The 55,366-nt window shown below is 61.0% G+C and carries 57 protein-coding genes (1 of these 57 cut by a window edge); 37 read left to right on the top strand and 20 right to left on the bottom strand.

The window, feature by feature from the left end; all coding sequences use genetic code 11:
* Positions 1 to 467 precede the first annotated feature (467 nt).
* Entirely contained in the window at positions 468 to 1,559 is a 1,092-nt protein-coding gene (locus M2400_RS21990) for a thiamine pyrophosphate-dependent enzyme (RefSeq protein WP_259199011.1), read from the top strand.
* On the opposite strand, the gene M2400_RS21995 is transcribed toward M2400_RS21990, so the two are convergent.
* Positions 1,550 to 2,416 carry an XRE family transcriptional regulator gene (locus M2400_RS21995; RefSeq protein WP_310503551.1) on the bottom strand — a complete coding sequence of 289 codons (867 nt, stop codon included), beginning with the start codon at positions 2,414 to 2,416 and terminating at the stop codon, positions 1,550 to 1,552. The two genes, M2400_RS21990 and M2400_RS21995, sit on opposite strands and share 10 nt — an antisense overlap.
* Before the next feature lie 465 nt (positions 2,417 to 2,881).
* On the opposite strand from M2400_RS21995, the gene M2400_RS22000 reads away from it, so the two are divergent.
* The 4 genes from M2400_RS22000 to M2400_RS22015 are packed head-to-tail and all read left to right on the top strand — an operon-like array spanning position 2,882 to position 7,441.
* Positions 2,882 to 3,913: a glycoside hydrolase family 3 N-terminal domain-containing protein gene (locus M2400_RS22000; RefSeq protein ID WP_259199009.1), complete on the top strand. Its 1,032-nt coding sequence runs from the start codon at positions 2,882 to 2,884 to the stop codon at positions 3,911 to 3,913.
* Entirely contained in the window at positions 3,900 to 4,940 is a 1,041-nt protein-coding gene (locus M2400_RS22005) for a glycoside hydrolase family 3 N-terminal domain-containing protein (RefSeq protein WP_259199008.1), read from the top strand. The genes M2400_RS22000 and M2400_RS22005 overlap by 14 nt, the downstream gene beginning before the upstream one ends.
* On the top strand, positions 4,924 to 5,808 hold the full coding sequence (locus tag M2400_RS22010) for a sugar phosphate isomerase/epimerase (protein WP_259199007.1): 885 nt from the start codon (positions 4,924 to 4,926) through the stop codon (positions 5,806 to 5,808). Before M2400_RS22005 ends, M2400_RS22010 begins: the two co-directional genes overlap by 17 nt.
* Before the next feature lie 46 nt (positions 5,809 to 5,854).
* Positions 5,855 to 7,441 (top strand): GMC family oxidoreductase, encoded by a 1,587-nt coding sequence (locus M2400_RS22015; RefSeq protein WP_259199006.1) that lies wholly within the window; start codon positions 5,855 to 5,857, stop codon positions 7,439 to 7,441.
* Positions 7,442 to 7,476: 35 nt separating this feature from the next.
* On the opposite strand, the gene M2400_RS22020 is transcribed toward M2400_RS22015, so the two are convergent.
* The 5 genes from M2400_RS22020 to xylA all read right to left on the bottom strand — a co-directional run bounded on the left by M2400_RS22020 (position 7,477) and on the right by xylA (position 12,904).
* Entirely contained in the window at positions 7,477 to 7,662 is a 186-nt protein-coding gene (locus tag M2400_RS22020; RefSeq protein ID WP_259199005.1) for a hypothetical protein, read from the bottom strand.
* A 90-nt stretch (positions 7,663 to 7,752) separates the two neighbouring features.
* On the bottom strand, positions 7,753 to 8,889 hold the full coding sequence (locus M2400_RS22025; protein ID WP_177042630.1) for a sugar ABC transporter permease: 1,137 nt from the start codon (positions 8,887 to 8,889) through the stop codon (positions 7,753 to 7,755).
* A complete protein-coding gene (gene xylG / locus M2400_RS22030) occupies positions 8,890 to 10,449 on the bottom strand; it encodes a D-xylose ABC transporter ATP-binding protein (RefSeq protein WP_259199004.1) in 1,560 nt (519 codons plus the stop codon). It abuts the gene before it with no gap.
* A gap of 79 nt (positions 10,450 to 10,528) precedes the next feature.
* Complete coding sequence (gene xylF, locus M2400_RS22035) at positions 10,529 to 11,530, bottom strand: D-xylose ABC transporter substrate-binding protein (protein WP_010172442.1); 1,002 nt, start codon at positions 11,528 to 11,530, stop codon at positions 10,529 to 10,531.
* Positions 11,531 to 11,587: 57 nt separating this feature from the next.
* A complete protein-coding gene (xylA, locus tag M2400_RS22040) occupies positions 11,588 to 12,904 on the bottom strand; it encodes a xylose isomerase (protein WP_177042628.1) in 1,317 nt (438 codons plus the stop codon).
* 153 nt (positions 12,905 to 13,057) lie between these two features.
* Here xylA and M2400_RS22045 point away from each other — a divergent pair, with 153 nt between their 5' ends.
* The 3 genes from M2400_RS22045 (at position 13,058) to M2400_RS22055 (ending at position 17,284) form a co-directional block, all read left to right on the top strand.
* Positions 13,058 to 14,269, top strand: coding sequence for a DNA-binding transcriptional regulator (locus M2400_RS22045; protein ID WP_259199003.1), 1,212 nt, complete (start codon positions 13,058 to 13,060; stop codon positions 14,267 to 14,269).
* 54 nt (positions 14,270 to 14,323) lie between these two features.
* Complete coding sequence (locus M2400_RS22050) at positions 14,324 to 16,474, top strand: phosphocholine-specific phospholipase C (RefSeq protein WP_259199002.1); 2,151 nt, start codon at positions 14,324 to 14,326, stop codon at positions 16,472 to 16,474.
* A gap of 243 nt (positions 16,475 to 16,717) precedes the next feature.
* Positions 16,718 to 17,284 carry a hypothetical protein gene (locus M2400_RS22055; RefSeq protein ID WP_259199001.1) on the top strand — a complete coding sequence of 189 codons (567 nt, stop codon included), beginning with the start codon at positions 16,718 to 16,720 and terminating at the stop codon, positions 17,282 to 17,284.
* 26 nt (positions 17,285 to 17,310) lie between these two features.
* Here the strand turns inward: M2400_RS22055 and M2400_RS22060 are convergent, their stop codons facing one another.
* Positions 17,311 to 17,640 carry a hypothetical protein gene (locus M2400_RS22060; protein WP_259199000.1) on the bottom strand — a complete coding sequence of 110 codons (330 nt, stop codon included), beginning with the start codon at positions 17,638 to 17,640 and terminating at the stop codon, positions 17,311 to 17,313.
* 138 nt (positions 17,641 to 17,778) lie between these two features.
* Between M2400_RS22060 and M2400_RS22065 the strand changes: the two genes are divergently transcribed.
* On the top strand, positions 17,779 to 18,066 hold the full coding sequence (locus tag M2400_RS22065) for a hypothetical protein (protein WP_177042625.1): 288 nt from the start codon (positions 17,779 to 17,781) through the stop codon (positions 18,064 to 18,066).
* Between the two features lie 21 nt (positions 18,067 to 18,087).
* On the opposite strand, the gene M2400_RS22070 is transcribed toward M2400_RS22065, so the two are convergent.
* Positions 18,088 to 19,803, bottom strand: a complete 1,716-nt coding sequence (locus tag M2400_RS22070) for an amidase (protein WP_259198999.1) — start codon at positions 19,801 to 19,803, stop codon at positions 18,088 to 18,090.
* A gap of 151 nt (positions 19,804 to 19,954) precedes the next feature.
* On the opposite strand from M2400_RS22070, the gene M2400_RS22075 reads away from it, so the two are divergent.
* Positions 19,955 to 20,260 (top strand): putative quinol monooxygenase, encoded by a 306-nt coding sequence (locus M2400_RS22075; RefSeq protein WP_259198998.1) that lies wholly within the window; start codon positions 19,955 to 19,957, stop codon positions 20,258 to 20,260.
* An 86-nt stretch (positions 20,261 to 20,346) separates the two neighbouring features.
* The gene (locus tag M2400_RS22080) at positions 20,347 to 20,601 is read left to right on the top strand and encodes a hypothetical protein (protein WP_177076802.1); all 255 of its coding nucleotides are present in this window, start codon (positions 20,347 to 20,349) and stop codon (positions 20,599 to 20,601) included.
* Between the two features lie 14 nt (positions 20,602 to 20,615).
* On the opposite strand, the gene M2400_RS22085 is transcribed toward M2400_RS22080, so the two are convergent.
* Positions 20,616 to 21,416 (bottom strand): SDR family oxidoreductase, encoded by an 801-nt coding sequence (locus M2400_RS22085; protein WP_259198997.1) that lies wholly within the window; start codon positions 21,414 to 21,416, stop codon positions 20,616 to 20,618.
* Positions 21,417 to 21,536: 120 nt separating this feature from the next.
* On the opposite strand from M2400_RS22085, the gene M2400_RS22090 reads away from it, so the two are divergent.
* Both M2400_RS22090 and M2400_RS22095 read left to right on the top strand, forming a co-directional pair.
* Positions 21,537 to 22,061 carry a MarR family winged helix-turn-helix transcriptional regulator gene (locus M2400_RS22090; RefSeq protein WP_177129452.1) on the top strand — a complete coding sequence of 175 codons (525 nt, stop codon included), beginning with the start codon at positions 21,537 to 21,539 and terminating at the stop codon, positions 22,059 to 22,061.
* A gap of 74 nt (positions 22,062 to 22,135) precedes the next feature.
* On the top strand, positions 22,136 to 23,464 hold the full coding sequence (locus M2400_RS22095; RefSeq protein WP_259198996.1) for an LLM class flavin-dependent oxidoreductase: 1,329 nt from the start codon (positions 22,136 to 22,138) through the stop codon (positions 23,462 to 23,464).
* A 262-nt stretch (positions 23,465 to 23,726) separates the two neighbouring features.
* Here M2400_RS22095 and M2400_RS22100 read toward each other — a convergent pair whose 3' ends face one another.
* The gene (locus M2400_RS22100; RefSeq protein ID WP_259198995.1) at positions 23,727 to 24,248 is read right to left on the bottom strand and encodes a hypothetical protein; all 522 of its coding nucleotides are present in this window, start codon (positions 24,246 to 24,248) and stop codon (positions 23,727 to 23,729) included.
* Positions 24,249 to 24,415: 167 nt separating this feature from the next.
* Between M2400_RS22100 and M2400_RS22105 the strand changes: the two genes are divergently transcribed.
* Complete coding sequence (locus tag M2400_RS22105) at positions 24,416 to 27,055, top strand: ATP-binding protein (RefSeq protein WP_259198994.1); 2,640 nt, start codon at positions 24,416 to 24,418, stop codon at positions 27,053 to 27,055.
* Between the two features lie 26 nt (positions 27,056 to 27,081).
* On the opposite strand, the gene M2400_RS22110 is transcribed toward M2400_RS22105, so the two are convergent.
* Together M2400_RS22110 and M2400_RS22115 are read right to left on the bottom strand one after the other, a co-directional pair.
* A complete protein-coding gene (locus M2400_RS22110; RefSeq protein WP_259198993.1) occupies positions 27,082 to 27,720 on the bottom strand; it encodes a helix-turn-helix domain-containing protein in 639 nt (212 codons plus the stop codon).
* Between the two features lie 4 nt (positions 27,721 to 27,724).
* Positions 27,725 to 27,883, bottom strand: coding sequence for a hypothetical protein (locus M2400_RS22115; protein WP_177120167.1), 159 nt, complete (start codon positions 27,881 to 27,883; stop codon positions 27,725 to 27,727).
* Between the two features lie 216 nt (positions 27,884 to 28,099).
* On the opposite strand from M2400_RS22115, the gene M2400_RS22120 reads away from it, so the two are divergent.
* The 5 genes from M2400_RS22120 (at position 28,100) to M2400_RS22140 (ending at position 35,806) form a co-directional block, all read left to right on the top strand.
* Positions 28,100 to 30,247: a TonB-dependent receptor domain-containing protein gene (locus tag M2400_RS22120; RefSeq protein WP_259198992.1), complete on the top strand. Its 2,148-nt coding sequence runs from the start codon at positions 28,100 to 28,102 to the stop codon at positions 30,245 to 30,247.
* 415 nt (positions 30,248 to 30,662) lie between these two features.
* Positions 30,663 to 31,508: a DNA/RNA non-specific endonuclease gene (locus tag M2400_RS22125; protein WP_177120169.1), complete on the top strand. Its 846-nt coding sequence runs from the start codon at positions 30,663 to 30,665 to the stop codon at positions 31,506 to 31,508.
* Positions 31,509 to 31,741: 233 nt separating this feature from the next.
* Positions 31,742 to 32,287 (top strand): sigma-70 family RNA polymerase sigma factor, encoded by a 546-nt coding sequence (locus M2400_RS22130; protein ID WP_177042616.1) that lies wholly within the window; start codon positions 31,742 to 31,744, stop codon positions 32,285 to 32,287.
* Positions 32,284 to 33,228: a FecR family protein gene (locus M2400_RS22135; RefSeq protein WP_259198991.1), complete on the top strand. Its 945-nt coding sequence runs from the start codon at positions 32,284 to 32,286 to the stop codon at positions 33,226 to 33,228. Before M2400_RS22130 ends, M2400_RS22135 begins: the two co-directional genes overlap by 4 nt.
* 88 nt (positions 33,229 to 33,316) lie before the next feature.
* Positions 33,317 to 35,806, top strand: a complete 2,490-nt coding sequence (locus M2400_RS22140) for a TonB-dependent siderophore receptor (RefSeq protein WP_177120171.1) — start codon at positions 33,317 to 33,319, stop codon at positions 35,804 to 35,806.
* Positions 35,807 to 35,875: 69 nt separating this feature from the next.
* On the opposite strand, the gene M2400_RS22145 is transcribed toward M2400_RS22140, so the two are convergent.
* Positions 35,876 to 37,288 (bottom strand): PLP-dependent aminotransferase family protein, encoded by a 1,413-nt coding sequence (locus M2400_RS22145; protein WP_259198990.1) that lies wholly within the window; start codon positions 37,286 to 37,288, stop codon positions 35,876 to 35,878.
* Positions 37,289 to 37,305: 17 nt separating this feature from the next.
* On the bottom strand, positions 37,306 to 37,908 hold the full coding sequence (locus M2400_RS22150) for an FMN-dependent NADH-azoreductase (RefSeq protein WP_259198989.1): 603 nt from the start codon (positions 37,906 to 37,908) through the stop codon (positions 37,306 to 37,308).
* Positions 37,909 to 38,103: 195 nt separating this feature from the next.
* On the opposite strand from M2400_RS22150, the gene M2400_RS22155 reads away from it, so the two are divergent.
* The 3 genes from M2400_RS22155 (at position 38,104) to M2400_RS22165 (ending at position 39,354) form a co-directional block, all read left to right on the top strand.
* Positions 38,104 to 38,550: a carboxymuconolactone decarboxylase family protein gene (locus M2400_RS22155; RefSeq protein ID WP_177042611.1), complete on the top strand. Its 447-nt coding sequence runs from the start codon at positions 38,104 to 38,106 to the stop codon at positions 38,548 to 38,550.
* 70 nt (positions 38,551 to 38,620) lie between these two features.
* Entirely contained in the window at positions 38,621 to 38,941 is a 321-nt protein-coding gene (locus tag M2400_RS22160; RefSeq protein ID WP_177120173.1) for a multidrug efflux SMR transporter, read from the top strand.
* Between the two features lie 83 nt (positions 38,942 to 39,024).
* Positions 39,025 to 39,354, top strand: a complete 330-nt coding sequence (locus tag M2400_RS22165) for a hypothetical protein (RefSeq protein WP_177042609.1) — start codon at positions 39,025 to 39,027, stop codon at positions 39,352 to 39,354.
* A 3-nt stretch (positions 39,355 to 39,357) separates the two neighbouring features.
* On the opposite strand, the gene M2400_RS22170 is transcribed toward M2400_RS22165, so the two are convergent.
* Complete coding sequence (locus M2400_RS22170) at positions 39,358 to 39,909, bottom strand: DUF4262 domain-containing protein (protein WP_259198988.1); 552 nt, start codon at positions 39,907 to 39,909, stop codon at positions 39,358 to 39,360.
* A 171-nt stretch (positions 39,910 to 40,080) separates the two neighbouring features.
* Here M2400_RS22170 and M2400_RS22175 point away from each other — a divergent pair, with 171 nt between their 5' ends.
* From M2400_RS22175 to M2400_RS22190, 4 genes are all read left to right on the top strand, one after another.
* Positions 40,081 to 40,776 (top strand): fumarylacetoacetate hydrolase family protein, encoded by a 696-nt coding sequence (locus M2400_RS22175; protein ID WP_259198987.1) that lies wholly within the window; start codon positions 40,081 to 40,083, stop codon positions 40,774 to 40,776.
* Positions 40,777 to 40,811: 35 nt separating this feature from the next.
* Positions 40,812 to 41,711 (top strand): AraC family transcriptional regulator, encoded by a 900-nt coding sequence (locus M2400_RS22180; protein ID WP_177042607.1) that lies wholly within the window; start codon positions 40,812 to 40,814, stop codon positions 41,709 to 41,711.
* A 115-nt stretch (positions 41,712 to 41,826) separates the two neighbouring features.
* Entirely contained in the window at positions 41,827 to 42,087 is a 261-nt protein-coding gene (locus tag M2400_RS22185) for a hypothetical protein (protein WP_177112981.1), read from the top strand.
* A 794-nt stretch (positions 42,088 to 42,881) separates the two neighbouring features.
* The gene (locus M2400_RS22190; protein ID WP_259198986.1) at positions 42,882 to 44,135 is read left to right on the top strand and encodes a M10 family metallopeptidase C-terminal domain-containing protein; all 1,254 of its coding nucleotides are present in this window, start codon (positions 42,882 to 42,884) and stop codon (positions 44,133 to 44,135) included.
* An 81-nt stretch (positions 44,136 to 44,216) separates the two neighbouring features.
* Here M2400_RS22190 and M2400_RS22195 read toward each other — a convergent pair whose 3' ends face one another.
* Positions 44,217 to 45,161: a sensor domain-containing diguanylate cyclase gene (locus M2400_RS22195; protein ID WP_259198985.1), complete on the bottom strand. Its 945-nt coding sequence runs from the start codon at positions 45,159 to 45,161 to the stop codon at positions 44,217 to 44,219.
* 242 nt (positions 45,162 to 45,403) lie between these two features.
* Between M2400_RS22195 and M2400_RS22200 the strand changes: the two genes are divergently transcribed.
* On the top strand, positions 45,404 to 45,652 hold the full coding sequence (locus M2400_RS22200; RefSeq protein WP_017477131.1) for a DUF1652 domain-containing protein: 249 nt from the start codon (positions 45,404 to 45,406) through the stop codon (positions 45,650 to 45,652).
* A 3-nt stretch (positions 45,653 to 45,655) separates the two neighbouring features.
* Here the strand turns inward: M2400_RS22200 and M2400_RS22205 are convergent, their stop codons facing one another.
* Entirely contained in the window at positions 45,656 to 45,799 is a 144-nt protein-coding gene (locus tag M2400_RS22205) for a hypothetical protein (protein ID WP_166742173.1), read from the bottom strand.
* A 269-nt stretch (positions 45,800 to 46,068) separates the two neighbouring features.
* Between M2400_RS22205 and M2400_RS22210 the strand changes: the two genes are divergently transcribed.
* From M2400_RS22210 to M2400_RS22230, 5 genes are all read left to right on the top strand, one after another.
* On the top strand, positions 46,069 to 46,389 hold the full coding sequence (locus tag M2400_RS22210; protein WP_259198984.1) for a YXWGXW repeat-containing protein: 321 nt from the start codon (positions 46,069 to 46,071) through the stop codon (positions 46,387 to 46,389).
* Between the two features lie 47 nt (positions 46,390 to 46,436).
* Positions 46,437 to 47,018 (top strand): RNA polymerase sigma factor, encoded by a 582-nt coding sequence (locus tag M2400_RS22215; protein ID WP_177076835.1) that lies wholly within the window; start codon positions 46,437 to 46,439, stop codon positions 47,016 to 47,018.
* Positions 47,015 to 47,446: a hypothetical protein gene (locus M2400_RS22220; RefSeq protein ID WP_177042601.1), complete on the top strand. Its 432-nt coding sequence runs from the start codon at positions 47,015 to 47,017 to the stop codon at positions 47,444 to 47,446. Before M2400_RS22215 ends, M2400_RS22220 begins: the two co-directional genes overlap by 4 nt.
* Complete coding sequence (locus tag M2400_RS22225; RefSeq protein ID WP_177042600.1) at positions 47,443 to 47,919, top strand: periplasmic heavy metal sensor; 477 nt, start codon at positions 47,443 to 47,445, stop codon at positions 47,917 to 47,919. The genes M2400_RS22220 and M2400_RS22225 overlap by 4 nt, the downstream gene beginning before the upstream one ends.
* 89 nt (positions 47,920 to 48,008) lie before the next feature.
* A complete protein-coding gene (locus M2400_RS22230; protein WP_076016843.1) occupies positions 48,009 to 48,218 on the top strand; it encodes a YXWGXW repeat-containing protein in 210 nt (69 codons plus the stop codon).
* 165 nt (positions 48,219 to 48,383) lie between these two features.
* On the opposite strand, the gene M2400_RS22235 is transcribed toward M2400_RS22230, so the two are convergent.
* A complete protein-coding gene (locus M2400_RS22235; protein WP_259198983.1) occupies positions 48,384 to 49,271 on the bottom strand; it encodes a LysR substrate-binding domain-containing protein in 888 nt (295 codons plus the stop codon).
* A gap of 118 nt (positions 49,272 to 49,389) precedes the next feature.
* Here M2400_RS22235 and M2400_RS22240 point away from each other — a divergent pair, with 118 nt between their 5' ends.
* From M2400_RS22240 to M2400_RS22250, 3 genes are read left to right on the top strand one after another with little or no spacing between them, the layout of a single operon-like run.
* A complete protein-coding gene (locus tag M2400_RS22240; protein WP_177120183.1) occupies positions 49,390 to 50,394 on the top strand; it encodes an aldo/keto reductase in 1,005 nt (334 codons plus the stop codon).
* Positions 50,395 to 50,411: 17 nt separating this feature from the next.
* A complete protein-coding gene (locus tag M2400_RS22245; protein WP_218170914.1) occupies positions 50,412 to 51,209 on the top strand; it encodes an SDR family NAD(P)-dependent oxidoreductase in 798 nt (265 codons plus the stop codon).
* Between the two features lie 29 nt (positions 51,210 to 51,238).
* Positions 51,239 to 51,655, top strand: coding sequence for an SRPBCC family protein (locus M2400_RS22250; RefSeq protein ID WP_177112962.1), 417 nt, complete (start codon positions 51,239 to 51,241; stop codon positions 51,653 to 51,655).
* A gap of 116 nt (positions 51,656 to 51,771) precedes the next feature.
* Here the strand turns inward: M2400_RS22250 and M2400_RS22255 are convergent, their stop codons facing one another.
* Entirely contained in the window at positions 51,772 to 53,169 is a 1,398-nt protein-coding gene (locus tag M2400_RS22255) for a HAMP domain-containing sensor histidine kinase (RefSeq protein WP_177042584.1), read from the bottom strand.
* Positions 53,147 to 53,830 (bottom strand): response regulator transcription factor, encoded by a 684-nt coding sequence (locus tag M2400_RS22260; RefSeq protein WP_003219726.1) that lies wholly within the window; start codon positions 53,828 to 53,830, stop codon positions 53,147 to 53,149. The genes M2400_RS22255 and M2400_RS22260 overlap by 23 nt, the downstream gene beginning before the upstream one ends.
* A 367-nt stretch (positions 53,831 to 54,197) precedes the next feature.
* Between M2400_RS22260 and M2400_RS22265 the strand changes: the two genes are divergently transcribed.
* Both M2400_RS22265 and M2400_RS22270 read left to right on the top strand, forming a co-directional pair.
* Complete coding sequence (locus M2400_RS22265; RefSeq protein ID WP_259198982.1) at positions 54,198 to 55,103, top strand: hypothetical protein; 906 nt, start codon at positions 54,198 to 54,200, stop codon at positions 55,101 to 55,103.
* 192 nt (positions 55,104 to 55,295) lie between these two features.
* Positions 55,296 to 55,366, top strand: the start of a protein-coding gene (locus tag M2400_RS22270) for a hypothetical protein (protein WP_177042582.1). Its footprint extends 277 nt past the window's final position; only the first 71 of its 348 coding nucleotides appear in the window; its start codon is at positions 55,296 to 55,298; its stop codon lies beyond the right edge, outside the window.

Consider the following 55,366-nt stretch of genomic DNA (forward strand, 5'->3'; position numbering starts at 1 on the left):
ACCACACTCAAGCCGGCCTGTAGGCCGCTGTGCTGTTGATCTGCTTTTGATCTTGATCTTAGGCGCCCCGTTAAACCACGCTGGCCGAACGCAGGCTTTGGAGCGTGGGTAACCCGGCAGGACGCCGGGTTAGCCGCGCTGGGCCAAGGATGGCCCATCGCGGCGGCCCACGCTCCAAAGCCTTCGTTCGGGCACACCGAGCCTAGGCGAGGTGCCGAGTGGTGGGGCAAGAGCGTTTTGCTTACTTTTGCGCTTTTCAAAAGTGACCCGCTGTAAGAGCGGAACCAATAGAGGCCATCACCCAAATAACGGATATACACCCAAAACCCCACAACACCCCCAACCCCCACATCTGCGTCAATCTGCGTCTCTTTTACCCAAGGTGCGAAATTGAGCCCTCCCCGCACCAGGGCAAATACTCCAAACCTCATCCCGGCCCAGACGCCGCGCACTCGCTGGAGTATCAAGTGAAACTCACAGGTGGCCAAATTATCGCCAAGGCACTCAAAGCCAACAGCGTCGACTACGTAGCCGGCCTCCCGGGCGACGGCGCACGGGCCCTGGTGGAAGCATTGATGACCCCAGGCACCGACATCCCCTTCATCCACGTCATCCAGGCCCACAGCGCCGTGCACCTGGCAGACGGTTACTTCCGCGCCTGCGGGCGCCCCATGGCCGTCGTACTCACGGGCCCATTGGGCATCCCCTCAGCCCTCGGAGCCCTCGCCACCGCGTACGAAGACTTATCCGCGCTGCTGGTCATCAGCAACACTCAGGCCGAAACGACAGCAGCCAACGTCATGAAAGACCAGGCGACGGTTACGACAATCCAGAAGCTCCCCCAAGCCCTGCGCCAAGCCTTCGACACCATGCTGAGTACCGACCCCGGCCCGGTCAGCCTGTCCATCGACGACACCCTGCAAAGCACCTCCACAAACGTGAGCCTGCCACCCGCCATCCTGCGCGCAGAACCCCAGCCCATCCCGCGAAAAATCGCCGTATTACGCGAAGGCCGTGCCTCACGTTCGGTGCTCGAAAGCGACGCCATGCTCGTGCTCGGCGCCGGCCCCACTCAAGCCATCGCCCGGGAAATGTTCCCGGTGCATTACCCCGGCAGGCACCTCTGCGCCGGCAATCCCGCCACCCTCGGCTGGGCCGTCCCGGCAGCGATCGGTGCCAAGCTCGCCATGCCCGCACGCCAGGTGGTCTGCGCCGTGGGCAGCCGGGATTTTCTGCAGTCGATGCAAGAGATGGCCGTGTGCGTGATGCACAGCATTCCGGTGGTGTTCCTGGTCTTCAACAGCAGCGCGGACGACGCCGTGAGCGACGTGCAGACGCCGCCCATGGAGCAGCATCGAGCCGGTGAATTCAACCTGCCCGACGGCAAGCCCTATGCCCCGGACTTTGCCGGCATTGCGCGCAATTTCGGCCTTGAAGCCTGGCGCGTCGAACACGCTTCACACCTCAACGCGACCCTCGTCAAGGCCCTGAACAGCAAGGGCCCGTCGCTGGTGGAAATGATGACCGCACGCAATCCCCTGCAAGCCCCTCAGTCCTGACCGCCCCACACAATGGTGGCGTTGTCGCCGGTCATGTATTCACGCACATCCAGCGGGATCGACTGATCGCTGGGCAACAGCACCGTTGCGTTGCGCAAGTGGTGCTTGCGGATCTTGCCCTTGTCCACCAGCCCCAGCGCCATGCGCGTGGAGAAGGGCTGACGGAACGAGGACGAAGCCACACCCGTCACCAGCCCATAGAGAAAGCGGATCGGCCGACGATGCTGCGGCGTCAGGATCGAGAAGGTCATTTCGTTACGTTGCTTGCCTTCGAAATCCACCATGAACAGGCGATCGCCCAGCAACAGGCAGAACCCGTGGTAGGTAAATGAATAACCGATCTTGCCGCTGCCGTCGCGCAGCGGAAAGCGCTCCACGGTGACGTACTGCACCATCGAATCGGCGCGGTACAGGCAGGTGACCGAGCGCAGGATCCGGCCCTTGTAGATCGACGAATTGTGGTAGCGGTAATAGACCCCCAGGTAGTCTTCGAGCACGTCCGCCGACTGCTTGGCCAGCGGCAGGAAATGATTGAACTGCTCCGAGGCGCGCAAGCCGGTCGGCAGTTCGTTTTCATAACCTTCATAGAACTTCTTGAACTCGGCGGGCGGGCGGAAAAGGTCTTCCACTTCCATCATGAAATAACGCCCGATCTTTTGCAGGATCTTCTGCGACGGAACGTGCTGGCCCACCAGATACTTGTTGAACTGCTGGCGATTCACATCAACTTTGCGGCACATGTCGGCCACCGACCGGCAGGATTCCACCAGGGTGCTCAGGTTTTTCTGCACATTGCCCTGCAAGTCACTGCGCGCCTGCTGTCGCTCGGGGTGGGAGGTGGCGGCGGCTAACGACAACGGGGATGAGTCCGGGCGACTGGGCATTATTATCTCGATGTACTTGGCTGGGTTAAGGCGCCAGTTATTAAAGTTATAGCGCAGTTATCGAATAACCTTTGGCATAACTTTGATAACCGTTTAAGCGTTTGAAACTTCCGATAATTACCAAAGCATCTTTCATGCCGTTTATTTAAGTTCGTACATGAAGTTTGAGCATCACTGAATGCGTCAGATTGTAAGCGCTTTTGCTGGCTGTTCGCCGCCGGCGCGTCAGGTTTTCAGCTGTCCATCCGCGGCATGAACGGTCCGCCCAGTAACACATTCAATGGCGGCGGGTAACACCCCCGTGCTGCGTGGGAGTGCTTCATTCCGCGTCAGGTATCGCCAAGTGTGCGAAATGGTGGAAACACCTGCCGCCCTTGATACTTCCTCATAGTGCTTTGTGTTGATGAGCGCTCACCCTAACGCTGTTGAGGAAAAGCAATGTCAAGCGAACTGCATAGCGCCGCGTATTCGGTACTGCTTCCCGCATTCGGGGATTTGCACCTGGACGACAATGTGCGCCGTTACCTGAGCCGTGGTGGTGTGTCCCTGTTGCTCGGGGAAACCCGGGATGAATACGTGGGCCGAGGCATGAGCCCGGCGCGCAAGGCTGCCGAATCCGGCGCCGACTTTACCAATCTCGTGCGGGAAGCCACGGCATTGGCCGGTTCCGGAGTGCTCATCGCGGTAGACCAGGAGCTCGGCGGGATCGAGCGCCTGCACCAGTTGGTTCCGGCGGTCGCCACCCGGGCGCAACTCCAGGGCCTCAGTGCCGAGGACATCGAGCAACGTTGCTTCGAAATGGCTACCGTGGCCCGCGGGCTGGGGGTGAATCTGTTCCTGGCGCCGATCGTGGATGTGGTCACCGGCGCCAATCCATGGCTGCACAATCGACACCTGGGTGCCGACCCGGTGGAGGTCAGCCGGGTGTCCTGTGCGTTTATCCGTGGGGTGCAGCGCGCAGGTGTGATCGCCACCGCCAAGCACTTCCCCGGGCACTACGTCACTGAGCACGACCCGGCCATTGCTGAAGCCACGGTGCCCGGCCCGCTGGAATTGCTGCATGACAACCTTGAAGTGTTCAAGCAGGTCATCGCCACCGGTGTAAAAGCCGTCATGCCAGGCCCGGCGGTGTTCCCCGCGATTGATGCCGATCACTCGGCGTCCACCTCGGCGGAGGTCATCGGGTTGCTGCGTGACAGCCTCGGCTTCGAAGGCCTGATCATTTCCGATGACCTGGACGCCGTGTCGATCCTGCGCGGCAACACCATCCCCGACACCGCCGTCGCGTCGCTGGTGGCCGGTGCGCACCTGTTGCTGGTGTCCAGCGAGTCGGGCCTGGACAGCATCGCGGACGCGATCGTCGCCGCCGTTCATGAAGGCACCCTGGATCGCCAGGTGCTGCTGGATGCGGCCGCCAGGGTCCGCCATCTGGCCAGCGCTACCCAGGGGGCCCGCCATGAGCGCGAATGAGAGCAAGGCCTACGGTGTGCTGTTTCCGGTGCTGTTGGACGTGCAGATGACCGACGAGGTGCGCCGGTTTCTCGGCAATGGCGGGCGCAGTCTGTTGTTTGGCGAGACGGCCGAGGAGTACGTCAGCGGAACAATGAGCGCCAGCCGCCTGCACACCGAAACCCTGGACACCTGGCAACGCTTTATCGGCACGGCTACCGCCCTCGGCGGGCCGCTGCTGCTGGCGGCCGATGCGGACATCTCTGCCGTGCACCGTTTGCAAGGGGTAGCCCCGGCACTGCCTGAACCCGACGTGGCCCGGGCGATGGACTGCGCGGCGCTGGAACAGGCCTGCTTCAAGGTTGCCACTGCCGTGCGCGAGACCGGGGTCAACCTGTTGCTGTCGCCGACGGCGGACGTGGTGGGCGGCCCCAATGTGTGGCTGGCGGGGCGCACCCTGTCGGACGACGTGCAGCAGACAGCGGCGATGGTCGGTGCGTATGTGCGTGGCGTGCGGCGGGCCGGGATGGCCAGCACCCTGAAGCACTTCCCCGGGCATCCGGTGTTATTCCAGCAGCCATCGACGGAAACGGCGGTGGTCAGCGAGTCCATGCAGCAACTGCGTGCCTACTGGCCCGGGTTCCAGGCCGGGATCGACGCCGGGGCGGATGCGGTGATGATGGGCCCGGCGATCTTCGCCGCGTGCACACCACCCACGGCGGCATCGGTGTCGCCTGAACTGATCGGCGTATTGCGCCAGGAGTTGGGCTTCAAGGGGCTGGTGATGACCATCGACCTCGATCACCGCTCAACCATTGGCCAGATGTCCCTTGGTGAGGTCGCCGTGGCCGCCTTGAACGCTGGGGCTGACCTGTTGCTGATTTCCGCCAGGGCCATGCCGCAAGTGCCGCAGGTCGTCCGGGCGATTGTCGCCGCCGTCGCCCAGGGCATCTTGCCCCAGGCGCGACTGGATGCTGCGGCGCTGGCCGTGGGCGCGCTGGCCGAGCGTTATTCAATCGTAGGAGCGTCGTATGCCAACCCAAAATAATCTCATCGCCCTGCATTCCACCGTCGCCAAACACTCGACCCTGGCGATGGATATCGACATGGCGCAGACGCTGGGCTTCGATGCGCTGGAGATCAACAGCGGCAAGCTGGAAGCCTATCTGCAGGCCGGCTATTGCGAGGCAGAGCTTCAAGATTTGCTCAAGAATATGCACGTCACCGGCATCGGCTACCTGCGGGACATCGAACGCCAGGGCGCTGAGCGGGATGACCTGTTCAAGGAAGCCCGGCGGCTATTTGAGCTGGCGAACCTGGTCGGCGCCAAAGGCGTGCAAGTGCTCACCGGCCCGATCAATGTGCAGGCGGTGATCGATTTCCAGGCGACGGGCAAGAGTGCGCATTACTCGGGCCTGCTGGGGCTGGATCAAGCCGAGCAGTACGCGTTGACGGCGAGCAACCTGGCGGCGCTGGCCGATGTGGCCAAGCAATACGATCTGCTGCTTTATCTGGAAGCGCTGTCCTGGACGCCCCTCAATACCCTGGACCACCAACTGCAACTCATCGACCGCACCGGGCGCAGCAACGTGAAGCTGGTGATCGACTACTGGCATTGCTTTACCAGCGGCGTGACTCCTGTGGACGTGGCCAGGCTGAACAGGGACGTGATCTACGGCGTGCATGTCTGCGATTCGCTGGCCTATGAAGACGGTATTCCAAATGAAGAAGTCCTGCGGGATGTCCCCACCGGCAGCGGTGTGCTCGACCTGGCCGCGTGGACTGCCGCAGTAAAGGCCACCGGTTATACCGGGTGGTGGAGCTGTGAGCTGTTCTGCAAAAAACAGCAGCAGCAAAACAGCTACGTCGTCGCCCAACAATTGAAGACACTGTTGACCAGCCTGGTCGGTCGATGACGCGCGTTTCAACACGGGCTCAATACTAAGAAGAACTGAGGTTGTCATGGTGGATTTCATCGTAATCGGGGGCGGCTCCACAGGCTGCACGGTCGCATCGCGCCTGAGCGAGGATGAGGGCGCGTCGGTGGTGCTGTTCGAGGAAGGGCCGCGGGATCGCAGCCCTTACATCCATATTCCCGGTGCCTATTACAAGACGGCCCAGGGTCCGTTGCTCAAGCGCTATGCCTGGGAACCGACCGAGGACCAGCAGCGCAGTGAGGCACCGACCATGGTCCAGGCCAGCGTGCTCGGTGGTGGCAGCTCGGTGAACGCGATGATTTACATCCGCGGCGTGCCTGCCGATTACGACGGTTGGGCCGAACAGGGCGCTGCGGGCTGGTCGTACAAGGACGTGTTGCCGTACTTCAAGAAGGCCGAGGACAACGAGCGTTTCTGCAACGACGTGCACGGTGTCGGCGGGCCGTTGGGGGTGTCGGACCCGATCAATATCCACCCCTTGACCAAAGTCTGGCTGCGGGCCTGCCAGCAGTACGGGTTGCCCTACAACGAAGACTTCAACTCGGGCCGGCCCGAAGGTTGCGGGCTGTACCAGATCACCGCCAAAAACGGCTTTCGCAGCAGTGCCGCCGTGGCCTACCTGGCGCCCGCCAAGGCGCGCAAGAACCTGACAGTGAAGACCGGTTGCCGGGTGCTGCGGATCCTGATGCAGGGCAACAAGGCGGTCGGTGTCGAATACCTGGAAAAGGGCGTGCGCCACGTGATGCACGCCGACAAGGAAATCATCCTGTCCTCAGGCGCGATCAACTCACCGCGATTGTTGATGCTGTCCGGGATAGGGCCCGCTGCGCAGTTGCAGAAGCACGGGATTAACGTCGTCCAGGATTTGCCCGGGGTGGGGCAGAACCTGCAGGACCATATCGAAATATCGCTGGTGTATGAACTGACCGGCCCCCATAGCTACGACAAGTACAAAAAACCTTGGTGGAAACTCATGGCGGGGTTGCAGTACGCGCTGTTCCGGCAGGGCCCGGCGGCGTCGAACCTGATTGAAGGCGGGGCGTTCTGGTGGGGCGACAAGACGGCAGCGCACCCGGATATCCAGTATTTCATGGTGGTGGGCGCGGGCATCGAGGAGGGCGTGGATTCGGTGCCGGGCGGTAACGGCTGCACCCTCAATTTGGGGCAGATCCGGCCAAGGTCCAGGGGCTACGTGGAACTGTATTGCGCCGACCCAATGTCGCCGCCGCGCATTGTGCCCAACTACTTTTCTGACCCGTACGACATTGAAAGCCTGGTGGACGGATGCCTGGTGGGCGAGCAGATCATGGCCCAGGCGGCCTTCAAACCCTACGTGGCACGGCGGCACGTGCCGGACGCCAGTGTGCGTTCACGCGAAGAGATGAGGCAGTTCTGTCACCAGCAAGCCCACGCCGCACTGCACCCGTCCGGCACTTGCCGCATGGGCGTGGATGAGCGGGCGGTGGTAGGGCCGGACCTCAAGGTGCGCGGCATCGAGGGGCTGCGGGTGGCCGACGCATCGATCATGCCGACCCTGATTTCAGGCAACCCCAACTCGGTGTGCATCATGATCGGCGAAAAAGTCGCCGACATGATTCGCTCCGCCCGATAGGGTTGCCGGGGCGGTAACGCCTGCCTCTTTTTGGGTCAGGCGCAGGCTTCGATCAACCAGAGTGTGAAACAGCTGGCGAGCGCCAGCAGGCCAAGGGCGATGCCGATTTTTGCCTGCAGTTCGAGGGGCATCATCCTTGGGTCGTGATCTTTGTCCATGGAATCAAAGGACTGCACCCGGCCGTTGATCATCTGAGCGGTTGCAAAGAACAAACTGTGCATGGCATGTGCCTCGTGGGTCGTTTCTGCTCAAGTCGAGGCCGATACCGGCCTCCTGCTTGAGAAGAGCAAGCTCCATGCCATTGCCCGGCCTCAGCGACGCCCGGTCCGCGTACTCACGTCAACCCACACCGCCAGCACCAGGATGCTGCCCTTGACGATCATCTGCCAGTAGCTGTCCACGTCGAGCATCGACATGCCGTTGTCCAGGCTGCTGATCACCAGCGCGCCAAGCAGGGCGCCGTACACGGTGCCCGAGCCGCCGCGCATCGAGGTGCCGCCAATGAAGCAGGCCGCGATGGCGTCCAGTTCGCCCATGTTGCCCGCCGACGGTGAGCCGGCCGCCAGACGCGCGGTGTTGACCAAGCCGGCGAGGGCGCACATCACGCCCATGATCCCGAAGATCCACAGCTTCACCGCCTGCACGTTGATCCCCGACAGGCGCGTGGCCTCCATGTTGCTGCCCACCGAGTAGATGCGCCGGCCGAACACGGTCTGGCTGGTGACGTAGCTGAACACCCCCAGCAGCACCAGAAGCAGCAGCACCGGTACGGGAATCCCGTCGTAGCTGTTGAGGGTGTAGACGAAGCCGGCCAGCACGAAACCGATCAGCACCACGCGTACGCTGTCGCGCAGCATCGACGGCAATGCCAGTCCGTGCAGGGCACGGTTGCGGCGCTGTCGCCAGGTCAGGAAGAGCGCCAGCCCGAACAGCAACACGCCGAGAATCACCCCGACCACCGTCGGCAGGTAACCCTGGCCGATGTACACCAGCTCCGGCGATACCGGCGCAATCGTGGTGCCGCCGGTAATGCCCAGCAGCACGCCGCGAAACGCGAGCATGCCGCCCAGCCCGACGATGAACGAGGGGATGCGCAGGTACGCGGTCATGTAGCCGTTGCCCAGGCCAATCAGCAAGCCGCACAGGGCGACGATGGCGAGGTTGAGCGGCAGCGGAATGTGATAGACCACATCCAGGATCGCCGCCACGCCGCCGAGCAAACCGAGCATCGAGCCCACCGACAGGTCGATCTCGCCGCTGATGATCACCAGCACCATGCCGCAGGCCAGGATGCCGGTGATGGACATCTGCCGCAGCAGGTTCGACAGGTTGCGCGGGGTCAGGAAACCGCCTTCGGTCTGCCAGCTGAAAAACACCCAGATCAGCACCACGGCGATCAACAGGGCGAGCATTTTGTAGCGGGTGAAAAGCTGTTTGACCTGATTCATTTACGCGGACTTCCGATCATTATTATTGTCATGCCCGTTCGGTTGGCTGAGGGCGGCGGCGAGCACCTGTTCCTGGGTCAGGCCCTGGTTGATGAAGTCACCGCGCAACTGGCCTTCGCCGATCACCAGCACCCGGTCGGATACGCCCAGCACCTCGGCCAGCTCCGAGGACACCATGATGATCGACACGCCTTCGGCCGCCAGCGCGCCCATCAATTTGTAGATCTCATATTTGGCGCCCACGTCCACGCCACGGGTGGGCTCGTCGAGGATCAGCACCCGGGGTTGGGTCAGGAGCATTTTCGCCAATACGGCTTTCTGCTGGTTGCCGCCGGAGAGGCTGGTGATCGGCAGGAACGGGTTCGCGGTCTTCAAGTGCATGCGCTTGATTTCCTGCTCGACGCTGCCCAGTTCCGCCTCGGCGTTGATGCGCGTCAGGTGCGAGAAGCGGTCCAGCACCGCCAGGGTGATGTTCTGCCCCACGCCCAGGTCTGGCACGATGCCCTGGCGCTTGCGGTCTTCCGGGACCATGCACAACCCCGCGCGAATCGACTTCAGCGGCGTGCGGGTATCGATGGGTTTGCCGTCCAGCCACACCTCGCCTTCACAGCGCCCGGGGTAGCTGCCGAACAGCGCCGACACCAGCTCCGTGCGGCCCGCGCCCACCAGGCCGGCGATGCCGAGGATTTCGCCCCGGCGCAGGCTGAACGAGACATCGTCCACGCGCTTGCGCCCCGGGTTGTCGACGTCGTAGCAGGTGATGTTGCGCGCCTCGAACAGCACCTCGCCCACCGCGTGGGGTTCGGTGGGGTAGAGGTTGCTCATCTCGCGGCCGACCATCTGGGTGATGATGCGCGACACGTCCATCTCGGCCATGGCCGTGGTCGCGATGTGCTTGCCGTCGCGGATCACCGCGATGGTGTCGCAGATGGCCGAGACTTCATCGAGCTTGTGGGAGATGTACACGCAGGCAACGCCCTTGGCCTTGAGGCCACGGATGATGTCCAGCAGCACCTCGATTTCCGAGCGGGTCAGCGCCGAGGAGGGCTCATCCAGAATCAGCAGGCGCGCCTGTTTGTTCAGCGCCTTGGCGATTTCCACCAGTTGCTGGTAGCCGCCGCCGTATTGCGAGACGGGCAGGGCGACGTTCATGTCCGGCACTTTCAGCTCGCGCATCAGCGCTTCGGCACGGTGCATCATGGCGGGGTAGTTCATGCGCCCGCCGGGCAGTGTCAGCTCGTGGCCCATGAAGATGTTTTCGGCCACCGAGAGGTCGGGCACCAAGGTCAGTTCCTGGTGGATGATCACGATGCCGCAGGCTTCGGTTTCGGCGATGGAGTGGGCGCGCAGCGGCTGGCCGTCCCAAAGGATTTCGCCGTCCCAGGTGCCATGGGGATACACCGCCGACAGCACCTTCATCAGGGTCGATTTGCCGGCGCCGTTCTCGCCGCACAACCCCACGCATTCCCCGGGTCTTACCTTGATGTCGATGCCGTTCAGGGCTTTGACGCCACCAAAGGTCTTGACGATGTTGTTCATTTCCAGCAAGTAGTCGGACATGGCGGGTACTCATTCCACAGCGAAAAGGCGGGTGGCGTGCAGGAGCGGCCGCAAGCCGCTCCCGCAGTGAGCCGTACGCTTACTGCCCGGCGATTTGCGCTTTGGTGTAGAACCCGTCTTCTTCCAGCACGTTGACGTTATCTTTGGTCAACGCGGTCGGCTTGAGCAGGATGCTCGAGACCTGTTTGCTGCCGTTGTCGTACTGCGAGTTGTAGGCCGGTTTCTCGTCCCGTACCAGTTGCACCGAGAGCTTGGCGGCCTCGGACGCCAGCAGTTTCAGGGGCTTGTACACGGTCATGGTCTGGGTGCCGGCGATCACACGCTTGATCGCGGCAAGGTCGGCGTCTTGCCCGGAGACCGGCACCTTGCCCGCCAGTTTTTGTGCCGCCAGGGCCTGGATCGCGCCGCCGGCAGTGGCGTCATTGGAGGCGACGATGCCGTCGATCTTGTTGCTGTTGGCGGTCAGGGCGTTCTCGACGATGCTCAGGGCTTCGGTAGGGTTCCATTCCTTGACCCACTGCTGGCCGACGATCTTGATGTCGCCCTTGTCGATGGCAGGCTGCAGCACCTTCATCTGGCCCTGGCGCAGGATCTTCGCGTTGTTGTCGGTAGGGGCGCCGCCCAGCAGGAAGTAATTGCCCTTAGGCTGCGCGTTCAATACGCCCTGGGCCTGCATCTCGCCGACCTTTTCGTTATCGAAGGAGATGTAGGCGTCGATATCGGCATTCAAAATCAGCCGGTCGTAAGACAGCACTTTCACCCCGGCTTTCTTCGCTTCGGCCACCACGTTGTTCAGCACCGTGGCGTTGAACGGCACGATCACAATCACATCGACGCCCCGGGAGATCAGGTTTTCAATCTGCGAGATCTGTCGCTGCTCGTTGGCGTCCGCCGATTGCACATAGACCTTGGCCCCCAGTTGCTCGGCGGCGGCGGTGAAGTAATCACGGTCGCGGGCCCAGCGTTCAAGGCGCAGGTCGTCGATGGAAAAGCCGATTTTCGGATGGGCCGCATCGGCCATGACCGAGTTGGAAAGCAGTGCCAGAACGCTGGTGAATAAAACGGTTTTCAGGTGTTTCATGATGGTGAGTCCCTTTTATTGTTGTTTAGACGCACTGCTGGACCTGGAGCGTAGCGGTCATGGGTAGATAAAGCGATTCACTACACCTTCGAGCATCTCCTGGCGGCCGCTGACCGCTTGCGGGTTGAGTTGGTGGCTGAAGGCATGCTCGGCCAACGACTCCAGGCTGAAGTCGCCGCCGAGCACGGCGCGCCCGAACGACTTGTCCCAGCCGGCATAACGCTGGGCCTTGAACTGCTCGAGGGCATCGTTCTGCACCATGGCGGCGGCGCGCTCCAGGGACAGCGCCAGCACGTCCATCGCGGCCACGTGGCCATGGAACAGGTCCACTTCGTCGAGGCTTTGACGACGCACCTTGGAGTCGAAGTTGTAGCCGCCGCCTTTGAAACCACCGGCCTTGAGTACCTCGTAGGTGACCAGGGTCAGCTCTTCGACGCTGTTGGGGAACTGGTCGGTGTCCCAGCCGTTCTGCGGGTCGCCGCGGTTGGCGTCGATGCTGCCGAAAATCCCCAGGGACGCGGCGGTGGCGATTTCATGATGAAAGCTGTGGCCGGCGAGGGTGGCGTGGTTGGCCTCGATATTGACCTTGATCTCTTTCTCCAGGCCGAACTGATGCAGGAAGCCAAACACGGTGGCGGTGTCGTAGTCGTACTGGTGCTTGGTCGGCTCCTGCGGCTTGGGTTCGATAAACAGCTCGCCGGTGAAGCCGATCTTGTATTTGTGCTCGACCACCATGCGCATGAAGCGCCCGAGTTGCTCGCGCTCGCGCTTGAGGTCGGTGTTGAGCAGCGTCTCGTAACCTTCGCGGCCGCCCCACAGTACATAGCTGGAGCCTTTGAGGCGGTGGGTGGCGTTCATCGCACTGAACACCTGGGCGGCTGCGTAGGCAAACACTTCCGGGTTGGGGTTACTGGCGGCGCCGGCGGCAAAGCGCGGGTTGCTGAAGCAGTTGGCGGTGCCCCACAGCAGCTGGATGCCGGTCTGTTCCTGATGGCCTTCGAGCTGGTCGACCATCCGCGCAAAGTTGTCGCGGTACTCCGCCAGGCTTGCGCCTTCGGGGGCAACGTCGGTGTCGTGGAAGCTGTAGTAGTCGATGCCCAGCTTGGAGAAAAACTCGAACGCCGCCTCGGCCTTGCCGCGTGCTACCTGCAGGGCTTCACCCGGCTGCTGCCAGGGCCGCTGGAAGGTGCCGGAGCCGAACATGTCGCTGCCGGGCCAGACGAAATTGTGCCAATAACACGCGGCCATCCGCAGGTGCTCACGCATCGGCTTGCCGAGGATCAGCTTGTTCGCATCGTAGTGCCGGAAGGCCAGGGCAGAGGTGCTATCCGGGCCTTCGTAGAGGATTTTTTCGACAGCGGGAAAGTAGGGCATCGCCAGATCCTTGTTGTTATGAGTGCACGTTAACCTTGCCTCGATACTAGCAACGGCCCCCGGCCAACCGATTATGAAAATCACCAGAGCGGGGTTCGATTTTGAGTGGCTTTGGGCGCATAGTTGGGCGATACCTCGCCAGGAGCCGCCCCTGTGAAAACCCTTCCGCCGGTGCACCGGATTGCCCTGCTGTTCAACGGCAACAAGATCTACGATCGCGGCATCATCACCGGGATCGGCAACTACCTGAGCAGCACGCGGGTGTCGTGGGATCTGTTCCTGGAGGAGGATTTCGTTTGCCGGCTCAAGGGCATCGAGCGCTGGCATGGCGACGGCATCATCGCCGACTTCGACGACCCGGCGATGGGCCCGGCGCTGGCGGGCGTGCACTTACCGGTGGTGGCGGTAGGCGGGTCTTACGAAGATGAGCGGGCTTACCCACGGCATATTCCGTACGTGGCCACCGACAATTTCGCCCTGATCAAGCTGGCCTACGAACACCTGATCGAAGCCGGGCTTACGCGCTTCGCCTGCTTCAGCCTGCCGCAAGCGGATATCAACCGCTGGGCCCAGGAGCGTGAAAAAGCCTTCCGCCGCCTGCTGGAGCGCGACGGCCTGCCCGTGGAGGTGTATCGCGGGCTGGGTACCAGCGCGCCGCTGTGGGACTCGGCGGTAGAGCAGCAGATTGCCTGGCTGCACAGCTTGCCCAAGCCCATCGGCATCATCGCGGTCAGCGACGCCCGTGCCCGGCAGTTGCTGCAAGCCTGCCTCACGGCGGGCATCCCGGTGCCGGAGCAAGTGGCACTGATCGGCATCGACAACGACCCGCTGACCCGCACCTTGACCCGCGTGCCACTGAGCTCGGTGATCCAGGGCACCGAAAAAATGGGCCGCACCGCCGCGCGTTTGCTGCATCAAATGTTGCATGGCATGCCTTCGGCGGGCAGCCAGATCCTGGTGCCGCCGGAAGCGGTCAACGTGCAGACCTCAAGCCTGCACCAACCCCTCGGCCATCCCTATGTGATGCAGGCGTTGCACTTCATTCGCCAATACGCCTGCCAGGGCATCAAGACGGCTCAGGTCGCCAACTACGTCGGGGTGTCGCGCTCGTCCCTGGAAGCGCATTTTCGCAGCGAACTGAACCGCAGCGTCCATGACGAAATCCTGCGTTTCAAACTCGCCGCGGCGGTGGCAGGCCTGGAAAATACCGAAGCGGGCATCGCGGATATCGCCTACGACTGCGGCTTCAAATCGGCGCAGTACCTGCACACGGTGTTCAAGCGCGAGTTCGGGTGTACGCCGAGGGAGTATCAGGTGGGACAGGTTGAACGCGATTCAAGCGATGTCATTTCTTTGTCGCCTTGAGTCCCTATTTTGTCCTGAGCCTCGCTCCAGAACTTCAAGGGATTGAATCGTCTTATGCCGACTCTTACACGCAGGACCCTGTTGCAAGCCGCCGCCATCGGATCCGCCTACACCCTGTTGCCCGACTCCATTCGCCAGGCCCTGGCGATCCCTGCCAACAACCGCACCGGCACGATCATGGACGTCGAGCATGTGGTGATCCTGATGCAGGAAAACCGCTCATTCGATCACTACTTCGGCACCTTGCCCGGCGTGCGCGGGTTCAGTGACCGCTTCACCATCCCACTGCCGGGCGGGCACCGGGTGTGGGAGCAGCAGGGCGTCGGGCGGCGGATTTTGCCCTATCACCTGGACAGTTCCCGTGGCAACGCGCAGCGGGTCAGCGGCACGCCTCATTCCTGGGTGGACGAGCACGCCGCCTGGGGCAGTGGCCGGATGCATGCCTGGCCGACGTTCAAGACGCCCACCTCGATGGGCTACTACCGCGAGCAGGAAGTGCCGTTCCAGTTCGCCCTGGCCAACACCTTTACCTTGTGCGATGCCTACCATTGCTCGGTGCACGCCGGCACCAATCCCAACCGGCTATTCCACTGGACCGGCACCAACGGCCCGACCGGTGCGAACGTGGCGGCGGTGGTCAACGAGTGGGACGGCCCCGGCGCGGTGAGCGAGGGCTACACCTGGAAAACCTATCCCGAACGCCTGGAAGAAGCGGGCGTGAGCTGGAAGGTTTACCAGTACTTGCCGGATAACTTTGGCGACAATCCCCTGGCCGGGTTTCGTCAATTTCGTGCGGCCAGCGTCGCGGCCGGCAACCCCGCGGTGCCACCGAAGGACTTCAAGGACTTCGTGCCCTACAGCGATCAACTGAATGCCCGCGTGCCGCTGTACAAAGGCAACGGCAACACACTCCCGGCCGTCAGCGGCAGCGACCTGGAAGCGATCATCCAGGGCTTTCGCAAGGACGTGAACGACGGTCGCCTGCCCCAGGTCAGTTGGCTGGTGGCGCCGGCCGATTACTCCGAACACCCCGGACCTTCCAGCCCGGTGCAGGGTGGCTGGTTCACCCAGGAAATCCTCAAGGCGCTGACCGCCAACCCGGATGTGTGGAGCAAGACGGTGCTGCTGGTCAACTACGATGAAAACGACGGTTTCTTCGACCACGTGCCGTCGCCATCGGCCCCGTCCAAACGCCTGGACGGCAGCTTCGCCGGCAAGTCCACGGTGAAGTTCGACAGCGAGATCTTCACCCACCCGGCGCCACCCGGTTCAAGCCAGCAACCCGCGCCCGACGGCGGGGTGTACGGGCCCGGTCCACGGGTGCCGATGCTGGTGCTGTCGCCGTGGAGCCGTGGCGGCTGGGTCAACTCCCAGGCGTTTGATCACACCTCGGTGCTGCAATTCCTGGAGAAGCGCTTCCACGTGCGCGAGCCCAATATCAGCGCCTGGCGCCGGGCCGTGTGCGGCGACCTCACGTCGGCCTTCAACTTCGTCAACCCCAACACCGAAACCCTGCCGCCGCTGCACACCATCAGCCGCCAGGCCGCTGACACCCTGCGCCAACGCCAGGAACAACTGCCCCAGGTCGCCGTGCCAACGGTGGGCCAGCAACAGGCACCGTTCCAGGCGCGCATGGCGCGACCCTCCCGGGCACTGCCGTACCAGTTGAACGTCGAGGCTTCGGTTGACCGTCGCGCCAGTTCCGTGACCCTGGACTTCTTCAACAATGGCGAACAAGGCGTGGTGTTCCACGTCTACGACCGCTTGCACCTGGACGACATCCCGCGCCGCTACACCGTGGAGGCCGGCAAGCACCTCAGCGACACCTGGCAAGTGGCGGGGGCCTACAAGCTCTGGCTGTTGGGGCCGAACGGCTTTCACCGTGCATTCAAGGGGAATCTGCTGCGGCGTGAGCCCGAGTTATCCCTGGCCTATCACGGCGATACGTTGCTGCTGACCCTGGTCAACCCTGGTAAGCGCACGGCGTCGGTGACCATCGAGCGCTGCCCGTACACCAGGCAAGGGCCCTGGCTGCTGGAGATTGCCGGCGGCAGCACCGTGCAGCGCACGTTCTCGTGCCAGCCCAATGGGGGGTGGTATGACTTCAAGCTGCGTGATGAGCACGGTTGGGTGCGGCGGGTGGCGGGGCGGATTGAAACCGGGGCGCACAGCATCAGCGATCCGTTGATGGGGAAGCGTGGGTAAGGATTGCTTCTGGCATAGGGGGTGAACGCGTGCCGGTAAAATAAGGAGCCAGATGGGAAATTTCGCCATCAGATGATATCATTTGGCCACTTATTCGATCGTAAAAGGGATTTTATGCACGCGTTTCTTTCCAAAACCTTCGGCGCAGTCAGCGCCTGATTGGCTCCATCCAGTCAACGCCTTTAACGGGCGCCTGGCTGATGCCGGGCGCAGGCAACCCAGCATCTTGAAGCGAGTCTTTCCGTGAGCGAAGTGATCACCAGCGTGTTACAGCAGGCAGCACAGAATTTTGCCGCCAGCCTGGACGAGTTTTACCCGTCCTACGGCAGCAACGGCCTCAATGAGCGCAACCTGACCTACCAAATGGCCAAGGCGTTTGACGCGCGAAGCAATGCCCATGCCTTCATGGAAGTGCCCTTTCTCAACCCGGTAACTGAGCGCTACGAGTTCCGTATCGACTGCATGTTGTTCGACCCGACAACTGTTGCTTTCGTGGAGTGCAAGCGACTCTACAGCCCGGAAAAGGCAGAACAACTGCGCCTCGATTTCCACCGGATGAGCGCAACCAACCTGGCGCCGGTGCTGGAGAAATTCAGCCATGCCGGAAGCCCTGGGCGAAGCGTATATCGCGTCATGCTGGCGGAGACCTGGCAAAAAGCTACGGTGGACTGGTGGACAGCCAAGGACAGCAGCCGCAGTTGGGACAATGAATGGCTGCCGGATGAGCGGGGCGTCTTTGAGGTCAAGACTTTCGAGAACGGCAACACATTGTATTGGCTGTTTGCGTATGAGCTGCTGGAGCTTGCTTGATCGCCATGGTCTGAAGCAGTGGCCCGCTAGCCGTTGACCTGCACGGCAAGCGTCGCGCGCTCTTTGGTCAGCGGGTTAAGTACGCCAGGGCCATCGGCGGAATGAAGGTACAAAAAGTAGTGGCCGTTGTGGTCGCGCAGGATCCGGTAAATCTCGGGTGGCCTGCGCGTACCCCGGGCCAGGTTTCGGTCTACAAGCAGCTCGTAGGTCTCGATGTGCAGGCGTTGCAAGGCGGCTTCAAAGTCGGCTTTGACGGCCAGCTTCCATCGCCGGACCCGAAGGATTTGAAAGAGGGCAGCGAGCAGAATGAACAGCGCCAGGCCGACGAGTGCGAGGGGTTTCGGTCCCTGTTCCATGGGTGACTCCGTGTTCTGTAAGATTTCGTAATCCCTTTCCCTGTTTATTGTAGGAGCAGGGCTATCCATCAATGCAGTGCTTGAAACAAAAACCACACGGCAATAGCCTCGCTTTTTTCCTGACACTGAGGCCTGGCATTGGGTAAGCGAAAAACGGTTTGGCCCACGGAGCGGGAAGTTCGACTGCGCTTTATCCTGCTGGCAATCATTGAAACCGCCTGTGATCGAGGCGTTCCCATCGAGCGGCTGTTGCTTTCGTACATCCTGCTGCGCAATACGCCGACCCCGGAGCAGTTGTGGGCGGCAATCAGTGACACGCTGCTTCTCGACCAGATGCGCGGCTTTCGATTTGAGCCCGGGTCGGAAGCCGATCAGTTGATGCGCAAACTCGGTGATGAAGCCGTAACGAAAAGGATTGGAACCTGAACGGTTCCAATCCCTTTTTATTTATGGCTTGCCCGCAACCAGCTTCGGCGTGCGCGGCGGTACCAGGCGCTTGCTCCCCGTCGACTCATACGCCGACGCCAATCGCAGCAGCGCCGAATCGTCATACGCCCGGCCGGCAAAGGTCAGGCCCACCGGCATGCCGATATCCGCCATGACGCCCATCGGCACCGTCACCGTCGGCACCCCCAGGTGACGGATGGCGAGGTTGCCGTTGGCCACCCACACACCGTTGCTCCAGGCGATATCCGCCGACGCCGGGTTTACGTCCGCATCGGCCGGGCCCACGTCGGCGACGGTGGGGAAGATCACCGCGTCCAGCCCCAGCTTATCCATCCAGTCTTCAAGGTCGATGCGCCGTGTCTGCTCCAGGCCGCGCAGGCCGTCGGGCACGCTGCTGATCTTGTCCCACGGGGTGATGCCGCGTTCGGCCATGCGCACGTACTCGTCCATGCCGGCGGCCAGGTCGTCTTCGCGGTTGGGCAGGGTGCCGGGGTCGTGGGGGAAGATCTTCGGGCCGTCGACATCGGCCAGGCGGTTCAACGCAGGGTCGTTGTTGGCCCGCAGGAAATCATCGAACGCCCAGGCCGACAGTTCCCACAATTCATCGTGGAGGAATTCCTTGGACACCAGGCCGCGGGTAAATACTGTCGGTGCGCCCGGGCGGTCGCCTTCGCAATTGGAGACCAGCGGGAAATCCACCTCGAGCACTTCTGCGCCCGCGGCTTCGAGCGCCTTGCGAGCGGCTTCCCAGAGGTTGATCACCGACGCGCGGGTTTTGATTTGCTGGCCGGTGGGGCCGCCGATGCCTGGGGCGTCGCTGGTGCCTGCCTCGGGGTCTGCGTTGATGTACATGCGCGGCACGCCGAAGCGTTTGCCGGCGAGTGCATCGCCGGTGGCGGCCAGGGCGCCATAGGATTCGGGGCGTACCGAGGCGACACTTGGAATCGGTACCCAGGGTTGCATCCGCCACAGGTCGCCGCGGGTGTCGGGGTCTTCTGCCACCACCACGTCGAGCACTTCAAGCAGGTCGGCCATGGTGCGGGCGTAGGGCACCACCACGTCCATGGTCGGGGTCAGCGGCCAGTTGCCGCGCACCGAGATCACGCCACGGGACGGGGTGTAGGCACACAAGCCGTTGTTGGAGGCCGGGCCGCGCCCGCTGGACCAGGTTTCTTCCGCCAGGCCGAACGCCGCGAAGCTGGCCGCAGTGGCCGTGCCGGCGCCGTTGGAGGAGCCCGAGGCGAACGGTGCGGTGAGGTAGTCGGCGTTGTACGGGCTTTCGGCCCGGCCATAGACACCGCGCTGCATGCCGCCGTTGGCCATGGGCGGCATGTTGGTCTTGCCCAGGCAAATGGCGCCGGTTGCACGCAGCCGCTCGATGGTGAACGCGTCGCGGTAGGCGGTCAGGTTGGCGAATGCCGGGCTGCCGGAAGCGGCCGTGAGGCCCTTGACCAGGTAGCTGTCCTTGGCCGTGTAGGGAATACCGTCGAGCGGCCCCAGGGTTTTGCCATTGGCCCGGCGAGCATCGGAGGCTCGGGCTTCCTCAAGCGCTTGCGGGTTGCGCACCACCACCGCGTTGAGGGCTGTGGCGGTATTGGGGGCATCAAAGGCGTCGATCCTGGCGAGGTAGGCTTCTACCAGCTCAACCGCCGTGGTCTGGCCGGACTCAAGCGCAGCGCGCAACTGGGCAATGGAAACTTCGGTTACTTCGATCACGTGGTTATCGCCGGGGGCAGAAAAGGGGAGGGCTTGAGTGCTGACTCAATCCGTTCAGTGAAACTAGCTTACTGATAGATTTTTCGTAGCGCCAGAGCATGGCATCCCTTACTGTGGTTCCTCTTTTTCCTTATCGATAACGGTGCTGTTTATGTCCGATGAAGTGCGGCTTGTCGTCATCATCAATACCCAGCCTGGGCGGGGTGCGGACCAGTTGACCGCGTTTGCCAGGCTCGCTCCGCTGGTGCGGGCTGAAGCGGGTTGCATCCAGTACGACCTGCATCCGGTGGAAGGCAACAGCGACAGTTTTGTGTTGATCGAGACGTGGGCTTCAAAGGCGGCGCTCAAGGATCACCACGCAGCGCCTCACATGCTCGAAGCCGCGAAGCACAACCCGACATTTCGTGCCGGCCCCTCCAACGTTCTGGTGCTGGAACCCGCCGTCCAGACGCCCTGACTTCAACCCGGTGGCTCAAGGGGTTATCATTGCCCCTTCATTTTTTGCTGCCCGGAAAGATTTCGATGTTGTTTACAAGGACTGTCATGGCGAGCGCACTGCTCGCCGTTCTGGCCACCCAGGCTTACGCGTCCAACCTGGACCTGACCTACGAGGCACCTATCCTCAGCGCTGTACCCCTCACGCCGCAGGCTGAGCCCAAGCCGCGTTTCCCGGTCAAAAGCGTTGCGCCGGTGACCGTGGAAAACAGCTGCACCGGCCGCGAGTGCACCTACGAAGGCGACATCAGCCTGCCCCGTGAGGAGCAGACTGTGCGGCGCATTTCCATCGGTATTCAATAAGACCTGCTGGTGCCTCAGACAATCCCATACCGGGGCGCCGGCTTGCCCGTCTGCGTGGCTGCAAACAATGCGCCGCGCGCGGCGTCATAGGTGTCCCACAGCGAGCCATCGGCCACCGACGGCCAGGTGATCGTCTCGCCCTGATCAAGTCCGGCCAATGCCGCGTCCACCAGATTCTCGGTGGTCATGACCGACTCTTTTTGCAGCGCGGAAAGCGGAATGCCCGACTCGTCCCAAATCTCGGTAGCGGTGGACGCCGGCAACACGATCTGCACTTTCACTCCGGTTTCTGCCAGCTCCGATTGCAAGCCACGGCTGAACGCCAGGACATAGCTCTTGGTGCCGCTGTACACCGAACTGACCGGCAGCGAATGCACGCCCAACACCGACGCCACGTTGATGATCACGCCTTCATTACGCACCAGCATGCCGGGCAGCGCCGCGTGGGTCAGGCGGGTGAGGGCGGTGATGTTCAGGGCGATCTGGGTGGTGGAGTCCTCGACGGAGGATTGAGCCAGCGGGTGCAGGCGGGCCAGGCCGGCGTTGTTCACCAGCACCTGGATCGCCGGATTGCTGGCCAGCAGGCTTTCTACGCGGGCCAGGTCAGCAGGGTTCACCAGGTCGGCGCCAAGGGTCTGGACCTGACGCCCGTGGTTTTGCGTGATCTTCGCGGCGAGGGCTTTGAGCCGGTCTTCGCGACGGGCCACCAGGATCAGATCGTAGCCGCGAGCCGCCAATCGGTCGGCATACACCGCACCAATACCGGAAGACGCGCCAGTGATAAGGGCAATTTTTGTGGAAGCGGGGGTCGACATGAACGGCTCCAAAAGATGAGTACTCAACCAATATTGTTGAGGGCTCAAGTTATAAGCTCGGCATTTGTCCTTGTCAATGGTTTAGTACTCAATCATTCTAGCGGCATGGAGGAACTGAAAATGCCAACCGAGAAGATCAATACCGATAAAGCACGCGCCGAACTTTTGGATTTGCTGGGTGACGTGGCGTGCACCAACAACGCATTGCGCCGTGCCGCCAGGCGGCTGGGGCAGCTGTATGACGAAGCGCTGGCGCCGATTGGCCTGAAGGCCACGCAGGTCGGCTTGCTGGGTGAAATCACCCGGCTGTCGGCGGTGGATGAGCAGGGCGGGCCGACGTTGCAGGAGCTGGCCGGACGCCTGGCGATCCTGATGTCGGCGCTGACCCATGCCATGAAGCCGCTGGTGCGCGACGGGATTGTCGAGCTGCGTCCGGACGCCCTGGACAAGCGCACCAAACGCTGTGTGCTCACGCCCAAGGGCGAAGCGCTGTTCAGCGAGGCGCTGGTGTACTGGGCCTCAGCCAATAATCGGGTGGAGGACGTGCTGGGGCATGACTCGGCGGCGCAGCTGCGGGGCATGGCGGATCATGTCGCCTCCGAAGCATTTCTGGCGGACTACAACAGTCGCTCTGTCCAGGCATAAGCCAGATCCTTTCGTTATTAGACAGACGCCGTTCGCGCATCCGATGCTGAGCCCCTCTCGATCAGGGGTTTTCCATGAGCACTCCACGCCAACTGAAACTGGGCGCGTTCATGCGTCCGGTCAGCATCCACACCGGCGCCTGGCGCTATCCCGGCGCTTACCGCGACGCCAACTTCAACTTCGCGCACCTCAAGCAGTTCGCCCAGACCCTGGAGAAGGCGCGTTTCGATGCCTTCTTTATGGCCGACCACCTGGCCCTGCTCAACATGCCCATCGACGCGTTGAAGCGCAGCCACACGGCCACCTCGTTTGAGCCGTTCACCTTGCTGTCGGCCCTGAGCCAGGCCACCGAGCACATCGGCCTGGTCGCCACCGCGTCGACCACTTACGACGAGCCATTCCACATCGCCCGTCGTTTCGCGTCTCTGGATCACTTGAGCAACGGTCGCGCCGGCTGGAACATCGTCACCACCGCCAACCCGGATGCCGCGCAGAATTTCGGCCTGGAACAGGCCTACGCCCACGACGAGCGCTACGCCCGTGCACGTGAGTTCTACGATGTGGTCACCGGCCTCTGGGACAGTTGGGCCGATGACGCCTTCATCCGCGATGCCGACAGCGGCGTGTACTTCGACCCCGACAAACTGCACACCCTCAATCACCAGGGCCGCTACCTCAACGTGCGCGGCCCGCTGCACATTGCCCGGCCGGTGCAGGGCTGGCCGGTGATCGTGCAGGCCGGGGCCTCGGAGCCCGGGCGGCAACTGGCGGCAGAAACCGCCGAGGTGATTTTTGTCGCGCCGGGTACGCTTGAGGAGGGGCGTAAGTTTTATGCGGATATCAAGCGCAGGATGCTGGCGGTGGGGCGGCATCCCGACCACCTGAAGATTCTGCCCGGGGCCTTTGTGGTGGTCGGCGATACACAGGAAGAGGCCCGCCGGATTCGTGCGCACCTCGACAGCCTGGTGCATTACGAAAGTGCAATTGCCTCGCTGTCGATCGCGCTGGGCACCGACGCAACCAAGTTTGATCCGGACCAGTACCTGCCCCCCATTCCCGAAACCAATGCCAGCCAAAGCTCCCGGGAGCGGGTGCTGGCGCTGGCCGATCGCGAGCAGTTGACGGTGCGCCAACTGGCCCAGCGCCTTGGTGGTTATGCCGGCTTGTCGTTTGTCGGCACGGCCCACAGCATCGCCGACCAGATGCAGCAATGGCTGGAGGAAGAGGGCAGCGATGGCTTCAACATCATGTTCCCGTGGCTGCCGGGCGGGCTCGATGATTTTGTCGCCAAGGTGGTGCCCGAGTTGCAGGGGCGCGGGATCTTCCGGCGGGAGTACGAAGGCTCTACCCTGCGGGAAAACCTCGGATTGCCGCGTCCGGCGAACCGCTTCTTCGCCGGATGACCGTGTATTTTCACGGTGGTTAGATCGTTTATTTCCTTCTGATTGGAGGCCATTCCCCAATCGCATATCCATCGCGCCGGTTTCGAACCAGTAACGGAGTCAGCCGGCGCGATCACTTCAAAGCCTCTGTCATCACGGAATTATCGGCTGCCTCGCTCCGATAAATCCCCATGCAGCGTCTATTCTTGCTGCTGGGCCAGCGCCTTGCGCCGTTGTGCGGCATCTCTAGAATCGGCCCCAGAACTTACTCATTTCCTGTCGATTACGGAGTTTCGAACATGATGAACGCCATGCAGATGCCAATGAACAACGCGATGCCAATGATGCCGATGATGGGCATGCCGATGATGATGGCCACCATGACCTGCAAGATGACCGACGAGGCCATGATGTGCACCATGAAGCCGGCCGCGGGCATGGACATGGCGATGTTCAAGAACAACGCCGAAATGATGGCGATGATGATGAACTGCGGCATGCCGATGATGATGCAGTGCGCCAACATGTCGATGATGTGCATGTCGCAAGACGGCATGGCGATGATGAACAGCATGTCCTCCATGAACATGCCGATGATGATGCCGATGGGCATGCCCATGCCGATGATGAAGTGCGTCATGGAATGCAAGATGGAAGCGAACTGCATGACCTGCAAGATGATGCCGATGCCAGGCATGAGCATGAACATGATGAACAACTGCTGCATGTTGATGATGAAGATGATGAACGACTGCGCCATGCCGATGATGATGAGCTGCAACGGCATGCCGATGATGTGCTGCACCTGCTGATTCCGCACGCACTAAGAAAAGCCCTGGCGTCTACGCGCCAGGGCTTTTTTCATTGAGTCCCGCCGAGAGAGTGATTTTGTTTTGCTATCATTGCGTCCTTTGGTGTGATCGTCGCGCCAGCCTTTAATCCGGAGTTGAGTCCGGTCAGTCAGGGATGCGTATGAGGGTAGAGTGGTGGGTCGGCGAGGATGACCTTAAAACGAGAACACGAACCGGTGGCGTCAACGCCATCAACGGCTTTGAGTTCCAGAAGGCCTACGCGCGGCTTCGCGTCGCCTGGATGCTGCTAGGGCGCCATGGGATTGTCGAGGTTCGGTACGAAGGTGCGCAGGATGTCGACATACGTTTTGGTGACGGCCGACAACAATTTGTTCAGGCCAAGCATTACAGCGCTGACCTGTCGGTGGACGATCTTCACGAAGTGATGGCTGGTTTTGCGCGTGATGTGATCAGTGCTAAGGCCAGGGGGTGCTCCGACGCCAGTTTGCCGTTGTTTCGTCTGGTGAGTACCAGGACGCCCAGCCAGCCCGAAGGGTTGGAGGTGTTCAGGAAAATCAGGCCGGCCCAGCACCGGCGCCGAATAATGAATGAGATCAAGCCGGAATACCGCAACAACCTCTCCAATCAGGAGGTCCTTAAATGCGTCAATCTCGCGTGGAAACGGACCTCATTTGAGGTTGTGCTGCGGGAAGATGCGATTCGTGATTTTTATGACCAGGCGTGCTGGGCGCTGGCCGAATTTGGTGTTCCGTTCGAGCATGTCCATGCAAGTCTTGGGCGAATAGACCAATTGCTGCGGCCTACGGCTTCCTTGCAACTCAACGACGTATCGGCGGTGCTGGTGGGCCTGCCGAAAGGGCATTTTGCCCTGGCTGGCGGAGCATGTCAGTTGCTCCCTTGTAGTTGGAAATTACCTGACAAAACCAAAGCGAACGCAGCGTTTCTGGGAAGCGGAACGTCATTGCCATGGGCTGCAGCGGCATATGGCTTGGGAGTTGAGCGCTCAGCCACACCTTGTATCGAAAGCCAGTTGAAGAGCCTGTTCGAAAAGGGCGGCATGCTTCTGATCGAAGGAGGGAGCGGAACAGGAAAATCGATACTTGCCCAGCGTATTGCCTGGGATTTTCACCGGCGCGGTACCTGCATTGTATTGGACGTCCGTTCACCCGATGGGATGAAAGATGAACACTGGTCCGCTATTAATCAACTGTGTTGCGTAAGTGAACGGCCTGTCTTGCTGGTGGTGGATGAGGTTAGTCGCAGTGATAACTTTATCGAAGAACTGGTCCGCCATGCCGGTAAGCGGCTCTGTGTCTTGTCCACCCGCCAGCCAGGTCAGGTGCTCGCGGCAGCGTCAGCCAACGTTGACTTGCGCGTGGTGAACCTGGGGGCTTTGGACAGGCAAGAAGAGAGTGGGCTCTATACGCTGCTTGGGATTACAACCACACCTTCTGGTTCGCGTAAATCATTGACGGCGTTCGCCAGTGCCGGCCAGATTTTTGCTTTCTCGCTGGCGCTTCAGAATGGGTCGTTGGAACAATTTTCGACCAAAATGGTAAAACCGCTTCGCGCCCATCCGGCTCATCTGAGTGGCTTTATTGACCTCTGCACGGCAGGACGATTTGACCAGACGATTGCAACCTCGATATTGATGAAGCGTTATCCAGGGTTCGATTTTTTTTGGAAAGACGAACGCTATGAAAATCTCGTTTTCTTGAGCAGCGACGGGGGCTTCGATCGTTTGGGGGGCGTTCATTCACTTGTTGCCCGTGAGGTGCTGAAACTCCTTGCCGTCCCTGTTGTTAAAAATGCCATTGCGCTGTGTGAGGTCTGTGATGGCTACGTTCGGGAGGAGCGTCTTTTCGCGCTACGCCTGCTTTCCAATTGTGTGAAAGACCGCACACTCAACCCGCAGTGCCTGTACCTCAAGGAAGACATCGCAGCGGTTTTGGGCGACTTTATGGTTTCAGCCTCCTATTCTGATCTTCATCGCATGCACTATTTGCTTGAGGCGCTTGGTAAGACAAAGATGGCCGGTGAATGCCTTGCGTTAGCCACCGGCGATAGGATTCGGGAGTCGCGCGATATCAGCTTGGCGCTGACGACTCAGCAGAGCTTTACCATGTTCTTCCAGGATATTCTGGCTCTTTATGAGGCTGATGCCATCGAGCTTGGACCTGGAAAACTTCTGAAGGCGACCAAGCTCTTCGGGACGGTGCAACAGATGGTGCAGCTTGTCGACTATACGGCGGGCTGGTTGCGCACGCACCGCTTCCCAGGGGAGGAGACACGTCTTCTTTTTGAGATGGGCCTTTCAACTCCGGTTCCCGTTGGAATGCAAGTAGTGCCGCTGCTGACGGAATATGTACTTGCTCCAGAAATACCTGTGGATACCGCGCTTTCCGCGGTCAAGCTGCTGGTCAGGCTCGAGTGCTCCGAATACCTGCCAGCAGTGAATAATCGCTTTATGAAAGACCTACTTGCACTGAATGACTGGTCGGACAAACAACTGACGCTGGCAATGAATTTGGCTGGTTTGGTTAAGTTATGGTCCGACCAGCCAAGCCAGCACGCGATGTGTCAGCATTTGATGCTGATTTATGCCAAATCCGGTACTCACCCCTTGCAGGTGGCAATGCTTCAAAGGGTGCTGCCGCTGGCCTCGGTTGCGCACATGAGCGAGCTGGGTCGGATGGTGGATGAGTTGGTTGTCGGGGGCGCAGCCCATGAAACGGATCTGTTGCAGAAGCAGTATGCTCAGCGCTCAGTTGTGCTGTCTTTTGGTAACGGTGGGTCGTAAATGCGCCAAACGACATCGACCGGGACCTAGTCCAGCCGTTCCGGGTAGGTGATCACCAGGAACGCCACGGCCTCGCTGTCTGCGGGGTTGCGGTAGCGGTGAGGCTGGTCGGCGTAGAACAGGATCGAGTCACCGGTGGAAAGCAGGTAGCGTTCTTCGTTGACGCTGACTTCCAGCACGCCCTGGGCCACCACCAGGTTCTCCTGGATGCCCGGCCCGTGACCTTCTGAAATCTCCTCGCCGAGTGCCTTCAAACGTATCTCGTAGAACTCCGACTGGCGCGCCATATCGTAGGGAAACAGCGCGCGGCTGATGAAGGTGCCGTCGGCACTCACCAGGCGTTTGCTCTGTTGCGCCGGCAGCAGTTCAACCCCTTCGAACGCGCGATTTTCCAGAAAGGCCGCCACCGAGACTTTCAGGCCTTTGGCGATTTTGCACAGCACCTTGATCGACGGCACGCTGCGCCCGGATTCAATCTGCGCGAGCATCGCGCGGCTTACACCGCAGTTGCGCGCCAGTGCATCCAGCGATAGATAGCGTTTACTGCGCAGGCGTTGCAGGTTGTGGGCGACGCACTGGCCGATGGCGTCGTCGTCGCCGCTGTTGCAATCCTTGGGTTTGGCGGGGAGGTCGGGCACTTCGGGAATCGCGTGCAGGAAATTCATCGCCTCACGCCCGGCGGGTATCGCTGGATGTGGTGACGTGTGCGGTAAACGCCGCGACCCCGGCCCGTGCCGCATACATCGCCCACATCAGTTCAGCCGCTGCGCGTGCCTGGCGGCGTTTGCGGTGGAGGGTGAAGTCGATGACGGTGGCGGATGTTTGCATGACGTAAATCTCTGGGGACTCAATGGCTCTACAGTAATCCGTGGCGCTTATTTCCATAAATACTGAGTTTGCATTTGGTAATTCGATTTTGGACTTAACGCCGATTGACGGCTGTCCGTTCATCAAGGGTGACCCGCCGGGCTTCACAGGCTTCCCACCACAGACCTTGTGCCGGACCGAGCCCGTCGCAAAAACGAATTCCAAGGATTTACCCCCATGCCCCCCGCGTTTTTGTTCCCCGCCCGAAAAGCCTGGCCCTTGCTGGGCTTTGGCGCCGCCCTGAGCTTCAGCCCCGTGACCCAGGCCGACGACACGCTGCAACTGGCCCCCGTTGAAGTCAGCGGCTCCGAGGTCAGCGCCGACGAGTTGGCCCAGGCCGAGCTCAAGAGCGTGCCCGGCGCCACCAATTACATCGACATGGGCAGCGTTGATCAGGGCCGGGTAAGCACCAACGAAGACGTGTTCAAGTACCAGGCCGGCGTATACGCCAAGGCGGCGAACAACGAAGGGGTGAAGCTTTCCATTCGTGGCTCGGGCATCAACCGCGGCCCGGGCGCTCACGCCTCCGGCCTGTACGAGACCTTTGACGGCCTGCCGCTGACCGGCCCCGGCGGCACGCCCTACGAACTCAAGGACCCGTTGTGGCTCTGCCGGGTGGAAGTGCTGCGCGGCGCCAACGGTTTTGACCGAGGTGCACTGGCCCTGGGCGGGGCGGTCAACTACGTCACCCACACCGGCTACGACGCTCCCAAATTGCAGGTGCGCTACGAGGCCGGCAGCCATGGCTACGCCCAGCGGGAGATCAGCTCGGGGCAAGTGCTGGGGGATGCCGACTACTACATCAGCCTCACCGACTCGCACTATGATGGCTTCCAGAACCACAGCGCCGGCAGCGGCAAAGGCATGGCGGCCAACTTCGGCTATCGCTTCAACCCTGACCTGGAAACCCGCTTCTACTTTCGCTACCGAGAAACCGACAACGACTCCCCCGGCAAGCTGACCCGCGACCAGATCAGCCACGACCCGCGCGCCGCTGCCGCGCTCAACCTGACGCGGGACTCGAAACGCACGCAACCGGGCTCGACCTGGATCGCCAACAAAACCACCTTGCACCTGGACGACAACGCCCGGATCGAGGTCGGGCTGGCGTATCACGACTACCCGATGGACCTGCGCGAAGGCACCAACCGCCTCAAGGTCGCGTACACCGACGTCAGCGGCACCGTGAATTACATCCGCCAGGACACGTTGTTCGGGCGCGACAGCAAGACCACCCTCGGCCTGCGTACCACCCAGGCCATGCCGAATAACGGTGGCTCGGAATTCGTGCGGATCCCCACCGGCAATACGGCGGGCTACGCGCCCGGCACCAAGACCCGCGACTATAGCTACCTGGGTTCCGACACCGTGCTGCATATCGGCAATGACCTGGAGCTGGTGCCGGACCTTTGGCTGACCACCGGGCTGGCGGCGATCTATACCCGCCGCGAAACCGAAGTCAGCTACCCGCAAACCCACACACCCGTCAGCCAGCACGATTGGGATTACGCGCCACGGGTCGGCCTGCGCTATGACTTCAGCCCGCAACTGCAGGTGTACGGCAACCTGAGTCGTTCGGTTGAGCCGCCTCATGCGTGGTCGATGATCTGGGGCTCCAACAAGTATTTCCCGGCAAACAGTGGCCCGGCGAGCGGGTTACAGCGTGAAGGTGTGAAACTGAAAAACCAGACCGCCACCACCCTGGAAGTCGGTGGCCGCGGTGAAGAGTGGTTCGGCCAGTGGGACCTGGCGCTGTACCGTTCCGAGGTGCGCCACGAACTGCTCAGTGTCGAAACCCAGGCCGCGACGTCCACCACGTCCGCGGTCGTTGCCGAATCCAACGCCAGCCCCACCGTGCACCAAGGCCTGGAACTGAGCCTGATCAGCCCGCTGTGGGACGGCGGCCGCACCGGCCAGCTTGCCTTGCGCCAGGCCTATACCTACAGCGACTTCCACTACCGCAACGACGACCGCTTCGGCGACAACACCTTGCCCGGCGTCCCCAAGCACTACTACCAGGCGCAACTGCGCTACAGCCACCCGAGTGGTTTCTACACCAGCCTCAATGGCGAGCATTCATCGCGGGTGGCGGTGGACTATGCCAATTCCTACTACGCGGCGGCCTACACGCTGCTCGGTGCGACGCTTGGGTATGACGCGCCGAAGCACGACTGGCAAGCCTGGGTCGACCTGCGCAACCTGACCAATCGGCGTTACGCGAATACGGTCACGCCGGGTTATGACGACAAGGGGATGGATGTGGCGCGGTCTACGCCGGGGGATGGCATGGGCGTGTACACCGGGGTTTCCTGGAGCTGGCGCTAGTAAGCCGGGCGAAGGTCAAATGTAGGAGCTGGCTTGCCTGCGATAGCATCACCTCGGTGTTACTGAAACACCGAGTCGCCTGCATCGCGGGCAAGCCCGGCTCCCACATTGGATCGGGTTTTACGGCCTGATTTTTTTGCTTTTAGCGCTGGTTTTTTTGTAACAATTGCGTGTATAAGATAAAGCCTGCTCAACTGAAAGATCATTGTTCATGAGCAGTTAGTTGCTGGCGCCATCGGCGCGGGTAGTTAAGCGGGTACGCACATGGAATGTCGCCGTACGCGCAAGCACAGTTATCCAGTCATCGACTTTATAGGCTGTCCTTTTATTCAGGGTGGCTTACGTAATGTTGGGATCAATTGCGCCCGTTTTATCAACTTAAACTTAATTAATCTGTTGTAGATGGAGTATTACCATGCAAAGGAAAGCACTGTTCAAATACGTCGCGTTGTTGTGGGTGCCGCTGATGGCGGGCTGTATCAGCACCCAGCCTTCACAGGTGCCGGAGCGCGCCATCCAGGTACCGCTGGAGCAGGCCACCACGGTCGATAACTGCTCCGAGGGTTGCCCTTCCGGCGGTGGGCCGCTGACGTTGAATCGCCTGGCCTACACCCTCAATAACAACGCCTCGACCAAGTTTGCCAACTGGGTGGCCTACCGGATTACCAAGTCCACACCGGCCAGCGGGCGCCCGCGCAATTGGCAGACCGACCCCGACATCCCGGCGGGCGAAACCCTTGACCCGGTTGACTATAACGGTGCCAACGTGGCGCTGAAGGTCGACCGCGGGCACCAGGCCAACCTCGCGTCGATGGCCGGCGTGGCCGATTGGCAGACCCTCAATTACCTGTCCAACATCACCCCGCAAAAGTCCGATCTGAACCAGGGGCCGTGGGCACACCTGGAGGATCAGGAGCGCAAACTGAGCCAGGACGCGACGGTGGATGAGGTGTATGTGATGACCGGCCCGCTGTATGAGAAATTCATCGGTACTTTGCCGGGCACGAATAAGGTCCACACGATCCCCAGCGGTTACTGGAAGATTGTTTCCGTGGGCAAGTCGCCGCAAGACGGACTTTACGCTTCCTTCATCATGAATCAGGAAGCACCCAAAGGCGCCAACTTCTGTGATTACCGCGCAACGGTGGAACAGATTGAACAACGTTCCGGGCTGACATTCTGGAGTGAGTTGCCGCAAGCCGTGCAAGTGGCACTTAAGTCAAAGCAAGGGCAATTGCCGCAGAGGATTGGTTGCAAGTAATCACCTTGCTGTAGAAGTTGGTCGTTAATTATCCTCTTCATTAAGTTGGCAGGCACGGGAGTGCCTGTTGACTCATGGTTGTTTTAACTAAGTGAATAGTTTTAAAGACCTGCCGCCTATCTCTCGTTCGGCTGACCGCACATCACCCATGAAGGCCTGGACTTGCTCCTCTCTCGTTTTACTGTCATCGTTCGCGCAATTGGTAATCTTTCTTGTTTGAGAAATTTTTGCGCATGCATGACTTTCCTGTCGCTGAAGGTGATATAGCCCGTCGCCAGCAGACCATCACCGCCCTCTACAGCGACCATCATTCCTGGTTGCACGGTTGGCTGCGCAAGAAACTCGGCTGTTCGCAACATGCCGCCGACCTGGCTCACGACGCGTTTATCCGCATCCTGCTGCTGGCCGAACCCCACACCATCAAGGAACCCCGGGCCTTTCTGGCGACGACGGCGGGGCGCCTGATGATTGATGGCGCACGTCGGCGGCGGATCGAAAAGGCCTACATGGAAGCCCTGGCGATTCAGAGCGAAGACGCCGGCATGCCTGACCCTGCGGCAATTCATGTGGCCCTCCAGGCCCTGGAACGGATTGCCGAGATGCTCACCGGCTTGCCCGCCAAGGCTCGCGAAGCCTTCCTGCTCAGCCGCCTCGACGGGCTGACCTACAGCGAAATCGCCGATCAACTGCAGGTGTCATCCAGCACGGTGAAGAACTACATTTCCAGCGCGTTGGTGCACTGCTATCACACCCTGCACGGGGCGGACCCGCTGTCGTGAGTTCCGAGCAGATCATCAGTGAAGCGGCCCGCTGGCTGACGTTGTTGCACGATGACGCCGTGACCGAGGCCGACCGCGCCGCCTTCGAGCGTTGGCGCCAGGCCGACCCACGGAATGCCGTCGCCATTGAGCGCATGCGCAGCCTGTGGGGCAGCCTCGACGCATTGCCCGCCGCCCCGGCACGCATTGCCCTGAACCGCGCGTTTGCCCCGCAAAAACCACGGTTTGCTGCCCGAGGCACCCAGGCCCTCGCGTTACTGGGTGTGTTGCTGTGCGGCTGGGCAGGCTTTGAGCGGATGCCGGTGTGGATGGCCGACCAGCGCACCAGCATCGGTGAACGCCGTCAGGTGGCACTGACGGACGGCAGCCAGGTACAGCTCAACAGCAACTCGGCGCTGGACGTGAAGTTCGACGGCCACCAACGGGTGATCGAATTGTTGCAGGGCGAGATGTGGGTCGAGGTGGCCAAGGACGCGCAACGGCCGTTCGTGGTGCACACCGACCAGGGCACGGCCACGGCGTTGGGCACGCGGTTCCTGGTGCGCAAGGCCGAGGATGGCTCCACCGTGGTCAGCGTGATCGAGTCCACCGTGGCCGTCAAAGGCAGCCGCGCAGGCGAGGTGAAAGTGCCGGCAGGGCAGAAGTCCACGCTCAAGGACGGACAGGCCGGCGAGCCGCAAGCCATCGGCAATGCCGACCCGGATGCCTGGACCCGCGGCCTGCTCAAGGTCGACGACCAACCCCTGAGTGACGTCCTGCAAACCCTCGCCGGTTACCGCCACGGCCTGGTGCGCTTCGACCCGCAGGCACTGAAAGGGATGCGCGTGTCGGGGGTGTTCAAGCTCGATGACACCGGCGCGGCACTGGCGTCACTGGCGGATAACCTGCCGATCAGGGTGGAGTACTTCACGGATTTGGTGGTGGTGATCAAGCCGCTGTAAAAAACCTGAATAAAAACTGCTCTCATTCATACCCGATTTTCCGACATGGCCGTCATGACTAATAGAACCCCATTTTCCAGGACTTCTCATGTCGCGCCTTGCTCGTCCCTTACAGCCACTGGCCCTTTCAGTGGCGATGGCTTTTGCCGCCGTACCCCTGCTGACCATTCAAGCGTCCTTTGCTGCTGAAAGCGCCGCGTTCGCCATTCCCGCCGGCGACCTGAGCCAAGCCCTCAACAGCCTCGCCGAACAGGCGGGCCTGGTATTGGCGTTTGATTCGAGCCTGACGCGCGGCAAGCGCAGCAATGGCCTGAACGGGCAGTACAGCACCGACGCCGCACTGGCCCAACTGTTGGCCGGCAGCGGCCTGCAAGCCCTGAAGATCGCCGACAACCGCTACCGCCTCGAAGCCATCCCGCCCAGCGATGGCGCCATGGAATTGCAGGCCACCACCATCAGCGGCGCGTACCAGGCGCAAAGCCCCACCGGCCCGGTGTCCGGCTACGTGGCCACCCGCAGCCTGTCGGGGACCAAGACCGACACTGCGCTGATCGAAACCCCGCAGTCGATCTCCGTGGTCACCAAAGACCAGATGCGCGCGCAGAACGCCGAGAGCCTCAACCAGATCCTGCGCTACAGCGCCGCCGTGATCCCGGAAACCCGTGGCTCCACCGCCTCGCGCCTCGACCAGTTGACCATCCGTGGCTTCGCCCCGGCCACCTACCTCGACGGCCTGCGCATGCCCTCAAGCCGGGATGCGTTGCCGCAGAAAGACGCCTTCGACCTGGAGCGCGTCGAAGTACTGCGCGGGCCGGCGTCGGTGCTGTACGGGCAGGGCACGCCCAGTGGTGTGATCAACATGGTCAGCAAGCGCCCGCTGGACACGCCGTTCCATGAAGTCGGCGTCGAGTACGGCACTTTCAACAAGAAACGCACCACCTTTGACTTGAGCGGCCCGCTGGACGATCAAGGCGTATATTCCTACCGCGTCGCCGGCCTGTTCGACGATGCCGACGGGCAGATCGACCACACCGAAACCCGTCGCCAGTCCCTGTCCACCGCCTTCACCTGGCGCCCGGACGACAACACGTCGCTGACCTTGCTCGGGCATTTCCAGAAGGACCCCAAGGGGGCGTCCTACGGTTCGATGCCGGCCTGGGGCTCGGTATTGCACAGCCCGACCGGGCGCAAGATCGACGTGGATTTCTACGACGGCGAGAAGAGCTTCGAGAAGAGTGACCGCGAGTATTACTCCATCGGCTACGCCTTCGAGCACCACTTCAACGATGTCTGGACCGTGCGCCAGAACGCCCGCTACCTGCGCAGCGAAGGGCAATACCGCAGTCTCTACAGCAATTACCTGGAGAGCGATTACCGCACCATCCGACGCTCTACCATTGCCAGTGACGTGAACATCGACGCCTACGCCCTCGACAACCAGTTGCAGGCCAGATTCGACACCGGCCCGCTGCAGCACACCGTGCTGATGGGCGCCGATTACCAGAACACCAGCACCGACACCAAGTCGGGCAGCGGCGTGTACACCGCCGGCCCTACGCTGGATATTTTCGACCCGGTTTATGGCGCCGCAGTGCCGGTGCCGGCCTACACCAGCGACGCTACTTCCCGCAGCGAGCAAACCGGCGTGTACCTGCAGGAACAGATGAAGTGGGACAAATGGGTGTTGTTGATGGGCGGGCGCTATGACTGGGCCACCACCGACAACAGCACCCTGGCCATGACTACCCAGAAGAAGACCAAGTCTTCCCAGGACAGCAAGGCCTTTACCGGCCGCCTGGGCCTGGTCTACCTGTTCGATAACGGCTTGGCGCCTTACGTCAGCTATTCGGAATCCTTCCAGCCGCAATCCGGCACGGGCTACGGCGGTTCGACGTTCCAGCCCACCGAAGGCAAACAGACGGAAATCGGCATCAAGTACCAGCCGCCGGGCAGCAACAGCTTTATCACCGCGGCCATCTTCGACCTGCGCCAGACCAATGTGCCGACGCTGGACCCGGACGCTTCCCACCTGTGCAACGGCTCGCGCTGCCAGATCCAGGACGGCGAAGTGCAGTCCCGTGGCTTCGAACTGGAAGGCAAGGCCAGCCTGAACGACAACCTGGACATCACCGCAGCCTACGCCTACCTGGATAACCGCATCAGCAAGTCCAACAACACCGTGCGTTATGCGCCCATCAGCGACATCGGCGTGGGCCCGGCGATCGCGGCCGAAGGCACCACCACCTACGCCGTACCGCGCCATACCGCCTCGGCCTGGGCGGACTACACCCTGCACGACGGCACGCTGAAAGGCTTCGGCGTGGGGGCCGGTGCGCGTTATGTCGGCTCATCGTGGGGCGATACCGCCAACACCCTGAAAGTGCCGGGCTACACCTTGTTTGATGCGGCGGTGCACTACGACATTCCGCACATCAATCGCCAGGGTGACAACCTGCGCCTTGCGGTGAACGCCACCAACCTTGCGAATAAAGAGTATGTCGCGTCCTGCTATTCCTACTCGTGGTGCTGGTATGGCTCACAGCGCACCGTGCAGGCGAGTGCCACGTATCAGTGGTAAATAAAAAAGGCCTTGGCGAAAGGATTCGGGAGCAGCAGCGCCAAGGCCAAAAACCAGAGCGTTCGCCGATCAGGCCATGAGTGCATTCAGGATGCGTTTTCCCAGGGCTTCGGCGACCGCCTCGGATTCGATATTGGCAAAGCCCAGCAACAGCCCGGGGCCGGTCTGGCCTTGAATATTCCAGTCGCTCAGGGCCTCTGCATAAATGCCCGCCTGCGCCAGGCGCTCTACGCACAGGCGGTCTGACTGTTGCGCGTTCAGGCGCAGGATCAAGTGCATTCCGCCCGGTTGGGCATCAATCGAAATCTGCTCGCCCAGGGCTTTGCGCAGCCCCCTGGCCGTGGCCTCCCGACGCTCACCGTAGAGTTTGCGCATACGCTGGATATGCCGCGCAAAATGCCCTTCGGCCATGAACGTCGCGACGATCGCCTGGGTCAGCTCCGGGCAACCGCCGAGGAAGGTCTGGCTGACGTGTTCGAAGCGCTCCACCTGCGCGTCGGGCACCACCAGATAGGCGAGGCGGATCCCCGGAAACAGCACCTTGCTGAACGTCCCGGCGTAGAGCACCCGGCCGTCGCGGTCCAGGCTCTTGAGGGCCGGCAGCGGGCGGCTCACGTAGCGGTATTCGCCGTCGTAGTCGTCTTCGATGATCCACGCCTGCTGGCGGCTGGCCCAATCCAGCAGTTCCAGGCGCCGGGGCAAGGACAGCGAGACACACAGCGGGCTTTGATGGGCCGGCGTGACCACCACCGCGCGGGCGCCTTTGCCCTGTTGCACGGCCTGGGATACCTGCATGCCGTCCTGGTCCACCGGCACCGGTATAGCCTTGATATTCAGGTAATCCAGCAATGGCCGGGTGAACAGGTAGCCCGGGTCTTCCAAAAGCACCCGGTCGCCCGGTTCCAGCAGTGCGTGGGCGATCAGGCCGAGCGTATTGCGATAGCCCGAGGTGACGAAGACTTGCGCAGGTGAGCAGTGGATGCCCCGCGCCATCTGCAAGTAGCTGGCAATCGCCGTGCGCAGGGAGTTCAGGCCGTAGACGCACGGGTTGGCCATGTCTGCGACCTGGGTGGCACGCACGCAACGGGCGGCGATTTTCGACCAGATCTTGCGCGGGAACGCATCCAGTGCCGGCAGGCCCATTTGAAACGGTAGCACGGCGGCTTTTTGCCTCACGGCATTGTGGTCGCTGATGGCGGTGGGGCGCTCCGGCAGGCTGGCCTTGATCCCTTCAGCCACCACGGTGCCGGCCTGGCCACGGGCCTGGATATAGCCTTCGGCTGCCAGCAGCGAATACGCGGTGTCGATGGTGCCCCGGGCCAGCCCCAGTTCCTTGGCCAGGGCCCGGGCCGCGGGTATGCGTTCGCCCGGCTTGAGCAGCCCGTCGGCAATTGCGCTGCGGAACCGCCAGTACAGTTGCCGATAGATCGGCTCCGAAGCGCCGGCGTCCAGCGGTGAAAGGGCTTTGATCGAGGTGCTCATCCGGTGGTGGGTCCTGTTCAGGTGGCGAAGTAGTCGTGCAGCGCCTGGTCGGTCTGGAGGCGGGTCTGGGCCAGGTTTTCCGGGCGTGAAGCGGTGCCTTCGACGGTGAAGAAGGTCACGTCATGCAGGCCGATCATGCCCAGGATGGTTTTCAGGTATGGCGTCAGGAAATCCGGCTGGTGCGCACGCGCCCCGGAAAATCGCCCGCCCGAGGCCACGGCCACGAACACTGGCCGGTCCTGCAACAAGCCGATCTTGCCCTGGGCCGAGATATCGAAGGTGCGGCGCACCCGCGCAATGTGATCGAGCCACAGCTTGAGGGCCGCAGGCACCGAATAGTTATGCATGGGGGTGGCGATCACCACGATATCCGCCAGCTCCACTTCCCGGACCAGCCGTTCGGACTGGGCCATCGAACCCTCTTGGGAGACGTCCACCAGCGACTGCTGGGACGTTGCGTAAGGCTCGTCCACCGGTGCCAGGGCATTTCCAGCGATCAGGCGCTGCACCACCTCGGCGGCCGGGTGCCGCTGGCGCAGGCATTCGATGATCTTGTGGGAGAGCGCGTTGCTTTCCGACGCTTGCCCGCGAGGGCTGGCGCTGACATGGAGGATATTCATGGTGCGGTGCTTCCTGGATGGATGGCCTTCAGTCTACGAACCCCATGACCCAGGCCAAAGAGCCAAGAATCAAGATTCAGAGTAGGCCATGGCGGCGCATTCATGGCCTATTGTTCAAGCCAGTTCATGGATCTTTTGGGGTAGGCCATGGCGCCGCAAGATGGCGGCTTCATCCAACTGCTACAGGACTTCACCATGACAACGCGTCTCGACTACTCCAAGGCTTCCCCTGAAGGTTACAAAGCGTTCGGCGGGGTTTACGTCTATCTGCAAAACAGTGGCCTGTCCAAGGAACTGATCGACCTGGTCTACTTGCGGGTTTCCCAGGTCAACGGCTGCGCCTTTTGCATCGACATGCACTCGCGGGACCTGCTCAAGCAAGGCCTGGCCGTGGACAAGCTGGTGCTGGTGCCGGTCTGGCACGACGCTGGCGCGGTCTTCACCCAGCGTGAGCGCGTGGCGCTGGCGTTTGCGCAAGCCGTTACCGCCAGTGATGTTTCGGACGCTGACTACGCGGCGGCTGCCGCCGAGTTCAGCGACAAGGAACTGGCCGACCTCACCTACGGCATTGCACTGATGAACGCCTTCAACCGCCTGGGCATCACCTTCCGCACCACGCCGGCGGCGGCCGCCAAGGCTTAAGCCAATTCGTTGTGGCGGGGCGGCTGGGCCCCTCGCCACACACCGACTGTATTTCCTGAGGGTTCACCCCATGGCATGGCTACTTCTCGGCTTGGCCGGCATCCTTGAAATCGCCTTCGCGTTCGCGATGAAGGCCTCGGATGGCTTCACCCGATTCACACCTGGATTGCTCACCGTGGTGACCGGCGTTTCCAGCGTGATCCTGCTTTCGACGGCGCTGCGCACGCTGCCGGTGGGCAGCGCCTACGCGGTCTGGACCGGAATCGGCGCAGCCGGCACGGCGATCCTGGGCATGGCGTTGCTGGGGGATTCCACCGCGCCGTTGCGGGTGTTGTGCATTGTGCTGATCCTTGCAGGTGTGATCGGTCTCAAACTGGTGTCGGTAAATTAACCGAGAAGGCAATTTGCTGGCCCCTTTGTAACAAAATCCTCGCCAAAATCACTTTTATTTTCAGGTGGTTAGGCGGGATGCAAATGCGCAATGTTGGAATCATGCTGATCGCCTGTTCCCTGGCGGGTGGGGCGGTTTCGGTTCAGGCACGTGAGCTGCGGGACAACGACCGGTATATGTGCAGCTGGGGGGCAGGCACGGCGGCCCGGGCGCAGGAGTTGAAGCTGTCGGGCGTCTCGCTGTATGCCGCGCGCCAGAAACTGAAGACCTACCAGTTCAAGAAGCCCTGGATGCACATGATGGCCATGGGCATCACCGAGCAGACCTACGACAGCCGTTCGCGGGTCAAGCCCGAGGTGATTCGCCAAAGTTTTTACCAGGACTGTTTGCGCTACAAGCTGGCGCGTAAATAACCCCTACTTATCAAGCAGCAACTGGAACCTGGAGAATGACTGATCGTAGGCGGGCTCCCATGGGAAGTGCCCTTGCTTGTCCGGCCAGACCATTTGCAGCGCGGGGAAGTCGGCCTTGATCGAGGCGTAGAACCAGCCGGCATAACCGAGGTATTCGCGGTAGTGCTGGCGGGCCACGGGAATGAATGCGATGCGCATGCCTTCGGCAATATCGTCATACGGCTTGTAGGTTTCATAGGCGGCTTTCGCGCCGGCAAAGCGGATCGCGGTGATGTTCAGCAGCTGCTGCGCAATCTGTGGGGGCAGCCCGAATACGATGATTTCCGGCTGGCCGAAGTTTGCGTAAAACCCCAGGGAGTAGGCAAACGATGGCTCACCGTCTTCGGCACGCACGTGCACGTGGTGCCAGCCGACTTTGTTGATATCCGCCAATACTTTCTCGTCGTACTCCGAGTCTGCCTTGGGCAACTGGAATCCCGGGAGCGGGGCCTTGGCGGACGTGTTCATCGAAAACAATGAGGCGGCGAAGAGCGCGACGGCGCGAATGATGTTCATCAGAGTCCTTTCTGCTGGATCGTGAGTGAAAGCGCGATGAGGCTAGCAGCGTTGGGTTCGGTCGGCAAAGTGATCGATGCACCGCCCAGTACAAAATCTGCGTAAGCCTGTCCAACTTCGCCCGGGAGTCAGTGCGCATACTGGCCCCAGGTAACCGAAGAGGCACATGCCATGACACGCTACGTCATCACCCCGAATGAAATCCCGTCCCTCGCAGTTCAGGACGACGACGCTCGCTTCCCTCTGCGCCGGGTGTTCTGCGTCGGGCGCAACTACAGCGAGCACGCCCGCGAAATGGGCCACGACCCGGACCGCGAGCCGCCGTTCTTCTTCATGAAACCGGCCGATGCCGTGGTGCCTGCCGAAGGCGTGATCGCCTATCCGCCCCTGACCGCCGACCTGCACCATGAAGTCGAGTTGGTGGTAGCCATCGGCAAGGGCGGGGTGGACATCGCCCCGGAAGACGCCTTCGCGCATATCTGGGGTTACGGCCTGGGCATTGATCTGACCCGCCGCGACCTCCAGGCCCTGGCGAAAAAGGCTTCTCGTCCGTGGGAATGGGCCAAGGCTTTCGATGAGTCGGCACCCTGCACCGCGTTGCGGCCGGTGAGTGCCGTCGGCCATCCGGGCAGCGGGCGTATCTGGCTCAAGGTCAATGGCGAGCAGCGCCAAGTGGGCGATCTGGCGGACCAGATCTGGTCGGTCAGCGAGGTCATCAGCCATGCGTCCAGATCCGTGGCGCTGAAGGCCGGCGACCTGATCTTCACCGGCACCCCGGCGGGCGTCGGCGCCTTGCAACCGGGCGATGTGGTGACCGCCGGAATCGACGGCCTGGCGGAGCTGAGCTTCACCCTCGGCCAGGGTTGACGCTACAGTGGTGCCAGGCCCTTCGAGAAATACGTATGCCCGGCACCCGCATCACCACCTACGGCATGGAACAGCGCAGCGACCGCTCCGACTTCTACATCCGCGACAAGCGGGGCAGGGCGGCGCTGACCAGTCCCCATCGCCACGAATACTTCCAGATCCAGATCAACCTGGGCGGCGACACCGTGCAGCACATCGGCGGTGCGGTGCGCCCGTTCCCGAAGAAGGCCCTGGCCTTTATCCTGCCCCATCGCCTGCACGTGATTCCCCATCCCGAAGACGGCGACTTCATGCTGATCAATTTCAGCCAGGGGTTTTTCCTGCCGCAACTGACCTGCGACCCGCTGGACCTGGAAGACATACCCATTGGCCAGGCGCCGGAACTGTCGCCGTTCCGCTTCCAGGAACAACTGGATTTCATCCTTGAGGACGCGGCATTCGAGGAAGTCAAAACCTGGCTGGAACACATGCGCACCCTGGACGCCCACCGCAGCTTCGGCGCCCGGGAGCGGCTCAAGGGTTACCTGTTCCAGTTGATCGGGCTGGTGTGCCAGCAGTATGCCGAGCCGCTCCAGGCCTTTGCCGCCAACAACGCCACCCGCCGTGGCCGCAAGGATGCGCTGGCGCGGGTCCAGGGCTACATCCGTGAGCATCTGCACGAGCCGTCGCTGAACCTGACCGATGCCGCGGCCGCGGCCTTCCTGTCGCCCAACTACCTGACCCACCTGCTGCGCAAGGAAACCGGCAAGCCTTTCTCCCAACTGGTGCTCGACCGGCGCATGCAGCTGGCGCGCACGCTGCTGCTCAACAGCCCGCAGATGATTGGTGCGATTGCGCACCGTTGCGGGTTTACCGACGAGGCCTATTTTTCCCGGTGTTTTCGCAAGGCCCACGGGCTGGCGCCGGGGCAGTTCAGGCGGCGTGAGCAGGACTGACGGTGTTTTACAAATCCAACACAACCCATGTGTTTCAATTTACATACAATTGAGCGTCTCGGTGAGAAGCTTGGCGATGATGTTCGCTATCAGAAACACAAGGTGCAATGAGTGTATGAGTGAGCTGGAACCCCCTCCATCCAACGCCTTCCGCTATTTTGTTGTCGGTGTTCTGTGTGTGGCGGTGATGCTGGGTGCGTATTTCGTGCGGCTCAATGCCCAGGTGGACCGGCAGCGGGAAGAAGCAGCGGAGCGCCTGGCGTTATGCCGTCAGGCGGCGAGTGTTTCGCGTACAACGCCTCAGGACGAATTGGTGCTGGTGGATCCGTGCAAACATTTGACTGAGCATTACTTGAAGAAGCCCACGCACTTTTAATCAATACCCTTATTTTTATCGCGGAATTAAACAGCGCAAGTTTGTTTAACTTAGGGTTTGTTGCACCAAAAAGTGGCGCTTTGAATAATCGGATCCATTAAAAAAGTGTGGTTATTGAAGGGCTTAGGCGCGGCTTGATCCGACGAAAGGCTTAAAAATATCTTGTTACAGATTGCTCCGGTCGGTATTATTGCCGGGCGTTCACCTCCCACGGTTTATGCATTTTTAAATCCCAAGTTTCCATCAGCTACTTGGGATTTTTTTTGCCTGGAATTTGGTGTTTTCGACAGCGATTCCCTTGCACGTCCTGTCGCTTCCACTGAGCATTCTCACTGCTGCCAGGTTGGTTTTCCGTCGTCCTGGTATATCCCACCCTACGCTACCCCGGCATGGCCGAGGAAAAATAAGCATTTAAGACGTGATAATAAATTTGGTATTAAATTTCCAACAGTATTTGTGAGAAATGTGTTGTTGTACTTTGCAGGCGTGCGCGTTTCTTTATGAAAAGTATTAAACGTACTGCACTCGATTGCCCTTTTTTCGGCGGGTATAGAAAACGTTGATTTGTGAGTGTAGTGGGTTTTTTTAGGTGGCTGGTGTCGTATTGGTTTAGTGATATTTTCTTACGTAAAATTTTGAAGACGTATTTTTTTGTCGTTTTTTGAGTGGAGTAAAAATACCGGATTTAGATCTAGTTACGAATTGAGGCTTGATTGCTTTTTTGGCCGTGTCACCTTGTTTCGGCGAATAGAGTGTTCGCTCGTTTCCGGGTGTTTAATCTGAAAGGGTATTTTATGTCGAACTTACAAGCACTTCATAATTCCACCATGACCAATGGTTATGCGGATAATTACTCAAAGTCTGCCTCTGAAGAGCCCAGCAAGACACAGCCTTCAAAAGGTTATGGTGACGGCCAGCCAACTCAGCAGAGTTCAGGCACCGGACGTAAGTGGCATGATCTTAATAATGATGGTGTTACGAGCCTCTCTTACCAGAATGGTGTCTATCATTCTTCCGAGCGGGGGAAGGGCTTACTTCCTTTTATGCTGGATGAGTCAAAGGTCAAAAGCGCTCTGCAGGATTGGTCGGATGTTGCCAACGTTACATTTACAGAGAGTAAAAATCCTGCAAATGAGGGGCACCTTAAGCTGGCTGTTCACACGTATCCTAATACACCTGATGGCGTGCCCAAAGAACCAGGATCTGAAGTGGTCTTTTTTCAGACGGCAAGGGGGACGGACGCTCCATCAATATCCAAACAAAAAATCATGCGCGAAGTGGGGCATGCAATGGGGGTTCAACGTCCCGACCATGCACCTGGCTCGTTGATGGACGATATAGAGCAAGCCCAGAAACTATATGGTGCAAATTACAATACGCGTAATACCGACACGGTTTATGGCTTTAATTCAAATGCTGATCGCGATCAGTATAGTTTGAAGGACCCTGATACGTATCGAATGATGCCGAGGCATATGCAAGAGGCTAATTCTGCGCCGAAATTTAGTGTGTGGGATGGTGGCGGTAATGACACGTTTGACTTTTCAAAGTTTACTCAGGACCAGACTATTAATCTGGGGGCAGGAACGTACTCCAATGTGGGGAGTGGTGTGAATAATGTGTCCATTGCCAGAGGCGTGACGATCGAAAATGCCAAGGGAGGAACAGGCAACGATAAAATTATCGGTAACATGGCAAATAACGTCATCGTGGGCGGCGGTGGTCAGGATCAACTATGGGGAGTAGGGGGGAACAACACCTTTAAATATAATCAGGTGTCAGACTCTACGCAGGAAAAAGCCGACCGCCTGATGGATTTTGTCAGTGGCAAGGACAAAATTGATATCACCGAAGCCATGAGCAATGCCGGTGTTACGCCGCGTCTTGTGCAAAATTTTACTGGCACGCCCGGTGATGCGGTAATCGGGTTTCACCCGACCGATAAACTTTACTATCTGGCTATTGATACCTCAGGTAACGGCAAAACCGATTTCCTTATTAAAAGTACCAAGCCTATTGTTCCAAGCGACATCGTCGTGCCTCGTTAAGCGTTGCTGTCTTTTGGCGGCGTGACGAATCGGTGCAGGCCGGGAGTGTAGGGCCTGCACCTACGTTGTGAGTATGGGGGCTCAGTCGGTGATCGTGGCTATCTCGGCGCGCATCCGCCCGTTGCGTTTGGCTTGATACAGCAATTTGTCCACCTGTTCGACAAACACCAGGGCTTCGCTTCCCGGGCTTACCGTCCGGGTGCCCACCCCCAGGCTCAGCGTCAGCAGGTCGGACACCGCCGAATGCCCATGCTTGATCTGTTGCTGGCGGATCAGGTGCAGGCAGCGCTCGGCCACACGCAGGGCAGACTCGGCGTCGGTTTCCGGCAATAACCACACAAACTCTTCACCGCCGATGCGCGCAATGAAATCCCGTGGCCGGTTGGCCGCCCGGGAGAGCGTGCTCGCCACTTGCCGCAGGCATTCGTCACCCTTGATATGCCCGTAGAGGTCGTTGTACTGCTTGAAATAATCGATATCCAACAGGATCAACGACAGCGGCAACTGGCTGCGCAGGGCGCTGGTCCACTCACGCGCCAGCACGGTGTCGAACATGCGCCGATTGGCGATGCCGGTCAGGCCGTCCTGGAAGGAATATTCCTCCAGCTGTTTCTGCAAGCGGATCAAGTGCTCTTCGGTCTTCTTGCGCTCGCTGATATCGAACATGAAGCCGATCAGTGCTTGCACCTCGCCATCCTTGCGCTCCACGTGCACCACGTCGCGAATCCACACGTACTCGCCGCTGGCGGTCAGCGCGCGGTAATCGGCTTCGTGGTCGACCCCGGCGCGGGACTGCGAGACGCAGAAGTTGACCACGTATTCGCGGTCGTCCGGGTGCATGCGTTCTACCCAGTCATCCACGGTGGCCCAGCTCTGGGGCGTCCAGCCCAGTAGCGTCTCGATCTGCGGGCCGATGTAGCTGAAGGTCATGGTTGCCCAGTCGATGCGCCAGGGAATCGCCTTGGTGGATTCCAGCAAGGTCTTGTACACGGCGCTGTCGGGTTCGCTCGGCGGTTCGATGCTCATGGGGATGCTCTTGATGGCGGCAAAAACCCAGAGCATCTGGCCATCATCGACAGGAATCAAGTGCTACGCGCGGCATCGGATGAGAGGTCGTGGTGTGGTTTTTCTGGCGTCAGCCCGCCAGCGGTTTCAGGCAAAATGAGCACCAAGTATCACTTTTGACTTAATTCCCCGGCAGGTTGAAAAAGCTCATCTACCCTAGACGGATCACGTCCACTGAGCCTGGTCCAGCGAAGGGTGCCCGCATGGTCTCGATAGCCGAGTTTCGCCACATCATGGAGTCGGGTTTTCTGCCCCTCGCCTGTGACTGCTCACTGAACAGCGACGGTTCGCTGCGCATCAACATCTTCGACCCGGCCTCCGGGCGCGTCGACCTGCTGCTGACCCGCGTGTCGCCCCAGGGTCTGGACAGCATCCGTTCCATCTCAAACCTGATTGGCGAACTGCGCACCGAGATAAAGGCCGGGCGCAGAGGGTTTGCGGCGGTCAGTTAGCGATCAGGAGATCGCTTGTGCCGTCGGGGTTGTCACCACCCCGTAACCGCGCCAGCAGCAATGCTCGCGGTGCCCCGGCAGGAACACGCAGCCGCCAAGGTTCATGAGCAGGACGGCGGCAACCAGCAGTGAAATTCGACGAGACATGGTGATTTCCTCAAGGTAGTGAACGTTGCCGATCAGCAGATACGCCTGCTGATTGCCAACGGTTAACCCTTGAACGCGACCGCCCGGCCAAATCCGTCGCAGCTTTTTGCATATTTCATCAAACCCCCGCAAACCCTGGGCAATACTGGCCCTGCCTGCCGTGCCGAGTGGTCGCGAAAAATTTTGATTTTGACGCGACGGATTTCCCCGGCACCCGCCGTTCAACCCTGCAGCAGCGATCACTGGCGATCGCCGATGAAGGAGTTGTCATGAGACTTGCACGACCGCTGGCCAAACTACGTTATGCCCTGTTGATCCCGCTGGCGCTGGCCGCCCTGGTCAGCACGCCGACCTTTGCCCAGACCGAAGTGATCATCCGCGATGCGCCGCCGCCGATGCGTGTCGAGGCGGTTCCCGTCGAGCGTCCTGGCTATGTGTGGGATCGCGGGCACTGGCGCTACGAAGGGCGCGGTTACGTGTGGATGCCGGGCCACTGGCAGCCGGTGATGCGCAACGCCCGTTGGGAACCTGGCCACTGGGAGTCGCGCGGCCCCAACTGGTACTGGATGGAAGGGCACTGGATCCGCTGACCGTCCCGTCAACCTGACCCTTAGCCACCGGACCGAGACTTGCCCTATTGAAAGACACTGATCCGGACGTTGAGCTGTTGGCCCGCATCGGTAATAACGAACCGGCGGCCATCAACGAAATGGTGACGCGCAAACTTCCGCGTTTGCTCGCGCTCGCCAGTCGGATCCTCGGGGATGCCGACGAGGCCAGGGACGTGGCCCAGGAAAGCTTCCTGCGGATCTGGCGCCAGGCTGCAAGCTGGCGCAGTGGTGAAGCGCGTTTCGACACCTGGTTGCACCGCGTGGCACTCAACCTGTGCCACGACCATTTGCGTCGGCGCAAGGAGCGCCCGTTGCACGACGAGGAGGCGATGAGCGAGGTGGTCGACACAGCGCCTGCGCCCGATGAACAGCTGGAAGCCGCCGCCCGCAGTGAGCACATGGCGGCGGCGTTGGCGTCGCTGCCCGAACGCCAGCGTGAAGCGATTGTGCTGCAGTACTATCAAGAGCTGTCGAATATCGACGCCGCTGCGCTGATGAACATCAGCGTCGAGGCACTGGAGAGCTTGCTGTCACGGGCCCGGCGCAACTTGCGCAGTTACCTTGACGACACACCCGGGCCCGCCCGCCCAGGAAGGGGAAAACCATGACGCCCGAACGATTTGCCCAATTGGCCGAGGCTTACGGCGGCCACTTGCACCGTTGGCCCCGCGCCGAACAGGCCGAAGCCCAGGCACTGCTGGATGCAGGCGATGCCGGCGCACGTGAGGTGTTGCACCAGGCGCGATGGCTCGATGGCCAGTTGGATGGGTATCAACTGGCGCCTGTCGACCCGGCGCTGGCGCGACAGATCCGTCAGTCGTTTCCCCAGCGCCAGTCGTTCTGGGCGCGTTACGCCGGCTGGCTGTCGCCTGCCGGTTTTGTCGGCGTGGGCATTGCCGGGATCGCCGCCGGAATCCTGGTGGCGTCGTTGAGCGTGCCGCTGCCCATGCTCGGTCCTGAAGTACTGCCCAGTGTCTTCGACCAGGGCGACGCCGAAGTCGTCTTCACCGTCAACGCCGAGGAAAGCGAGCAATGACCCCGTCACCCAAATACCTGAAGCCGCTGCTGGTTGTGTCGGTGTTGTTCAACGTGTTTTTGATCGGCGGGGTCGGCGGTGGCCTGTACCACTGGCTGGCGAATACCAAGCCTGCCGAGGCCGTGGTGAACCAGCATGGCTTGCGCCAGGCGATGGTCAAGCTGCCGCCGGAGCGGCGTAAGGAGTTGCGTCAGTTGCTACGCCAGAACCGCTCGGACAGCCAACCGCTGGTGCTGGCCGGGCGCGAGGCGCGGCTGGATGTGATCAAGCAACTGGAGGCGCCGACCCTGGACCGTGAGGCACTGGTGAGCGACTTGGGCAAGGCTCGGGAAGCGGACATGGCGCTCAGGGCGCTGGTGGACAACACCCTGGCGCAGTTCGCCAGCACCTTGCCCCGGGATGAGCGCCAGCGACTGGTGGAAGCGTTGTATTTGAAGGGGCAGGCGAAGGGCTCGGTAGCCAAAAAGAACTGAGACGGGCGACGGATTTTCCCGGATGGCCGCGTTTAACCCGGGTAAGCCCGCCACTCAGGCGACGGCTAGTCTCATTGGGGAACCGTGCCATGTCCCGGATATTCAAGGCCACGCTGGCCGCCACGTTGATGGCCGCTGCGTTGTCCGGTTGTATTGTCGAACCTGTTCATCCGCGTCGTCCGCCGCCGTTGGTTGAAGTAGTGCCGGTGGCCCCGGCGCCGGGGTATCAGTGGGTGCGGGGGCACTATCGCTGGGGGAACGGGCAGTGGTTGTGGGTGCCGGGGCATTGGCGGTATTGATCCTTCACCACTTTCAGTTACAACACCGAACCCATGTGGGAGCTGGCTTGCCTGCGATGCAGGCGCCTCGGTATACCTGACAAACCGCGGTGATGCCATCGCGGGCAAGCCCGGCTCCCACATTTGACCGGGGCAGGCGATCAAATAACGCATACCCCAATGCCCTCAACACTCAGTCAGTACTTTCCTGAACGTCTCCACCAACGGCCGCAAATTGATCCGATGCCACGCCGCCCACAGCGGTGTGGTGTACGTCAGCCACGGCAGTTCCCGCAGCACCACGCCCGGTGGTGCATTGCGGCTCAAACCCTTTTGCACCATCGCCACACCCAACCCCGACGCCACCAATCCCAGCGCGGTAAACGGCTCGCTGGCTTCCATCGGAATCTGCGGGGTAAAGCCCGCCCGAATGCACGCCGCAACGAAGTCATCCGCCGGGTTCGCCCCGGGTTTGCGTTGCACGCCAATCCACTGCTGTTCGGCCAGATGTTCGGGCAGCAACTCGCTGACGCCGGCCAGTGGATGCTGCTCGGGCAGCGCCAGCAACATCGGATCGTCCAGCACTTGCAAGGCGATCAGGTCCGGGTCATCTGCTGCCGGCGGTTCACCTACCAGGGCGATGTCGAGGCTGCGCTGGCGCAAGCCTTCCAGTTGCTCGATGGAGGGCAGGTTGTACAGGGCGATATGCACGTTGGGCCGCGCGTCGCGCAGTACCTTCAGGGCATTCGGTAGCACGCCGGCGTGCATGGCGTTTTCGATGTAGCCGATGCACAGGCCGCCTTCTTCGCCTTTGCCCAGACGCCGGCCGAGGGATTCCAGGCGGTTGGCGTGGGTCAGCAAGGCCTTGGTTTCGGCAAGAAACGTCTGGCCGTCGCGGGTCAGGCGGATGCGCTGTTGGCTGCGCTCGAACAGGGTCAAACCCAGGCGCTCTTCCAGTTGGGCGATCTGCCGGCTCAGGGGCGATTGGGAGATGTGCAACCGTTCGGCAGCACGCCCCACGTGTTCTTCTTCAGCGACTACAACGAAGTAGCGCAGTTGGCGGAAATCGATCATGTCAGACCTGTAGGGACTCAAGTTGGTCGCAGTATGTCTTGGACGGTCCGATCTCTGCAATCTACGATCTGCTCAACGGTCAACACAGCGACCTTGAACAATCTTGAGGATTTACCCCATGAGCTTGAAAGACAAACTGCCCGGCGTGCTGGGTTTTGGTACCGCCCCATTGGGCAACATGTTCCGCGCGATTCCTGAAGACGAGGCGCAAGCCACCGTTGAAGCGGCCTGGAGCCAGGGCGTGCGTTACTTCGACACCGCGCCGTTCTACGGTTCGGGCCTCTCGGAAATTCGCCTGGGCCAGGCCCTGTCGAAATACAACCGTGACGAGTATGTGCTCAGCACCAAGGTCGGCCGGGTGATCCTGGATGAAGTGGAAGAAAGCGCCCGCGACCTCGGCGAGAAAAGCGGCGTGTTCGAACATGGCCGGCCGAACAAGATGGTCAACGACTACAGCGCCGATGCCACCCTGCGTTCCATCGAAGACAGCCTCAATCGCCTGCAAACCGATCGCCTCGATATCGTATGGATTCACGACATCGCCCAGGACTTCTACGGCGACCAATGGCTGGACTACTTCAACCAGGCCCGCACCGGGGCTTTCAAAGTGCTGACCCGCCTGCGTGAAGAAGGCGTGATCAAGGCCTGGGGCCTGGGCGTCAACCGCGTCGAGCCTTGCGAGCTGACCCTGGACCTGACCGAAGCCCAGCCCGATGGCTTCCTGCTGGCCGGCCGCTACACCTTGCTCGACCATGAGCGTGCCTTGCAGCGCCTGATGGACGCGGCCCTGGCGCAGAACGTCGAGATCGTGGTGGGTGGCCCTTACAGCTCCGGCATTCTTGCGGGCGGCGCACATTTTGAGTACCAGAAAGCCAGCCCGGCGATCATCAGCAAGGTCGAGCAGATCAAGGCGATTGCCGCTGCCCATGGCGTCAGCGTGAAAGCCGCTGCACTGCAATTCTCCCTGGCCCACCCGGCGGTGGCGGCAGTGATTCCGGGTGCCAGTCGTCCGGGTCGAATTGCCGAAGACGTCGCGGCGTTGTCAGAGAAGATTCCCGCAGCCTTTTGGCAGGCCCTGCGCGACGCCCGATTGATTTCGGCCCGTGCACCGCTGCCGCTCTAACCACAGGAACGCGAACGATGAAAATTGATATCAGTGGCAAAGTCGCAATCGTCAGTGGCAGCACTGCCGGGATCGGCCTGGGCATCAGCCAGGCCCTGGCGCAATCCGGTGCCACGGTGGTGGTGATCGGGCGTGAATCGGGCAAGGTCGACGAGGCGCTGGCGACGATTCGCCAGGCTGTACCCGGTGCCGAGTTGCGCGGGTTGGTGGCAGACCTCGGCACGGTGGAGGGCGCTGAAAAACTGTTCGCCGCCGAGCCCCGGGCCGACATCCTGGTGAACAACCTCGGGATCTTCAACGACGTCGATTTCTTCGACGCCCCCGACAGTGAGTGGACGCGTTTCTACGAGGTCAACGTGATCTCCGGCGTGCGTTTGTCGCGGCACTACACGCCGGGCATGGTCAAGCAGGGCTGGGGGCGGGTTATTTTCGTATCGTCGGAATCCGGGGTGGCAACGCCGGCCGACATGATCAACTACGGCGTGACCAAAAGCGCCAACCTGGCGGTGTCCCATGGCTTGGCCAAACGGCTGGCGGGCACCGGGGTGACGGTCAATGCGATCCTGCCGGGGCCGACCTTTACCGATGGCCTGGAGCACATGCTCAAGGACGCGGTGGCCAAGTCCGGGCGCAGTGCGCGGGACGAGGCTGATGTGTTTGTGCGCAACGCCCGGCCGACGTCGATCATCCAGCGCGCAGCAAATGTGGATGAAGTGGCGAATCTGGTGGCGTACATTGCTTCACCGTTGTCCTCGGCAACCACCGGTGCCGCGTTGCGGGTCGACGGCGGTGTTGTCGACAGCATGGCGATCTGATTTTTCTTGAATGGTTTGGAGTGTGAATCGTGGCAAAAGCATCTGCTGTTATTGAAGTTCCGGTTTCGGCCGAACAGGTTTGGCAATTGGTGGGCGGCTTCAATTCGCTGCCGGATTGGTTGCCCTTTATCGTCAAGAGCGAGCCGAGTGAAGGCGGGCGTGTGCGCCATCTGCAAACGGCGGATGGCGGTGTGGTGGTGGAGCGGTTGCAAAGCTTTGATAACGTCGCGCGCACCTACAGCTACTCGATCAGCGAGTCGCCGTTTCCGGTGAGTGAGTACCTGGCGACGTTGAAGGTGGAAGGGCTGACTGCCAGCTCTGCGAAGGTGACCTGGTCGGGTGTGTTTACCCCGGTGGCCGGTGTGACGGATGCGGCGGTGGAGGAGTTGTTTGCCGGTGTGTATAGCGGTGGGCTTGAGGCACTGCGGGGCAATTTCCCGGGTTAATAAGGCTCAACTGTAGGAGCTGGCTTGCCGGCGATCGCATCACCTCGGTGTACCTGATACACCGAGGTGTCTGCATCGCCGGCAAGCCAGCTCCTACATTGGGTTTGGGGTGTTCTTCAGGCTTCTGGCATCAGTTGTTGGCGGCATTCCAGGATCAATTTTGCGCCGCCGCTTTCGCTGCTGCCTACTTCCAGTTTAAAGCCGTGCAGGTTGATGATCGCGGCCACGATCGACAATCCCAACCCGAACCCGCCTTGTTGCTGATTACCTTCGTCCACTCGATAAAAGCGTTGGAACACTGCGGCACGTTCCGCTGCAGGAATCCCGGGGCCGGTGTCGAGTACTTCGATGCGGGTGCTGCCGGCATCGTTCACGCCACGCAGAATCACTTTGCCGCCCGGTGGGGTGAATTTGATCGAGTTGCTCAGCAGGTTGGCCAGGGCTTCGAACAGCAAGGCGCGGTCGCCGGTGATCCAGGGCAACGAGGCCGGCACTTCCAGCAGCAGTTCCATCTCGCCTTCTTCTGCCAGGGGCAGGTAGAAGTCATGGAGCTCCTGCAGCAAGGGCAGGGGGTCGAGCACCAGGAAGCCGGAGCGACGCTGGTGGTCTTCCAGTTCGGAAATCCGCAGCAAGCCGCGAAAGCGTGCCATCAGGGTGTCGGTCTCGGCGATGGCCGCGTCCAGTTGCAGGGCGTGGGGGGCGTCTTCATCGGCCTGTTGCTGGATCCGGTACAACTGCGCCCGCAGGCGGGTCAGCGGGGTACGCAGGTCGTGGGCGATGTTGTCGCACACGCCCTTGACCTCGTTCATCAGTTTCTCGATGCGGTCGAGCATCGCGTTGACGATGGCCGCCAGCATGTCGAGTTCGTCGCGTCGGTCCGACAGCGGCAAGCGATGGGTCAGGTCGCCGGCCACGATGGCTTCGGCACTCGCCTGGATCCCTCGAATCCGCCGCAACGGGCGCCGCCTGAGCAGGTGCCAGCCGGCCGCGCCGGGAATGATCGTCAGGGTGATCCCCCACAGCAAGGCATGCAGGATGATGCGCGTCACGCCGAACAGCGAGCCGTTGGCGCGCACCAGGATCAGCCAGCGCCCGTCTTCGGTGTGGGTGGCCACGGCGTCGCAGCTGTCGCGGGGCAGTTTCGGGTCGTCGGAGTCGATGCAGTTGGCCAGGGCATGGATGTGCCCGTCCATCGGCAGGTCCGGCGGTATCACGCGGATCGGGCCACTGATGGGGTTGAACTGATTGTCGAACAGGCCGTAGGCGTCAACGCCTTTCATGTCGAAAGTCATGCTGGTGGTCAGGGCTTCCACCAGTTCTTCGCCGTCAAAGCGCTGGAACAGGTGCTGGCGCTGCATCAGCGAGTGGCGCGAGAGGTCGCCCAGGTAACCGGACACCTCGTAGTACAGCACGCCCATGAGGATGCAGCTCCAGGCCACGAACAACGAACTGTAGAGCGCCAGCAGCCGGCTGCTGGAAGAGCGCCAGCCTTTAGAGGGGTTCAGCAATGACATACCCGGAACCTCGTACCGTGCGGATCAGCGGCGTGAGGCCCGGCGGGTCGATTTTTTTGCGCAGGCGACCGATGTGCACATCGATCAGGTTGGTGCCCGGGTCGAAGTGATACCCCCAGACTTCCTCGAAGATCATCATCCGCGACAGGATTTGCCCGGTGTTGCGCATCAGGAATTCCAGCAGTTTGTATTCCGTCGGCAACAGGCTCAGGGGCTGTTCGGCGCGGCTGGCTTCACGGCTGATCAGGTTCAGTTCCAGATCGGCCACGCGCAGGGCGGTCTCGAATTCCTTGACCGTGCTTTTGCGGCGCAGCAGCACTTCGACGCGGGCGGCCATTTCGTCGGAGGCGAACGGTTTGGTCAGGTAGTCATCCCCACCGGCACGCAGGCCGCGTACCCGTTCATCCACATCGGAGAGGGCGCTGATCATCAGGATCGGCGTGGATACGCCAATGGTGCGCAGGGTGGTGACGATGGCCAGGCCATCCAGTTCCGGGAGCATGCGGTCGAGGGTGATCAGGTCGTAATCACCGCTGACGGCACGGACCAGGCCTTCGCGGCCATTGTCTACCCAGTCAACGTCCAGTCCATGGCTACTCAGCTCGGCAACGATCTCGCGGGCCGTTACGGCGTCGTCCTCGATGGTCAAAATGCGGGTCATAAGGATTACCTGGTGAGCGATTCACACTGAAGTGCGGGCATTTTGCCAAGAAATGATAGCCCGCTTCCTAAATAAAAATTTATGTAGGCATAAACGACACAATTCACCTTACCCCGCTGAATCTGAACGAATGCTGTGCGTGTAGGAATTTATCCTTCCAAGCCTTGCGCGCGGGTCGTTTCCTACGGGGAATGCATAACGCCCGCCGCTCCCGGGCATTTCTTGCAAGTTGCATGGTTCAAATTAGTTCAAATTACTTAACTAATTGAAATATATGGGGTTTTATTTTAAAGGCTCCTGGCACGGTGCCTGCACTGTCCCTTTTGAGACTTGTAACACTATTTTTCATGCCTGGAGCAAAACAACAATGATTACATCCTCATCCACGCTGCAAGAGTCGAGCGCGCTCTCCGGGGTTTCCTGGGGGGCGATTTTTGCCGGGGCTGCCGCCGCGGCCGCATTGTCCTTGATATTGGTGCTGCTGGGCTTCGGCCTGGGCTTTTCGGCGGTATCGCCGTGGGCCGACAGCGGTATCAGCGCCAAAGGGCTTGGCATTTCCACCATTGTCTGGCTGGCGGTTACGCAGATCATCGCGTCGGGGATGGGCGGTTACCTCGCCGGTCGCCTGCGGGTGAAATGGGCCAATATGCACGGCGATGAGGTGTACTTTCGCGACACCGCCCATGGCTTCCTGGCCTGGGCCGTGGCGACACTGGTGACGGCGGTGCTGATCGTCGGTTCGGTCAGCAGTGTGGTCAGCGGTGGTGTGAAGGCGGGTGCCAGTGTGGCCTCGGGTGCTGCCAGCGGCATGAGCCAGGTGGCGGGTGCTGCGTCCAAGGGTGAAGACTTCGGCTATTACGTCGACAGCCTGTTCCGTGATGATCGCCCGGCAGCCGTCAGTGATGACGCGGTGCATGGTGTGGTTGCCCGCATCTTTGCCCGTACCGTGAGCAACAACGGCCAGTTGGCGCCGGAAGACCGTGCGTACCTGGCGCAACTGATCAGCCAGCGGACCAACCTCAGTCAGGCCGATGCCGAGGCGCGTGTGGACCAGGTTTATGGCCAGGCCCAGAAGGCGCTGGAGGATGCCAAGTTGAAAGCCAAGCAGGCTGCTGACACTGCGGCGAAAGTCGCTGCCTATACATCGCTGTGGACCTTCGTGGCGCTGTTGATCGGTGCGTTTTTTGCCAGCCTCGCTGCAACCTTTGGCGGTCGTCGCCGGGATGCGGTGGTGTATCTGGAAACCACTGCACACACCACGTCCGTTCGTTAATTCAAGGAGACTGTCATGCGCTCATTACTGCTGTTTTTCCTCGGTGTGCCTATCCCGGTCATTATCCTGATCGCGATCTTCATGCACTGATCCTGTTGTCTGTTTGACCCAAGCCGCGCCTGCTCCAGCAGGCGCGGCTTTTTGCTGTTTGTTAATTGTTGCTTAACCGCCTTTTGTCTAGACTCCCGCCCCATGAGCCGCTATCTGCGTTTTTTTCTCGTCCTGTTGTTGAGCCTCTCGCTTCCCCTGACCGGGATGGCGGG

Origin of the sequence: Pseudomonas sp. BIGb0558 (genome assembly GCF_024807515.1) — a bacterium.
Taxonomy (GTDB): Bacteria; Pseudomonadota; Gammaproteobacteria; order Pseudomonadales; family Pseudomonadaceae; genus Aquipseudomonas; species Aquipseudomonas yamanorum_A.

Bases quoted from the DNA above. Each gene is read 5' to 3' on its own strand.
- M2400_RS22240 (WP_177120183.1), top strand. From the start codon at position 49,390: ATGAGCTTGAAAGACAAACTGCCCGGCGTGCTGGGTTTTGGTACCGCC.
- xylF (WP_010172442.1), bottom strand. From the start codon at position 11,530: ATGAAACACCTGAAAACCGTTTTATTCACCAGCGTTCTGGCACTGCTT.
- M2400_RS22165 (WP_177042609.1), top strand. From the start codon at position 39,025: ATGCGCAATGTTGGAATCATGCTGATCGCCTGTTCCCTGGCGGGTGGG.
- M2400_RS22010 (WP_259199007.1), top strand. From the start codon at position 4,924: ATGCCAACCCAAAATAATCTCATCGCCCTGCATTCCACCGTCGCCAAA.
- M2400_RS22150 (WP_259198989.1), bottom strand. From the start codon at position 37,908: ATGAATATCCTCCATGTCAGCGCCAGCCCTCGCGGGCAAGCGTCGGAA.
- M2400_RS22200 (WP_017477131.1), top strand. From the start codon at position 45,404: ATGGTCTCGATAGCCGAGTTTCGCCACATCATGGAGTCGGGTTTTCTG.
- M2400_RS22145 (WP_259198990.1), bottom strand. From the start codon at position 37,288: ATGAGCACCTCGATCAAAGCCCTTTCACCGCTGGACGCCGGCGCTTCG.
- M2400_RS22195 (WP_259198985.1), bottom strand. From the start codon at position 45,161: ATGAGCATCGAACCGCCGAGCGAACCCGACAGCGCCGTGTACAAGACC.
- M2400_RS22210 (WP_259198984.1), top strand. From the start codon at position 46,069: ATGAGACTTGCACGACCGCTGGCCAAACTACGTTATGCCCTGTTGATC.
- M2400_RS22025 (WP_177042630.1), bottom strand. From the start codon at position 8,889: ATGAATCAGGTCAAACAGCTTTTCACCCGCTACAAAATGCTCGCCCTG.
- M2400_RS22110 (WP_259198993.1), bottom strand. From the start codon at position 27,720: ATGAATTTCCTGCACGCGATTCCCGAAGTGCCCGACCTCCCCGCCAAA.
- xylA (WP_177042628.1), bottom strand. From the start codon at position 12,904: ATGCCCTACTTTCCCGCTGTCGAAAAAATCCTCTACGAAGGCCCGGAT.
- M2400_RS22005 (WP_259199008.1), top strand. From the start codon at position 3,900: ATGAGCGCGAATGAGAGCAAGGCCTACGGTGTGCTGTTTCCGGTGCTG.
- M2400_RS22225 (WP_177042600.1), top strand. From the start codon at position 47,443: ATGACCCCGTCACCCAAATACCTGAAGCCGCTGCTGGTTGTGTCGGTG.
- M2400_RS22175 (WP_259198987.1), top strand. From the start codon at position 40,081: ATGACACGCTACGTCATCACCCCGAATGAAATCCCGTCCCTCGCAGTT.
- M2400_RS22130 (WP_177042616.1), top strand. From the start codon at position 31,742: ATGCATGACTTTCCTGTCGCTGAAGGTGATATAGCCCGTCGCCAGCAG.
- M2400_RS22260 (WP_003219726.1), bottom strand. From the start codon at position 53,830: ATGACCCGCATTTTGACCATCGAGGACGACGCCGTAACGGCCCGCGAG.
- M2400_RS22255 (WP_177042584.1), bottom strand. From the start codon at position 53,169: ATGTCATTGCTGAACCCCTCTAAAGGCTGGCGCTCTTCCAGCAGCCGG.
- M2400_RS22160 (WP_177120173.1), top strand. From the start codon at position 38,621: ATGGCATGGCTACTTCTCGGCTTGGCCGGCATCCTTGAAATCGCCTTC.
- M2400_RS22220 (WP_177042601.1), top strand. From the start codon at position 47,015: ATGACGCCCGAACGATTTGCCCAATTGGCCGAGGCTTACGGCGGCCAC.
- M2400_RS22015 (WP_259199006.1), top strand. From the start codon at position 5,855: ATGGTGGATTTCATCGTAATCGGGGGCGGCTCCACAGGCTGCACGGTC.
- M2400_RS22075 (WP_259198998.1), top strand. From the start codon at position 19,955: ATGTCCGATGAAGTGCGGCTTGTCGTCATCATCAATACCCAGCCTGGG.
- M2400_RS22000 (WP_259199009.1), top strand. From the start codon at position 2,882: ATGTCAAGCGAACTGCATAGCGCCGCGTATTCGGTACTGCTTCCCGCA.
- M2400_RS22245 (WP_218170914.1), top strand. From the start codon at position 50,412: ATGAAAATTGATATCAGTGGCAAAGTCGCAATCGTCAGTGGCAGCACT.
- M2400_RS22020 (WP_259199005.1), bottom strand. From the start codon at position 7,662: ATGCACAGTTTGTTCTTTGCAACCGCTCAGATGATCAACGGCCGGGTG.
- M2400_RS22180 (WP_177042607.1), top strand. From the start codon at position 40,812: ATGCCCGGCACCCGCATCACCACCTACGGCATGGAACAGCGCAGCGAC.
- xylG (WP_259199004.1), bottom strand. From the start codon at position 10,449: ATGTCCGACTACTTGCTGGAAATGAACAACATCGTCAAGACCTTTGGT.
- M2400_RS22230 (WP_076016843.1), top strand. From the start codon at position 48,009: ATGTCCCGGATATTCAAGGCCACGCTGGCCGCCACGTTGATGGCCGCT.
- M2400_RS22115 (WP_177120167.1), bottom strand. From the start codon at position 27,883: ATGCAAACATCCGCCACCGTCATCGACTTCACCCTCCACCGCAAACGC.
- M2400_RS22265 (WP_259198982.1), top strand. From the start codon at position 54,198: ATGATTACATCCTCATCCACGCTGCAAGAGTCGAGCGCGCTCTCCGGG.
- M2400_RS22125 (WP_177120169.1), top strand. From the start codon at position 30,663: ATGCAAAGGAAAGCACTGTTCAAATACGTCGCGTTGTTGTGGGTGCCG.
- M2400_RS22155 (WP_177042611.1), top strand. From the start codon at position 38,104: ATGACAACGCGTCTCGACTACTCCAAGGCTTCCCCTGAAGGTTACAAA.
- M2400_RS22235 (WP_259198983.1), bottom strand. From the start codon at position 49,271: ATGATCGATTTCCGCCAACTGCGCTACTTCGTTGTAGTCGCTGAAGAA.
- M2400_RS22085 (WP_259198997.1), bottom strand. From the start codon at position 21,416: ATGTCGACCCCCGCTTCCACAAAAATTGCCCTTATCACTGGCGCGTCT.
- M2400_RS22095 (WP_259198996.1), top strand. From the start codon at position 22,136: ATGAGCACTCCACGCCAACTGAAACTGGGCGCGTTCATGCGTCCGGTC.
- M2400_RS22105 (WP_259198994.1), top strand. From the start codon at position 24,416: ATGAGGGTAGAGTGGTGGGTCGGCGAGGATGACCTTAAAACGAGAACA.
- M2400_RS22170 (WP_259198988.1), bottom strand. From the start codon at position 39,909: ATGAACATCATTCGCGCCGTCGCGCTCTTCGCCGCCTCATTGTTTTCG.
- M2400_RS22090 (WP_177129452.1), top strand. From the start codon at position 21,537: ATGCCAACCGAGAAGATCAATACCGATAAAGCACGCGCCGAACTTTTG.
- M2400_RS22185 (WP_177112981.1), top strand. From the start codon at position 41,827: ATGAGTGAGCTGGAACCCCCTCCATCCAACGCCTTCCGCTATTTTGTT.
- M2400_RS22140 (WP_177120171.1), top strand. From the start codon at position 33,317: ATGTCGCGCCTTGCTCGTCCCTTACAGCCACTGGCCCTTTCAGTGGCG.
- M2400_RS22060 (WP_259199000.1), bottom strand. From the start codon at position 17,640: ATGGAACAGGGACCGAAACCCCTCGCACTCGTCGGCCTGGCGCTGTTC.
- M2400_RS22205 (WP_166742173.1), bottom strand. From the start codon at position 45,799: ATGTCTCGTCGAATTTCACTGCTGGTTGCCGCCGTCCTGCTCATGAAC.
- M2400_RS22120 (WP_259198992.1), top strand. From the start codon at position 28,100: ATGCCCCCCGCGTTTTTGTTCCCCGCCCGAAAAGCCTGGCCCTTGCTG.
- M2400_RS22190 (WP_259198986.1), top strand. From the start codon at position 42,882: ATGTCGAACTTACAAGCACTTCATAATTCCACCATGACCAATGGTTAT.
- M2400_RS22080 (WP_177076802.1), top strand. From the start codon at position 20,347: ATGGCGAGCGCACTGCTCGCCGTTCTGGCCACCCAGGCTTACGCGTCC.
- M2400_RS22050 (WP_259199002.1), top strand. From the start codon at position 14,324: ATGCCGACTCTTACACGCAGGACCCTGTTGCAAGCCGCCGCCATCGGA.